General features: G+C 70.3%; 42 protein-coding genes, 1 tRNA gene and 2 pseudogenes (2 of these 45 only partly in view). 25 read left to right on the top strand and 20 right to left on the bottom strand.

Annotated elements, in window-relative coordinates:
* The 3 genes from IPJ59_RS05485 to IPJ59_RS05475 form a co-directional block, all read right to left on the bottom strand.
* A protein-coding gene (locus tag IPJ59_RS05485) for a hypothetical protein (RefSeq protein ID WP_293270057.1) crosses the window boundary here: on the bottom strand, nucleotides 1-595 show its 5' portion. The gene continues 389 nt to the left of window position 1, outside the view; the window shows 595 of its 984 coding nt (coding positions 1-595); it begins with the start codon at nucleotides 593-595; the stop codon falls past the left edge of the window.
* A 310-nt stretch (nucleotides 596-905) separates the two neighbouring features.
* A complete protein-coding gene (locus tag IPJ59_RS05480) occupies nucleotides 906-1,358 on the bottom strand; it encodes a ComEA family DNA-binding protein (RefSeq protein WP_293249355.1) in 453 nt (150 codons plus the stop codon).
* Nucleotides 1,359-1,424: 66 nt separating this feature from the next.
* Nucleotides 1,425-2,045 carry a hypothetical protein gene (locus IPJ59_RS05475; protein ID WP_293249358.1) on the bottom strand — a complete coding sequence of 207 codons (621 nt, stop codon included), beginning with the start codon at nucleotides 2,043-2,045 and terminating at the stop codon, nucleotides 1,425-1,427.
* A gap of 66 nt (nucleotides 2,046-2,111) precedes the next feature.
* Between IPJ59_RS05475 and IPJ59_RS05470 the strand changes: the two genes are divergently transcribed.
* From IPJ59_RS05470 to IPJ59_RS05445, 6 genes are all read left to right on the top strand, one after another.
* Complete coding sequence (locus IPJ59_RS05470; protein ID WP_293249361.1) at nucleotides 2,112-2,732, top strand: hypothetical protein; 621 nt, start codon at nucleotides 2,112-2,114, stop codon at nucleotides 2,730-2,732.
* 10 nt (nucleotides 2,733-2,742) lie between these two features.
* On the top strand, nucleotides 2,743-3,573 hold the full coding sequence (gene proC / locus IPJ59_RS05465; RefSeq protein WP_293270055.1) for a pyrroline-5-carboxylate reductase: 831 nt from the start codon (nucleotides 2,743-2,745) through the stop codon (nucleotides 3,571-3,573).
* 595 nt (nucleotides 3,574-4,168) lie between these two features.
* Complete coding sequence (locus IPJ59_RS05460) at nucleotides 4,169-6,577, top strand: TonB-dependent receptor plug domain-containing protein (protein ID WP_293270053.1); 2,409 nt, start codon at nucleotides 4,169-4,171, stop codon at nucleotides 6,575-6,577.
* A gap of 163 nt (nucleotides 6,578-6,740) precedes the next feature.
* The gene (locus IPJ59_RS05455; RefSeq protein WP_293249373.1) at nucleotides 6,741-7,121 is read left to right on the top strand and encodes a helix-turn-helix domain-containing protein; all 381 of its coding nucleotides are present in this window, start codon (nucleotides 6,741-6,743) and stop codon (nucleotides 7,119-7,121) included.
* Nucleotides 7,122-7,435: 314 nt separating this feature from the next.
* Nucleotides 7,436-7,618: a hypothetical protein gene (locus IPJ59_RS05450; RefSeq protein WP_293270051.1), complete on the top strand. Its 183-nt coding sequence runs from the start codon at nucleotides 7,436-7,438 to the stop codon at nucleotides 7,616-7,618.
* A gap of 54 nt (nucleotides 7,619-7,672) precedes the next feature.
* Nucleotides 7,673-8,863, top strand: a complete 1,191-nt coding sequence (locus tag IPJ59_RS05445) for a S41 family peptidase (protein WP_293270049.1) — start codon at nucleotides 7,673-7,675, stop codon at nucleotides 8,861-8,863.
* 32 nt (nucleotides 8,864-8,895) lie between these two features.
* Here IPJ59_RS05445 and IPJ59_RS05440 read toward each other — a convergent pair whose 3' ends face one another.
* Complete coding sequence (locus IPJ59_RS05440) at nucleotides 8,896-9,213, bottom strand: hypothetical protein (RefSeq protein ID WP_293249378.1); 318 nt, start codon at nucleotides 9,211-9,213, stop codon at nucleotides 8,896-8,898.
* A 276-nt stretch (nucleotides 9,214-9,489) separates the two neighbouring features.
* Between IPJ59_RS05440 and IPJ59_RS05435 the strand changes: the two genes are divergently transcribed.
* From IPJ59_RS05435 to IPJ59_RS05425, 3 genes are read left to right on the top strand one after another with little or no spacing between them, the layout of a single operon-like run.
* Complete coding sequence (locus IPJ59_RS05435) at nucleotides 9,490-10,197, top strand: Crp/Fnr family transcriptional regulator (RefSeq protein ID WP_293249381.1); 708 nt, start codon at nucleotides 9,490-9,492, stop codon at nucleotides 10,195-10,197.
* Between the two features lies 1 nt (nucleotide 10,198).
* The gene (locus tag IPJ59_RS05430) at nucleotides 10,199-11,602 is read left to right on the top strand and encodes a S41 family peptidase (protein WP_293249384.1); all 1,404 of its coding nucleotides are present in this window, start codon (nucleotides 10,199-10,201) and stop codon (nucleotides 11,600-11,602) included.
* 8 nt (nucleotides 11,603-11,610) lie between these two features.
* Nucleotides 11,611-12,552, top strand: coding sequence for a hypothetical protein (locus tag IPJ59_RS05425; RefSeq protein ID WP_293249387.1), 942 nt, complete (start codon nucleotides 11,611-11,613; stop codon nucleotides 12,550-12,552).
* Nucleotides 12,553-12,556: 4 nt separating this feature from the next.
* Here IPJ59_RS05425 and bfr read toward each other — a convergent pair whose 3' ends face one another.
* The 3 genes from bfr to IPJ59_RS05410 all read right to left on the bottom strand — a co-directional run bounded on the left by bfr (nucleotide 12,557) and on the right by IPJ59_RS05410 (nucleotide 15,570).
* Nucleotides 12,557-13,021, bottom strand: coding sequence for a bacterioferritin (gene bfr, locus IPJ59_RS05420; RefSeq protein WP_293249390.1), 465 nt, complete (start codon nucleotides 13,019-13,021; stop codon nucleotides 12,557-12,559).
* A 145-nt stretch (nucleotides 13,022-13,166) separates the two neighbouring features.
* Nucleotides 13,167-13,373 (bottom strand): (2Fe-2S)-binding protein, encoded by a 207-nt coding sequence (locus IPJ59_RS05415; RefSeq protein WP_293249393.1) that lies wholly within the window; start codon nucleotides 13,371-13,373, stop codon nucleotides 13,167-13,169.
* A 322-nt stretch (nucleotides 13,374-13,695) separates the two neighbouring features.
* Complete coding sequence (locus IPJ59_RS05410; RefSeq protein WP_293249396.1) at nucleotides 13,696-15,570, bottom strand: S8 family peptidase; 1,875 nt, start codon at nucleotides 15,568-15,570, stop codon at nucleotides 13,696-13,698.
* Between the two features lie 195 nt (nucleotides 15,571-15,765).
* Here IPJ59_RS05410 and IPJ59_RS05405 point away from each other — a divergent pair.
* Nucleotides 15,766-15,839: transfer RNA gene (locus IPJ59_RS05405), tRNA-Arg, on the top strand.
* A 180-nt stretch (nucleotides 15,840-16,019) separates the two neighbouring features.
* On the opposite strand, the gene IPJ59_RS05400 is transcribed toward IPJ59_RS05405, so the two are convergent.
* The 4 genes from IPJ59_RS05400 to IPJ59_RS05385 form a co-directional block, all read right to left on the bottom strand.
* Nucleotides 16,020-18,431, bottom strand: a complete 2,412-nt coding sequence (locus IPJ59_RS05400; protein ID WP_293270047.1) for a metallophosphoesterase family protein — start codon at nucleotides 18,429-18,431, stop codon at nucleotides 16,020-16,022.
* Nucleotides 18,432-18,614: 183 nt separating this feature from the next.
* A complete protein-coding gene (locus IPJ59_RS05395) occupies nucleotides 18,615-18,854 on the bottom strand; it encodes a hypothetical protein (RefSeq protein ID WP_293249402.1) in 240 nt (79 codons plus the stop codon).
* 58 nt (nucleotides 18,855-18,912) lie between these two features.
* Nucleotides 18,913-22,581 carry an AAA family ATPase gene (locus IPJ59_RS05390; protein ID WP_293270045.1) on the bottom strand — a complete coding sequence of 1,223 codons (3,669 nt, stop codon included), beginning with the start codon at nucleotides 22,579-22,581 and terminating at the stop codon, nucleotides 18,913-18,915.
* Nucleotides 22,571-23,878, bottom strand: coding sequence for a metallophosphoesterase family protein (locus tag IPJ59_RS05385; protein WP_293270043.1), 1,308 nt, complete (start codon nucleotides 23,876-23,878; stop codon nucleotides 22,571-22,573). Before IPJ59_RS05385 ends, IPJ59_RS05390 begins: the two co-directional genes overlap by 11 nt.
* Before the next feature lie 406 nt (nucleotides 23,879-24,284).
* On the opposite strand from IPJ59_RS05385, the gene IPJ59_RS05380 reads away from it, so the two are divergent.
* The 4 genes from IPJ59_RS05380 (at nucleotide 24,285) to IPJ59_RS05365 (ending at nucleotide 28,816) form a co-directional block, all read left to right on the top strand.
* On the top strand, nucleotides 24,285-25,316 hold the full coding sequence (locus tag IPJ59_RS05380; RefSeq protein WP_293270041.1) for a helix-turn-helix transcriptional regulator: 1,032 nt from the start codon (nucleotides 24,285-24,287) through the stop codon (nucleotides 25,314-25,316).
* Nucleotides 25,317-25,472: 156 nt separating this feature from the next.
* Nucleotides 25,473-26,495, top strand: a complete 1,023-nt coding sequence (locus IPJ59_RS05375) for a type I asparaginase (RefSeq protein ID WP_293249414.1) — start codon at nucleotides 25,473-25,475, stop codon at nucleotides 26,493-26,495.
* A gap of 17 nt (nucleotides 26,496-26,512) precedes the next feature.
* Nucleotides 26,513-27,067: a thioredoxin domain-containing protein gene (locus tag IPJ59_RS05370; RefSeq protein ID WP_293249416.1), complete on the top strand. Its 555-nt coding sequence runs from the start codon at nucleotides 26,513-26,515 to the stop codon at nucleotides 27,065-27,067.
* A gap of 126 nt (nucleotides 27,068-27,193) precedes the next feature.
* Nucleotides 27,194-28,816 (top strand): L,D-transpeptidase, encoded by a 1,623-nt coding sequence (locus IPJ59_RS05365; RefSeq protein WP_293270039.1) that lies wholly within the window; start codon nucleotides 27,194-27,196, stop codon nucleotides 28,814-28,816.
* A 69-nt stretch (nucleotides 28,817-28,885) separates the two neighbouring features.
* Here the strand turns inward: IPJ59_RS05365 and IPJ59_RS05360 are convergent, their stop codons facing one another.
* Entirely contained in the window at nucleotides 28,886-29,446 is a 561-nt protein-coding gene (locus IPJ59_RS05360) for a hypothetical protein (protein WP_293270037.1), read from the bottom strand.
* 223 nt (nucleotides 29,447-29,669) lie between these two features.
* Complete coding sequence (locus IPJ59_RS05355) at nucleotides 29,670-30,899, bottom strand: aspartate kinase (protein ID WP_293249425.1); 1,230 nt, start codon at nucleotides 30,897-30,899, stop codon at nucleotides 29,670-29,672.
* A gap of 71 nt (nucleotides 30,900-30,970) precedes the next feature.
* On the opposite strand from IPJ59_RS05355, the gene IPJ59_RS05350 reads away from it, so the two are divergent.
* The 5 genes from IPJ59_RS05350 (at nucleotide 30,971) to lpdA (ending at nucleotide 36,622) form a co-directional block, all read left to right on the top strand.
* Nucleotides 30,971-31,654 (top strand): dihydroneopterin aldolase, encoded by a 684-nt coding sequence (locus tag IPJ59_RS05350; protein WP_293270035.1) that lies wholly within the window; start codon nucleotides 30,971-30,973, stop codon nucleotides 31,652-31,654.
* A 279-nt stretch (nucleotides 31,655-31,933) separates the two neighbouring features.
* Entirely contained in the window at nucleotides 31,934-32,851 is a 918-nt protein-coding gene (locus tag IPJ59_RS05345) for a thiamine pyrophosphate-dependent enzyme (RefSeq protein WP_293270034.1), read from the top strand.
* Nucleotides 32,848-33,822 (top strand): transketolase C-terminal domain-containing protein, encoded by a 975-nt coding sequence (locus tag IPJ59_RS05340; protein WP_293249435.1) that lies wholly within the window; start codon nucleotides 32,848-32,850, stop codon nucleotides 33,820-33,822. Before IPJ59_RS05345 ends, IPJ59_RS05340 begins: the two co-directional genes overlap by 4 nt.
* Nucleotides 33,823-33,837: 15 nt before the next feature.
* A complete protein-coding gene (locus IPJ59_RS05335) occupies nucleotides 33,838-35,187 on the top strand; it encodes a dihydrolipoamide acetyltransferase family protein (RefSeq protein ID WP_293249438.1) in 1,350 nt (449 codons plus the stop codon).
* Nucleotides 35,188-35,200: 13 nt separating this feature from the next.
* Nucleotides 35,201-36,622 (top strand): dihydrolipoyl dehydrogenase, encoded by a 1,422-nt coding sequence (lpdA, locus tag IPJ59_RS05330; RefSeq protein ID WP_293270032.1) that lies wholly within the window; start codon nucleotides 35,201-35,203, stop codon nucleotides 36,620-36,622.
* A gap of 64 nt (nucleotides 36,623-36,686) precedes the next feature.
* Here the strand turns inward: lpdA and IPJ59_RS05325 are convergent, their stop codons facing one another.
* On the bottom strand, nucleotides 36,687-37,577 hold the full coding sequence (locus tag IPJ59_RS05325) for a hypothetical protein (protein ID WP_293270030.1): 891 nt from the start codon (nucleotides 37,575-37,577) through the stop codon (nucleotides 36,687-36,689).
* A 712-nt stretch (nucleotides 37,578-38,289) separates the two neighbouring features.
* Between IPJ59_RS05325 and IPJ59_RS37555 the strand changes: the two are divergent.
* Nucleotides 38,290-38,817: pseudogene (locus IPJ59_RS37555) on the top strand (histidine kinase dimerization/phospho-acceptor domain-containing protein); the annotation flags it as partial.
* A gap of 297 nt (nucleotides 38,818-39,114) precedes the next feature.
* Nucleotides 39,115-40,161, top strand: a pseudogene (locus IPJ59_RS37550) (adenylate/guanylate cyclase domain-containing protein); the annotation flags it as partial.
* A gap of 107 nt (nucleotides 40,162-40,268) precedes the next feature.
* On the opposite strand, the gene IPJ59_RS05315 reads toward IPJ59_RS37550, so the two are convergent.
* Nucleotides 40,269-41,315 (bottom strand): hypothetical protein, encoded by a 1,047-nt coding sequence (locus tag IPJ59_RS05315; RefSeq protein WP_293270026.1) that lies wholly within the window; start codon nucleotides 41,313-41,315, stop codon nucleotides 40,269-40,271.
* 281 nt (nucleotides 41,316-41,596) lie between these two features.
* On the opposite strand from IPJ59_RS05315, the gene IPJ59_RS05310 reads away from it, so the two are divergent.
* Together IPJ59_RS05310 and pbpC are read left to right on the top strand one after the other, a co-directional pair.
* Entirely contained in the window at nucleotides 41,597-47,344 is a 5,748-nt protein-coding gene (locus IPJ59_RS05310) for an alpha-2-macroglobulin family protein (RefSeq protein WP_293270024.1), read from the top strand.
* A gap of 27 nt (nucleotides 47,345-47,371) precedes the next feature.
* Nucleotides 47,372-49,831, top strand: coding sequence for a penicillin-binding protein 1C (gene pbpC / locus IPJ59_RS05305; RefSeq protein WP_293270022.1), 2,460 nt, complete (start codon nucleotides 47,372-47,374; stop codon nucleotides 49,829-49,831).
* A 15-nt stretch (nucleotides 49,832-49,846) separates the two neighbouring features.
* Here pbpC and dcd read toward each other — a convergent pair whose 3' ends face one another.
* On the bottom strand, nucleotides 49,847-50,413 hold the full coding sequence (gene dcd, locus IPJ59_RS05300) for a dCTP deaminase (RefSeq protein WP_293249462.1): 567 nt from the start codon (nucleotides 50,411-50,413) through the stop codon (nucleotides 49,847-49,849).
* Between the two features lie 56 nt (nucleotides 50,414-50,469).
* Between dcd and IPJ59_RS05295 the strand changes: the two genes are divergently transcribed.
* Nucleotides 50,470-50,913 (top strand): Fur family transcriptional regulator, encoded by a 444-nt coding sequence (locus IPJ59_RS05295; RefSeq protein WP_293249465.1) that lies wholly within the window; start codon nucleotides 50,470-50,472, stop codon nucleotides 50,911-50,913.
* Between the two features lie 135 nt (nucleotides 50,914-51,048).
* Entirely contained in the window at nucleotides 51,049-52,338 is a 1,290-nt protein-coding gene (locus IPJ59_RS05290; RefSeq protein ID WP_293270020.1) for a hypothetical protein, read from the top strand.
* Between the two features lie 18 nt (nucleotides 52,339-52,356).
* Here the strand turns inward: IPJ59_RS05290 and IPJ59_RS05285 are convergent, their stop codons facing one another.
* From IPJ59_RS05285 to IPJ59_RS05270, 4 genes are all read right to left on the bottom strand, one after another.
* Nucleotides 52,357-53,046 carry a hypothetical protein gene (locus IPJ59_RS05285; protein ID WP_293270018.1) on the bottom strand — a complete coding sequence of 230 codons (690 nt, stop codon included), beginning with the start codon at nucleotides 53,044-53,046 and terminating at the stop codon, nucleotides 52,357-52,359.
* 85 nt (nucleotides 53,047-53,131) lie between these two features.
* Nucleotides 53,132-54,898: a DUF3369 domain-containing protein gene (locus IPJ59_RS05280; protein WP_293249471.1), complete on the bottom strand. Its 1,767-nt coding sequence runs from the start codon at nucleotides 54,896-54,898 to the stop codon at nucleotides 53,132-53,134.
* Nucleotides 54,895-56,124 (bottom strand): sensor histidine kinase, encoded by a 1,230-nt coding sequence (locus tag IPJ59_RS05275; RefSeq protein WP_293249474.1) that lies wholly within the window; start codon nucleotides 56,122-56,124, stop codon nucleotides 54,895-54,897. Before IPJ59_RS05275 ends, IPJ59_RS05280 begins: the two co-directional genes overlap by 4 nt.
* Before the next feature lie 52 nt (nucleotides 56,125-56,176).
* Nucleotides 56,177-57,671, bottom strand: partial view of an acyl-CoA dehydrogenase gene (locus IPJ59_RS05270; protein WP_293270017.1) — the 3' portion only. 326 nt of this gene lie beyond the right edge of the window; the window shows 1,495 of its 1,821 coding nt (coding positions 327-1,821); its start codon lies off the right edge, out of view; the stop codon is at nucleotides 56,177-56,179.

Genomic DNA, 57,671 nt, shown 5'->3' with positions numbered 1-57,671 from the left:
GGAGCCACAGCGTGCTCCCGGCGACCCACCAGGCCCCGGCGACCCACGCGAAGCGCAGCTCCTGCTCCGCGCTGGTGCTGCGCAGGCGCAGCACTTCGTGGCCCGTGCGGCGATCCCAGTGCTGCTCGACGATCTCGTACGGCCCGGCGATCAGCGGGGCTCCACCGAGCACGAGGGCGATCAGCTCCGACGCCGCGAAGGGCACGCCGATCAGCTGGCGGATCGCGCAGTCCGCCGGTGGTCCGGCGTAGAAGCCCGTGGCCAGGCCATCGGCGGCGACGTTTCGCAGCGCGTAGCCTTGTTCGTGGAACGCCAGTGACACCAGCTCGCGGCCGGCGATCTGCACCTGGCCCGAGAAGCGACCTGGCTTTTGGGCCAGGAACATCAGATTACCCGCCGGTGCACGGCCGACCCGGACCTTGGCGGACGACACCTGCAACGCGGAGATCCGCGGGGTCGCGGCCGCGAGCAGCTGGGCCGCGCTGGGGGCCGCATCAGCGGCATAGGGCGCCTCGACCGAGCGCAGATGGCAGGCCGGGGTGCCGACCGCGAGGACCAGCCACGCGAGGCAAGACAGGGTGCGAAGCGTCCGCATGGAGCCGACAAGCTAGCCCGGATCGCCAGGCCCGTCACGCTGGTGCGGAGGTCGCTGGGGAGCAAAGCGCCCGCGAGAGGGTTGCGGCGCCGACGAACTCCGTCGACGATCGCCGTGCCCTCGCGCGGACGAGCCGTCCGTGGCCTCGCGGCCCTTGCGGCGCGGCGGACGGGACCAGGGTCCGCCGCGTCGCAAGGACCGCGAGTCGAGCTGTTTTCATGGCTCGCGCGCGCCATCCGTGGCGCGCGACCGTCGCCCCGGCGGGCGGGGCTGCTGCCCGCCCCGGGAGCTGTGGTGCGAGGAACTACGGCTAGAGCTTCTTCGCCTCGCTCTCATCCTTACTGATCTCGCGGAGGGTCGTCTCGCCCTTCACGGTGAGCATGGGCTTGAGCTTCTCGAAGGTCTTGCGGCCGATGCCCTTGATCCGGACGACCTGCATCGGCTCGGCGAAGGGCTTGGCGGCGCGGTAGTCGATGATCTTCTTCGCCATCGCCGGCCCGATCCCCGGCAGCAGCTCGAGCTGCTCCTGCGTGGCGGTGTTGAGGTTCAGCTGACCCTCGAGCTCGGGCGCCAGCAGCGAGAAGGCCGGCAGCTGCGCCAGCGGGGTGGCCATGGCAGGGGTGGCGAAGGTGAAGGTGGCGGCCGCAGCAGCGGCGGCGAGCAAGGTGACGATGGACTTGAACATGATGGTGGTTCTCCTCGGCGTGATGCCGACGCCACCTTCAAAGCAAGCCAGGCGCCACTTGCTCGCGTGGAATTTCAACGAGATATCATCTGTCCTGCGGGACAGGTGGCCCGCAGGCTGGCCACGCGTCCCGCAGGCTGGCCACTACTGGTCGAGCACGTCCGGACGAAGCGGCATGCAGATCTTGGTGGTACCGTCCCCGAAGGGATGCTCGGGGGTGGCCACGCGGTACACGCCGTTGGTCCCAGTCTCACGGCACTCGTAGCCGTCGCGGCAGCTGCTGTCGCTGCGACACTTCTTGCGGCAGCTGCTGCGCACGGACAGCAGATCGGCGCACAACCCTTCGGGCAGGCAGATCTCGTGCGAGTCGCAGTCGTTGCACGCGACCGGCTCGCCGCTCGCGGGCGCCTCCGGGCTGGCGTTGCAGGCCACGATCCGCGCCTCGAGATCGGCGGTGTAAGCCTGCGGGCGGTCCTCCAGCTCCGGGTCGCAGGCCACGCTGAGGAACTCCGAGCTGTACACCTGCACGCAGGTCCCCTCGCGGGGGCAGGTCGTGGTGTTGCAGCCGTCGATCGTGCACTCACCCTTGCCGCTGGGGTCGATCTCGCCGTCGCCGTTCACCAGATGCGAGAGATCGCAGACCCGGTCGCCGCGGATGCTGCAGTCCGTGCTGACCTTGCAAGCCGCACCGATCCTCCGCTGACAGGCAGATAAGAGGAGTAGGGGCGCAAGCAGCGCGAAGGCGAGGAGCGGACGGACGACCATCGGCGCGCGCAGGATACATCGTCGGCCGCTTGGGGGGGACCGCTGTTTCTGGCAACCTGGAGCCCCGTGACCCTCACGCCAGACGAGCTGCTCTCCCAGTTCCGCGGGCTCCTCGACGCCTATCGCGCCGTCCGGGACCCCGCACGCGTCGGCGAGGGCAACCTCCGCTGCGACCAGTGCCTCGACTGCAAGCGCTGCCGATTCTGCGTCCAGTGCCTCCGCTGCGACGACTGCAGCAACTGCGAGCAGTGCGAGGACTGCGTCCGCTGCACCCGTTCACGGCTCTCTCGCGGTTGCAGCGCGTGTAGCTTCGTCGAGTTCAGCGACGCCTGTGAGGATTCCCAGTATCTCGTGCTCTGCCTGGCCTGCGTGCGCTGCGAGCAGTGCCTCGCCTGCGTAGGCCTCGAGGGCGAGTCCTACTGTATTCTCAATCAGCGCTATTCGCGCAAGGAGTATTTCTTGGTCGCCCAGGCGCTGAAGAAGCGGCTCGAGGAGCAGGGCCCTACCTTGCTGGCGGAGCTGGCGGAGGCCTCACGAGGGCGCTGGCCGGGCGGTGGACGGGCATCACCCGGGCTGTTCGCCGAGGTGAAGGGGCTCGTTCGCGGCGTGATCGAGGGCCCGCCGCCGACCGAGCCCGAAGACGAGGATCCATGGATCGACGGGGTGGTCCCTGCCCGGGTCGAGTAGCATTCGCGGCATGTCGGACGCGCGTAGGCTGGCGATCCTCGGTTGCGGCACGATGGGCGAGGCGATCGTCGGCGGCTTGTTGCGCGCCGGCCTATTCCGAAGCGATGAGCTGATCGCAACGGCGCGCCGCCCCGAGGCCGCCGAGGCGCTGCGCGGGCGTCAGGGCGTCGAGGTTACCCTCGACAACCTCGCGGCCTGCCGCGCCGCCACCACCGTGCTGCTCACGTTCAAGCCGCAGCGCATCGCCAAGGTGCTGCACCAGCCCGGCATGCGTGAGGCCCTCGCCGGCAAGCTCGTGATCAGCATCGCCGCGGGCGTCACCCTCACCCAGCTCACCGAATGGCTGCCGGACTCGGCGGTGATCCGGGCCATGCCAAACACCCCCTGTCTCATCGACGAGGGCATGACCGTGCTCGCGCGCGGGCCCAGGGTCGGCGACGCCGAGGTCGCCGCCGCGACGCGCCTGTTCGAGACCGTCGGTCGCTGCATCGAGGTCGAGGACAAGCTGATGGACGCCGTCACCGGCCTCGGCGGCAGCGGCCCCGCCTTTGTCTACATCATGATCGAGGCGATGGCCGACGGCGGCGTGATGATGGGCCTGCCACGCGCCGTGGCTCTGCAGATCGCGGCTCAGGTGTTTCAGGGCGCGGCCCGCATGGTCTTGCAGACCAGCCGTCACCCCGCCGCGCTCAAGGACCAGGTCACCACGCCCGCCGGCTGCACGATCGCCGGCGTGCTGACGATGGAGGACGGACGGATCCGTTCCGTGCTCGCGCGGACCATCCAGGAGGCCACCCGCGTCGCCAGCGAGCTCGGCAAGGACGCCGCCGCGGATCGCTGAGCTCGCGCCGGAAATTTGCGCCGCGCAGCGCACCAGGCGACCCTCCCGGCCGGTATGCTCGGCCCTTTGCGCACCTTGATCAGCGTGGCCTTCCTGGTCCTGCTGCTGTGGGCAGCGTTCACCGTCAAGCTCGGTCGCCTCACCTTCGCCGACCACATCGACCGCATCGGCCAGACTCCGGAAGCCGTCGAGCTCCTCGACGGCGCGCGCTCGCGGGTCCGTCCTGCCCTCGATGAGGTGAAGCAGCGCGTGCTCGGCGAGTACGTCGAAGCGCCGACCCACCTCGCAGCGCCGACCCAGCTCGAGCCGTCGCGTCCCAGTGCTCACGTCCCACAGGCCACGTCCGCGGTGCGGCGAGACGCGCCCGGTGCTCACGTGGCACAGGCCGCGCCCGCGGTGCGGCGAGATGCGCCCAGTGCTCGCGTCCCACAGGTCGACACGACCCTGGCGACCACACCGCATCCACCGCATCCACCGCATCCACCGCATCCACCGCATCCACCGCTGAGGCCGCCAAGCTGCCTGGTCGCCGCAAGCCCTGATCCGAAGCCAATCGCGAATGTGCACGCGCGGGCTGGCGAGGTACCCTCGCCCCGTGACCGTCCTGGCCGCCCTCGCCCTCGTCGTCGCCGTCGCGGCGCCTGCGTCGGCGGCACCTGTCCGCGAGGCCAGCTCGCGGGCGGCTGTCCCAAAGGCCAGCCAGAGCGGACCGGCCTTCGCGACCACGCAGTCGGTCTCGGGGCGGGCGCGCCTGCGCGGGCAGGTGCTCGTGTATGGCAGCCGTGACGTCGTGTTCGGCGCGCGCATCCTCGGGACCACCGCCGACACAGCGACCGCGACCGACGCCGAGGGCCGCTTCGAGCTGTGGCTGCCCCCCGGTGAGCACGAGCTGGTGATCCGCGGCGCAGGTTTTCGTGACCTGCCGGTCAAGGTCACGCTCGTCGACGGACAGGACCTCGTCTACGAGTATCGCCTCGCGCCCGACCTCGACGGCAATCCTTACCGTACCGTGGTCCGCCAGCAGCGCGAGGTAGCGATCTCCAGCACCAACCTCCGCGACGACGAGATCCACGCCCTGCCGGGCAGCTTCGGCGATCCATTCCGCGTGATCAAGAGCCTGCCGGGCGCCTCGCAGCTCGCGGGCTTCCTGCCCTACGTGGTGGTGCGCGGCGCGGCCCCGGGCAACACCGGCTACTTCCTCGACGGCGTGCGCGTGCCGATCCTCTTCCACGTGGCGATCGGCCCTTCGGTCATCCACCCCTATTTCATCGATCAGGTCGACTTCTACCCCGGCGGCGCACCGGTGCGCCTCGGTCGCTATGTCAGCGGCATGATCGAAGGCCGCACCAAGGCTGGACGCCGCGACCGCGTGTTCGGCGAGTTCGACATCCGCCTCACCGACGCCGGCGGTCTCGTCGAGGTCCCCCTCAATCGTCGCCGCGATCCAGCCTGCCGCCACAAGCAGCGAGCCGCAGAGCAGGATCGCAAGGCCCGCGCCCGCGTCGACTGCCGCCGCGGTCCGGCCCGCGGCTCGCTCACGATCGCCGGCCGTTACAGCTACACCGCCGGCGTGCTCACGCTGGTGCAGTCCACCGCGCGCATCAAGTTCTGGGACTACCAGGCCCGCTTCGATCACAGGCTCGGACAGAACGCGCAGTACACCGCCTTCGCGTACGGCAGCTTCGATTCGATCGGCGAGAAGCTCGCCCCCACGCCGATCCTGCAATTCGAGTTCTACCGGGTCCAGCAGCGCGTACGTCAGCAGCTCCCGCGCGGCGGCACGGCCAACTACAGCCTCGCCCTCGGGCTCGACCGCTCCGGCCTCTCGCTGATCAAGACCAACGAGTGGCAGCTCGCCCCGCGCGTCGACGTGCGCATCCCGCTCGGCGAGCGCAGCAACGGCGAGTTCGGCTTCGGCATCGATCAGGAGTTTCAGATCTTCCGCGTCGACGCGGCGAGCGGGAGCGCGAACGTCATCGAGAACATCGGCGTGGTGCTGAGCGACCGCTTCGTCTCGGCAACAGGCCTCTACGCGGAGCTGCTGTGGCGCAAGGGACCCGTCGACATCCGCCCCGGCGTGCGCACGGACATCTATGCGCAGGTCGGCCCATCATCCGTGCTGCCACAGACCACCGCGGTCACCCACGCGATCGGCGTCGACCCGCGTCTCCTCCTCCGCGAGACGATCAACCAGCGCTGGGTCCTGCGCCAGAACATCGGCGTCTATCACCAGGCTCCGAGCTTCCCGGTGCCGATCCCCGGCATCGAGAGTTTCGGCTTCGAGCGCGGCCTCCAGCGCAACATCCAGGGCAGCGCCGGCTACGAGTTCACGGTCGCCGACAAGTTCATCCTCACCCAGGACGCCTACCTCGGCCGCCTCGATAACCTCCAAGACTACGATCTCGCCGCCGCCACCTCCGGCCAGGTCTCCGAGTTCGACGATGTCGTCATCCGCGCCCGCGGCCTCGTCTACGGCCTCGAGACCATGCTGCGCCTCGCGCCGCGTCAGCGCGTCTACGGCTGGGCCGCGTACACGCTGTCCCGCTCCACCCGGACCTTCGACCAGGGTGGTCGCGCCCCCTCCAACTGGGACCAGCGCCACATCCTCAACCTCGTGCTCGGCTATCGCATCGGTGAGAAGTGGAACATCGGTGGTCGCCTCCACTTCAACACCGGTCGCCCCTACACCTCGATGTTGGAGGGCCAGAGCGCCGCCGAAGCTCTGACCTACAACCGCAACAATCGCCGCCTCCCCGCCTTCTTCCAGCTCGACCTGCGAGCCGAACGAATGTGGCGCTTCCGGACCTGGAACCTCCAGCTCATCATCGACGTGCTCAACTCGACCTACGCCCGCGAGGTATATGCGTGCGTGCTCAGCAGCAACGGCGGCGGCTTCGGCTTCGGCGGCATGGCCTCCGGGTCAGGTGGCCTCAGCTCGCAGGGCTGCACGCAGCAGGGCATTCGCTACATCTTGCCGTCGATCGGCCTGCGCGGCGTATTTTGAGGCCGATCACGCCGCCGAGTGGCCCAACGAAGAAGGCGTTCGGAGGATGTTCCGAAGGACAGGCCGACCTGGCCTTTGGGACCTGACCATGTGAGCACCCTCATTCGTAGACCGTTCAAGGACGTGAATGAGGTGTGTCATCATGCCGCGCCAGGAGCTCATCATGAATGAAGTAGCGCAGGAAATCGGACGACGGATCAGACTGTGGCGGACCGCGACCCCGCCGCCGAAGACCCGGCGCAAGAATCAGGGTGAGACCGGCTGGCGGCCGCACATGACGATCGAGGAGCTGGCCAAGCAGACTGGCCTCACCGTCACCACCGTGAACAAGCTCGAGCTCGGCTACAAGGCCCCGCGCATCGAGTCGCTCCTGCTGCTCGCCACTGCATTCGGCTGCGACCCCACCGAGTTGCTCCCGCGCGCCAAGCAGAAGGGCGGCGCCAAGGCCGAGCTGCTCGACGAGCTCAACGCCGTCGCCGCCCAGCTCTCGCCCAAGCAGATCCGTGAACTCGTGAAGTCGGCGCGTGGCATGGAACCCGGCTGACGCTCCGCCGGCCCCGAGCTCCACCAAGAGCAGCCAGCCTTGTGCTCGCTGCTCTTTCAAATTGAACGCGACGCCGTCGGGACACACCCCGGCCAGCCGGCGGGACAGTCCCCAACGCCGACAGGAAATGACGCCAGGATTGGCATTGCGTCATTTCTCGCAACCGGGTCCCGCCGCGCTGTCCCGTCGGCTGGCCACCACCGCCGGAGCTAGCGATCGGTGCGGCCTACCCAACACCTCAACATGTCTTGAGAATCGGTGAGTTCTCGGATCTCACCCACGATGCTGGCCCAGGCCATGCACACTGGCGGGGCATGCAGCTCCGATCCCGCCCCGACGCCTTCATCCGCTCCATGGTCGACGCCGCCACGGTCCGTCCGTTCTGGGTCGCGCTACGGGACATGAAGCAAGCCCGTGCTCGCTCCGCTCGCCAGGCCATCGGGACCCCTGAGCCCATCCCGGCGCTGCCGCTCGCGGTCACGTCGAAGGCCGCATAGCGCGCCCGAGACCGATGCTGGTCGGGCCCCCGTTCTTGCGCCACCATGGCCCTCATGATCCGTCGTGGCAGCGGCCTTGCCTTCGCGCTGGGCGCCCTGTGCATGTGGGCGGCACAATCGTGGTGGCCGCCTGGCGAGGCCGATGCCGGCAGCCACAAGCTCAGTCGTAGCGGCTTCGACGCGGCCCTCCGCACGGTTCTGGAACGCTACGTCGATCCGATTGACGCCTCACCGGTGCTCACCGATTCGCTCAAGCGCATCGTCAGCGGACTCGACACCTACAGCCACTTCCTCACCGCCGACGAGCGTACCGAGATCCGCCAGCGCAGCCGTGGCGGTAGCACCGGCATGGAGACGCTGCTCCATCGAGCCGAGCCTGGCGTTCGCAAGCCCGCCTGGCTCGAGATCGACGCCGTGCTCCCTGGCTCGCCTGCCGAGCGCGCCGGTCTCCGCCCCGGCGACCAGATCCTCAAGATTCGCGGCCAGGATGTCAGCTTCTTGCTGTCCCAGGCCGAGGCCGCGGCGCTCCTGCTCGGGGCTGACGGCGACACCGTTGAGCTCACGGTCCAGCGCCGCAGCGACCCGGCACCTGCAGCGCTGAGCCTCGTCCTCGCGGGTGTGCCACAGAACCTGGTCGACGCCCGTCTCGTCGAGCACGCCGGCCGCAAGTTCGCCCACGTACGCATCCGGGCCTTTCGCGCTGGTACGGCCGACCTGGTCAAGCGCAGCCTCAAGGAGCTGAACCGGGCCGCTGGCAGCGGCGTGGCAGGCGTCGTCCTCGATCTGCGCGGCAATCCGGGCGGCGACGTGCCAGAGGCGGTGATGATCGCCGACATGTTCGTCGCCGAAGGCGTGCTCGTGCGGACCCGTGGGCGTGGCGGGCACATCCTCCGGGAGGAGCGAGCCCACCCCGCCGGTAGTGACAGCACGCTGCCCCTGGTTGTGTTGCAAGACCGGCGCTCAGCCTCCGCCTCGGAGCTGCTGGCCGTCGCTCTGCAAGATCATGGTCGTGCCCGTGTCGTCGGCGAGCGCAGCTTCGGCAAGGGCACCGTTCAGGATGTCATCGGCCTGCACGACGGCTCGCTGCTCACCCTCACGATCGCCCGCTACTTCTCCCCGAAGGACCGCCTCATCGACGGCAACGGCGTCGAGCCCGACGTCCGCGTCGCCCTCCCGGCGGGCGAGCTCAGCGGGCCCGACCTGGGCCTGCAAGCCGCGCTCGGCGAGCTCGCGCCCGCCGCTTGAACCTGACCAAAGGGACAGGTTATCCCGGTGTTCTAGCTGAGGAGGATGCGCTTGGTCGCCGACGCGGTGGTCGCCAGCTCGCGCTCCCGCGGCCCAAACTTGCCGCCGAGGGCTCCCACGTAGAGGGTCTCGCCGAGCACCTGGATGCTGCGGACGCTGTACTCGCGCATGCTGCCGTCCCGGCGGACGTTGGCCTTCGCGCTGCCCCGGGCCACCAGGGGGGTGACCGCCGCGAGCATCGCCAGGTCGAGCTCGGTGGTGCTGCTCGAGACGAGGATCCCCGCCTCGTCTGTGACGATGAGGACATCGAGCTCCGCCCGGCGGGCTGCGTGGTCAAAGGCAGAGATCAACGCCGCTGCGGTCTCGGTCGGGCGGCTGCGCCGACGCTCGAACAGCGGGCGACCCGGACGTGGCAGAGGCGGGACTCGGAGAGGGAGCTTGGCGGGAACTTGAGCGTGCATGGGACTCCGAAGGGTGGGTAAGGCTTCGTCAGTGTAGAGACCACATGTAGGACATGTAAAGAACTGCGATGATCCGTGATAGCGCGCCTGACGCACGCGCACCTTTGGCGCGAGGGAGTGTGAGCTTGCTACCCCCGGGCACTTCAACCGGTTACACTCCGCGCCATGCCGATCGAGGCTGCGGAAATCGAGCAAGTTCGCCAGGCGCTGGTGCGCTACGCCGGATGGGACCAGGTTCCGGATGAGGTCATGGTCGAGCTTTGTCGCGGGGCCGAACTGATCGAGGTCAAACGAAAGCGATCTGTGTTCCGGCGCGGCGAGCCCGGCCCAGGCCTGTTTGTCGTCAAGTCGGGCGAATTCAAGCTCAGCCTCATCTCCTCCGAGGGTCGCGAGCAGATCCTCTATCTGGCCGAGCCTGGCAAGTTGATCGGCGAGGGCTTCCTGCCTCGAGACGTACAGTGCGCTGCCTCGGCCTTTGCCATGCTCGACTCGGAGGCCTGGCAATTCGAGACTGATCACGTGATCAACCTGATCGGCCGCTCGCAGCCGCTGGCCTTCGCGTTGATGCGGCACATGGCCTTCCGCGCCAACCGCCTGATCGATCTGGTGCTTGACCTCTCGCTTCGCTCTGTCGAGCGGCGCCTCGCCTCGTTCTTGCTGTCCCTGGCCGTCCGCGCCGGTGCCGAGGCGGGGAAGAGCTGCGTGATCCCCCGCCAGCTCGACATGAACACTGTTGCGGCCCGTCTGGGCACTGTCCGTGAGGAGATCTCCCGCGCCCTCAATCGCATGCAGCGCGACGGAATCCTGAGCCTCAGTCGCCAGGAGATCGTGGTCCTCGACCTCAACGCCCTCGAGCGCGTGACCTACGAGTAAGGTGCGCGCAGGCCTCCCGCAGACCCTGGCCGTCCTACTGCTCGCGGCCTGCGGCGAGGCGCCGCCGGAGCCGGTGCCCGCAGACGCACCGGCGCCATCCGTGGCATCGGCATCACCTGTCTTGAAGGACAGCTGCGCGTCATGGGCCGGCCTCGATGTCGCTACGCTGCCACCGCTGCCGGTCACGCCGTACACCGCGACCTTCGAGCAGGTGTGGCGGATCGTGCTGGAGAAGCACTTTGACCCGACGCTCGGCTGTCAGGACTGGCCGGCGCGACGGCTCGAGTTCGGTCAGCGCCTGGCGGACGCGAAGGACGCGAGCGCGGCCTACGCGACCATGAATGGCCTGCTTGAGACCTTGAAGCAGAGCCACTTCAAGGTCGTGCCCCCGCGCAGCGCGGCACCGGCCGCAGCGGCCTCGGGTCCTGCTCGTGCGCCGGTCCATGTGCGTGTGATCGGTGACGAGTTGGTGGTGGTCGACGCAGCGGTCGGTGGCGTTGATAGTGGCGTGCCGCGCGGTGCGGTGATCGTGGCGATCGACGGGCGACCGGTCGCCGAGATCGTCGCCGAGGTCAAGGCAGCCGCGTTGCGCGACGGTGAAGTCGCGTTCCAGACCTCACTCGCGGTGGAGGCGGCGCTGCACGGTCCCGTCGGGGCCAAGCGTACGATCAGCTTCAAGGACCCGCGCAAGGCCGACACCGAGGTCAGCCGCGAGGTCAGCTGCGTCTTGCCGGATGGCGAGTTGGTGACGATCGGCAACTTGCACGACATCCCCACCGTCGTCCGCTACCAGATGATCGCGGGAACGAAGGTCGGTCAGCTCGCGTTCAACTACTGGATGCTGCCGATGGTTCAGCGCGTCGAGGCGGCGATGGCCGACCTGCGCGCGCAGGGGATGACGGCGCTGGTGCTCGACCTGCGCGGCAACCCGGGGGGTGTCGGGGCCATGTCGATCCCCGTCGCGCGCATGTTGCTGACGCAGCCGGGGAGCCTCGGCAAGCTGCAGTTTCGCGAGTTCGCCCAGGAGTTCAACGTGGCCGGCAACCCGGACGCCTTCACGGGTCCGGTGGTCGTGCTGGTCGACGAGGGCACCGCGAGCACCTCAGAGATCTTCGCTGTGGGCCTGCGGGACCTCGGGCGGGCGCAGATCTACGGCGGGCGGCCCTCGGCCGGGGCGGCCTTGCCCTCGTTGATCGAGGTGCTGGCCGGGGGGGCGATGCTGCAGTACGTCGTCGGCGACTATCACAGCTCGAAGGGGACGGTCGCCGAGGGCGACGGCGTGCGCCCGGATGTCCTCGTACCCGAGACCCGCGACGACTTTATCGCCGGGCGCGACCCGGTGCTCGCGGCGGCGGTGCGAGCCTTGTCGACCGGCGGTGCTGCTGCCAAGGTGCCATCACCATGATCTCGTTCATGCCGCGTCCTCTGCGTCGTCTCGGCCGTCGGGCCGCTCTCGCTCTGCTTCTCCTCGTCGCCTGCACCGAGCGCACGGATGTGGCGCCCGGCGCAGCGCCGACGCCGGGCGAGACCAAGTCGGTGCCGAGCGAGGCGTCGGCGCCACCGACCGTGCCAGGTCCCGAGCAGCTGCTCGCCGACGCGGTGGAGGCGATGGGCGGCGCGGCCAAGTTCGATGGGCTCACGACCTTCTACTCCGAGGCGACGCTGAACACGGGCGCGCTGGGCCTCACGGGCACGGCGAAGACCTGGTGGCGCGGCGGCGACTTTTACAACGAGTCGGAGATGCCCGGCGTCGGGCAGATGAAGATTGGTCGGCTCGCAGACAAGGTGTGGAGCCATGACCCGATCTCGGGCCTGCGCGCGCTGACCGACAAAGAGGCGGAGCAGGCGATGTGGAGCGCCTCGCTGTGCCTCGCGCACGACTGGCGGCGCTACTTCACGAAGGTGAGCGGGCCGAAGGCGCCAGTCGCGGTCGATGGCGGCAAGCAGGTCTACGAGATCTCTTTGACCTCGCCGCTCGGCGACGTGGTCGTGCTGCGCCTCGATGCGGAGACCAAGCTGCCGGTGTCGCAGAGCTTCACGCAGGTCAGCCCGCTCGGCAGCATGCCGCTGACCGTGCACTTCAAGGACTACCGCGAGGTCGAGGGGTTGAAGATCCCGTTCACGCAGGTGCTCGACGCATCGCTGACGCAGGTGACCTCCACTACCGTCAAGATCGAGTTCAACGCGCCGGTCGACGAGGCCAAGTTTGCGATGCCGGGGTCGGCCGAGGCGGTGGTGCCGGGCATGCTGGTCGACGCCGCCAAGGTCGACCCGACCAAGGCGGCCGAGCCCGAGGTGGCGAAGCAGTCGGCGACTCCGAAACCGACGAAGAAGCCGAAGAAGCCGAAGGACTGACGGCTCAGAGCTGCTGGGCGCAGTACATCGGCTCGCCGAGCTGGCTGATGAGGCTGAGCTGGGTCTCGAGCCAGTCGGCGTGCTCCTCCTCGGAGATCAGCATGCGCTCGAGCAGCTCGCGCGAGGCGTTGTCACCGAGGTCGCGGGCGAGGGCGACGCCGGCGTTGAAGCGGCCGATCGCGTCGTGTTCGAGCTTGAGGTCGAGCTCGAACTGCTCGCGCACGGTCTCGCCGACGTTGACCTTGTTGAGCCGCTGGACGTTGGGGATGCCCTCGAGGAAGAGGATGCGCTCGATGAGCTTGTCGGCGTGCTTCATCTCGTCGATCGACTCGTCGCGGATCTTCTTGGCCAGCTTGTTGTAGCCCCAGTTCTGGCACATCTTCGCGTGGATGAAGTACTGGTTGATGGCCGTGAGCTCGGCCGTCAGCACGTCATTGAGGGTTTGAATGACCTTGTCGTTGCCCTTCATCGTGGCGGCAAGCTAACACGCGTCGGGCAGGCGTGTGCGTGCGACGGCCGAGCCACGCGGGCGCCGTGCTGACGCTGAGATCGACTTTCAGGAGCGGAGCAACCGGAGCGTCACGGCATCGCGGCGATGAGAGCCGCTTTCAGCGTCAGCGATCGTCCGCGGGGCCCGGCGTGTTGTGGTGCTCGTGGCGCGGCGTGACTGTCTCGATGAGCTGACGGATCTGCTGGACGCAGGCGCCGCAGCCGGTGCCGGCCTGACAGGACTGCCGGATCTGCTTCAGGGTGCAGGCACCACGGCGTGCTTCGTCCAGGATGGTCCGGCTCGAAACCCCTTTGCACAGGCACACGATCATGACGGTGTTCGTCCTCGACTTCGGTCCGCAACGACGGGACTGAAAGTCATTCTCAGAATGACCACTCAGATCTACCTGGTCAGCCCGGGTCGGGCAAGTATCTGATACTGATTTTCAGTCGCGCGAGGACGCGCAGCGCCCGTTGCGAGGGCCCAGGTCGCGGGCTGGGCCACAATGCGTGAGCTGCGCGGCGGCGGCTCACGGGGCAGATCCGCCCAAGCCGGTCCGGGTTGGGAGAAGCGAGGAACGGTGCCGTGCACGAGCACAGAAGCGAAGTACGGCCCGTGGCAGTGAGGCACGGGCCGTGAGTGGTGAGTCGGACTCAGACGCGGCTGACGCGGCGGGCGAGGGCGAGGGCGAGGACGGCGTTAACGGCGAGCCACAGGCGGTCGACGCCGGTGCCGCCTGGGAGGCCGGCGACGAGGGTGGGCAGGACGATCGCTCCGTGCAGGAGCATCGCGGCGTAGCCGAGGTTGATGCCGACCAGCAGACTGCGGAGCGGGCGGACGCCGAGCAGCATGAGGGTGAGCAGCAGCGGGGCGAGGGCCGAGAGGATCAGCGGCGAGCCGAAGGCGCTGACGCTGCCAGTGGCGGTGGCGAGCTGGTACGCGAGCGGGGCGCAGCCGAAGGCGCCGGCAGCGAGGCCGGCCCCTGCGAAGGCGCTGGCGACCGCGGCGATCCGTGCGCGGCGGGTGACTGCACCGGCAGCGCCGAGGCCAGCGAGCGCGGCGAGGCCGAGCAGGCCAGCGAGGCCGGCGCGTTCGGGGGCGTAGCTCTCGGTGCTGGCGTCGACGGCGGCGAGGGCATCGATCACGCCAGCGCCGTACTCCTTGTCCCACTCGACGTTGTTGGGGTGCTTCGCGGTGCGCTTGAGGATGCGCTCGACCTCGTCGGGGTTGGTGACGCCGCGCGAGACGATCAGGGCGGCGACGCCGGCGGCGTGGGGCGAGGCCATCGAGGTGCCCTGCAGCCACATGTACTCGCTCTGCATCGGGTTCTGCAGGAGGATGGTGTTCTGCAGGACGCCGTCGGGGAAGCCGTCGCCGTTCTTGTCCTCGCGGGTGTCGCCGCCGGGGGCGGAGACATCGAGGTCCTTGCCCCAATTCGAGTACCAGGAGCGCTGGCCGGTGCCGTCGACCGCGGCGACGGCGACGGCGTGGTCGTGGCCGGCGGGGTAGCCGACGCGGGAGCGCTTCTCGTTGCCGGCGGCGCAGACGACGATGACGCCCTTCTCGTGGGCGTAGGCGACGGCCTTGCCGAGCACGGCGGAGGGCAGGGGGCCGCCGAGGCTCATGTTGATGACCTGGGCGCCGTGGTCGGCGGCGTAGCGGATGGCGTTGGCGATGCCGGGGACCGAGCCGCGGCCGTCGCCGCCGAGCACCTTGAGCGGCATGATCGTGGACTCGTAGGCGACGCCGGTGACGCCGAGGGCGTTGTTGGTGGTCTGGGCGATCGTGCCGGCGACGTGGGTGCCGTGGAGGTGGTCGTCGAGGCCGTCCTTGAGGGCGCCGGGGACGAAGGTCTCGCCGTGGGTGAAGGCGGTGCCGGCGAGGTCGGGTACCTGCTTGGCGACGCCAGGTAGATCTTTCCAGGCGACGCCGGTGTCGATGACGGCGACGATGGCTCCCTTGCCGGCGGTGATCTTCCACGCCTCGGGGGTGTGGATCATCTCCATGTGCCACTGCCGCGAGAACAGCGGGTCGTCGGGGACGAAGCGCTCGCGCTGACGCTTGCTCGGTTCGAGCTGGGCCGGGGCTTCGCTCTCGTCGGGGACGTCGATGAGGCTGTAGATCAGCTCGGGCTCGACGACCTCGACGAGCGGGTTGCCTTGCAGGCGCAGCTGGAGGGCGGCGAGGGCGGCCTGGTCGCCGAAGACGCGGAACAGGTGCTCACCTTCGCTGTAGAAGCCGGCGGGTTCGTACGCGAGGCCGAGCTCGGCGAGCAACGCGGCGAGCTCGGCCTCGCTGCCGCCCTCGCCGTCCTCGGGCTCGACGAGGTCGAGGAGGAGGGCGCCCGTGCTGAACTCAGCGCCGAGCTTGGCGACGTCGGCGACGACGAGCGGGGCCGGCTCGGGGGTGTCGTTGCCGGCCCAATCCGAAGCGGGGCGGTGCACCGCGGCGAGCAGGCCCGCGAGGGCGAGGAGGCCGGTGCTGGCGATGAGCGGGCGGTGACGCAGGAGGACCGGGACGACGCGCATGAACTGACTCCTACACGGCGAGCAGCCGAGCCGGGCCAGTATAGGAGGGCGGCCGGGGGTGTGCACGGCGTCGTCGCGGCGAGTTCGGCGAGTTCGGCGACTGGGCGCGAGATCGCGGGAATTCGGTTTCACGGTGAGGTCCCGGATGGCGGTGGGCTTCTCGCAGGGCGAGGGCTGGGCTAAGCTCCCGCCCCCGCGCTTGTAGCTCAGCTGGATAGAGCATCGGGCTTCGAACCCGAGGGCCGCAGGTTCGAATCCTGCCGGGCGCACCGAGGACAGGGCTCTTCATCGACGAGGTGGGGCCCTGTCCTTCGTGACATGTCCCGGAGGACAGAGCTCTTCACCGATGCGGTGGAGCCATGTCCGTCGTGTACCTGTCCTTTAGGACATGCCCCAAAGGCGGATAACCTTGTCGGTGGCTGACACACGGACCGGCGCGGCCCGGTTCCCTAGAGGCGGATCATGCTGCCGTCGGTGAGCGAGGCCTCGGAGCTCTGGCCGCCGAGCTCGAGCTGGGTCATGAGGCGGTGGATGTCGTCGCGGAAGTCGACGAGGCAGTCGGCGAGGGCGCAGGCGTGCCAGAAGCCGGTGTTGACGGTGGAGCTGAGGGTCTGCTGGAACACCTCCCACGACGAGCCCTTGGTGGCGGCCTGGGCGAGCGCGGCGTTGGCGAATTCGCGGAGGCGGTCGCCGAGGCCGTGCTGCTTGCCGCCGCCTTCGAACTGGACGACGCCGAGCGGGTTCTTGTGGTCGTCGCCGACGAGCGGGACGCAGACGATCCAGTCGTGCTCGGGCTTCCAGTGCTGGTAGGCGGGGCTGCGCTGGTAGACGAGGGCGTCGCGGCTGTGCTCGGTGCCGCGGCACCAGGCGGCGGGGCGGTTGAAGCGGAAGGCGTGGCCGGCGACGCCGGTGCCGCAGGGGTAGGAGCAGACCCACTCGCGGCTGGCGAAGTTGCCGAAGGCGGGGAGCAGGCGGCCCTGGGCGTCGTCCCACAGCAGGCCCATCCACGAGATGCCGGTGGGTGAGCCGCCGAACACGGCGGAGATCGCCGCGGCGATGGTCTCGGCGAGCTGGTAGGAGAGCATGGCGCCGAGCTCGCGATCGGCGATGCAGCGGTCGAGGAGGCGAGCGGCGATGCGGTTGCCGGTGTAGTCGAGGGCGTGGCCGGGGAGGCTGGGGCGGTAGGCGATCGCGTAGCGGTGGCCGACGATCGGTGCCTCGATGGCGAGGGAGATCTCGGTGGGCGAGCGCTTGACGAGCTCACAGCGGCGCTCCTCGCTGTCGACGCGCTCCCAGTGGGTGTCGCCGTTGTGGGTGACGCAGCGCAGGGCCCACTTCTCGACGCTGTCCATCGCCACGACGGGGTCGTCGAAGCTGTAGCTGAGGGTGAGGTGGCGGCAGGGGAAGCGGACGGTGTGCGAGCGGACGACCACGCTGGTGCGGGCGCCGTCGAGGTCGCGCCGGCCGGCGAGGTTGTAGCGGGGGACCTCGGCCTGGGTGAGCGGGACGGCGTTGCTGGCCTGGTAGCGCCACACGAGGTCGGTGCTGCGGTGGTCGGGGGGATAGAGGGTGAAGCGGATCACGCCGTCCTGGCCGGTGCTCTGGCGGATCTCGAAGCCGGGGGAGCCGACCGGAGACTCGTGGCGGGCCTCGCAGACCGGCGGGCTCAGTTCGGCGACGGGGATCGCCACGGGTGTGCGCAGCTCGCTGATGCGGACGCTGACGGTGATGATGCCGTGGCGGTCGACGTGGATCTTCCTTGTATGTTCGCCGGCGGCGATCTCGTGCTGCTCACGCTCGCCTTGGTTGCCCAGTGGGAGGGTCCGGGGTGGGCGGCGGGTGTAGACGGGGACGTCGCCGGTGCGCTCGAAGACCTGCACGTGGACCTGGTGCGGGTGGATCTGGGCGACGGAGAACTGCTTGCCGATCGCGTCGGGGCGGTGGTTTTGGTTGGCGCCGAGCGAGCCGGTGCCGACCAGCACGAAGCGGTCGGTGAGCCAGCCGAGCTGCTGCGCGCCGGCCTTGTGCATGTGGCCGTGGAAGCCGACCTGGAAGCCGGCGACGATCAGCGCGCCGAGGTCCGCCTGGTTGAGGTAGTCGGGGCGGTAGCCGTCGGTGTGGATGCCGTGGTGCCAGACGGCGACGCGCAGGAAGCCGTCGGCGAACTCGGCGGCGTGGGCGGCCGCGTTGGCGATCGACTCGCGCGAGATGGCGGCGCCGGTCCAGTGGCGGTCGTTGAGGAAGCAGGAGTTGAAGCCGTAGACGGCGACGCGGTCGGCGGGGAAGACGTGGGCGGACCAGTCGAGGCCCTCCTGCGCGGCGGCGAGGTCGAAGCGGCGGCCGGGTTCGCGGAGGGTGTCGCCGTAGAAGCTGTCGAGGAAGCGCTGGACGCCGGCGAAGCGGTCGGCCTGGCGGGCGTCGTCGAGGGCGATCCACTCGATGTGGCCGTACTTGCTGATCACCTGGCGCACGCCGCTGCGGGCGGGGTCGTCGCGGTAGCGGCGGAGCAGGGCGGCGAGCTGTTCGGAGCCACCTGGCCTTTGGAGCAGGTCGGAGATCTGCAGCGGGCGGCCGAGCTCGGCGCTCCAGTCGACGTCGTGGTTGCCGGGGACGAAGACGACGCGGGCGCGGGCGTCGGGCTCGCGCAGCAGGGGAAGGAGGCTGGTGACGGCGAACTCGTGCAGCTCGTCGTACTCGGCCGGGCGCGCGGCGCCGGCCAGGTCACCGCTGACGACGATCAGGTCGAAGCGTTGCTCGGCCTCGGGGAGCTTGCGCAGGGCCGCTTGCGGGCCGTTCCAGATCGCCTTGAGGGTCTCCGTGGCGCCGGCGCGGTGGAGGTCGGAGAGGTGAAGGATGCGCACGGGGCGGCGACTTTAACAAATCTCGCCGGGGACCGGAGGGCGACGTGCGGAGACCTGTGGGTCGTTGCGCGAGGGGCCTTGATCGGGACTACAAGGGGCGGCTCAGCGGACTTGATCGCCGGTGGGCCTTGATGTCGGTGGCTCAGGGCCTTGATCACCGGTGGGTGGTCGAGGGAGGCCGACTCAGGGGGCCTTGATCGGGACCACGGCGGCGAGGAAGGGGTCTTGCTGGGGGCCGAGCTGCGGCGGGGCGACCGGGCGGGCGGCGCGGCTCAGGGCGGCGGAGGTGCGGCGGAGGGCGGCCCGGGCGGCGGCGGCGGCGAGTTCGACGGCCTGGGCGTTGACCACGAAGGGCTCGGGCAGAAGGGCGACGGAGCCTGCGACTTCTTGGGTGCTTGCGGATTGCGCGTGGTCGATGGCCATCGGCGGCCTCCGTGGCTCAAGTAAGGCCTCCGGCGCGGCGGGTGTCAAGTATGGGGCTTCAGGCCTCGGCGGGGCGCTGGAGGCGTGCGGGCGCGGCCTCGGCGGGGAGCTCGAGGATGCGGGCCTCGGGAGCGACGGCGCGGGCGATGTCCACCCAGCGTCGGTGGCAGGTGAGGAGGATGACCTGGGTGACGCGGGCGGCGTCGCGGAGGGCGCCGAGGCTGGCGGCGGCGCGGGCGTCGTCGAAGTTGACGAGCACGTCGTCCATGATCACGGGGAGCGGCTCGTTTCGGTCGCAGTAGTCGAGGATGTAGGCGAGGCGGAGGGCGAGGAACAATTGCTCACGTGTCCCGGAGGACAGGTCGGCGGGGCTGCGAAGCTGGCCGCTGCGGTCGATGGTGGCGAGGGAGCGGGTCTCGGGCTGGACGACGACGCGGAGGTGGCGGCCCTCGGTGACGCGGGCGAGCAGCTCGGAGGTGTACTGCAGGAGGGCGGGCTGGTTCTCGCGGGCGTAGCGGTCGGTGACGCGGTCGAGCACGCGCTCGGCGAGGTGGACCAGGAGGTAGCGGTCGATCTGCTCGTCCAGTTCGGTCTTCAGGACCTCCAGCTCGGCGCCGATGCGGGCGGCGCGGTCGCCCCCGAGCTGCTGAGCCTCGTGCTCGAGGCGGCCCTTCTGCAAGGCCGCGGAGATCCTGCGCTGATCGAGCTCGGTGATCTCGCGGGTGAGGGCGTCTTGCTCGCTGATCAGGGCCTCGCGTCGGCTGGCCCGCAGCTCGGACTCGTAGGCGAGCCGGGCCTCGCCCTCGCCGAGGGCGCGGGCGAGGCGGAGGTCGAGCTCGGCGCAGCTGCGCTCGTGCTGGTCGCGCAGCAAGGTCCGTTCGGACATGTTCAAAAGGGCAGCTTCGTCGCCGACCGCGGCGCGGGTGAGCAGGGCGTCGTACTCGCGGCGGGACTCGGCGAGCGACTCGGCGACGCGAAGCTGCTCGCGGCGGCGGTCGTCGGCCTGCTCGCGGGCGAGGGCGTGGGAGCTGGCGGCGGCGCGGGCGTCGGTGAGGGCGCGGCTGAGGGACTCGACCTGGAGTTCGGGGAGCTCGCCGGCTGGGCTGTCGCGGGCGAGGCGGGCGAGCAGGGCGGCGAGCTCGGCGTCGAAGTCGGCGAGCGCGGCGAGGGCCTGCTCGCAGGCGGTGCGCTGGAGCGTGTTGCTGGCTGTCCGTTCGGACAGGTCGGTGAGGGCCTCGAGGCGCTCGACGGCGGTCTCGGGGTCGAGGTTGCGCGGGAGGCCGAGGGCGGAGGTGCGGCGGTGGAGCTCGTCGTCGGCGTCGGCGAGGTCGCGCTCGAGGAAGGCGCGGGCGGTGCGGGTGCGGGCGAGGGCGGCCGCGAGGGCGGCGCTGCGGGCGAGGGTGGACTCGAGGCGACCGCGGCGGGTCTGGGCGTCGCGCTCGCGCTCGCGGAGCTGCTGGACCAGGGCGGGCCACGCGAGGGTGGTGGGGGCGGAGAGGTGGTCGCGGAGGCGGGCCTCGAAGTCGCGGACGACGGGTCGGAGGGGGGCGAGGCCGAGGGCGCGGCGGAGGCGGGTCGCGGCGAGGTCGCGCAGGCTGGCGGCGTCGCCGAGCCAGGCGAGCATCGGGCCGGGGGCGCCGGGTTGGACGCCGGTCGGCTGCCACAGGGAGATCCACGCGACGCTGGCGCGGCGCTCGGCGGCGTCGAGACCGGTGAGGCGCTCGTGGGCGCGGGCGAGGGCCACGCGGGCGCGCTCGGCGGTGTGGCCGAGAGCTGTCTTTTGGGCCAGGCGGTCGGCGCAGCTGCGCAGCTGGTCGGCGAGCTGGTCGGCGTCGGCGAGGGCGCGTTCGAAGCCGCGGGCGAGGGTGCGGCGGTCCGTGACGCGGGCGGGGGTCGGGTCGGTGGCGCCGAACAGGTCGCGTTGGTTGTGGTTGCCGCGCGCGAGCAATTGCTGGCGGATGAGCTGCCAGGCCTCGTCGCGGCGCTGGCGGGCCTCGGCGAGGCTGGCGGGGTCGGGGAGGGCCTCGCCGGCGAGCAGGGCCGCGAGCTCGGCCTCGACGCGGGCGAGCTCGGCTGTCTGTTGGGACAGGTGGTCGAGGGCGTCGCGACGCTCGCGCTCGCCGTCGAGATGACGGGCCTGCATGTCCTGCACGGCGGCGAAGCTGGGGAGGGGGAGGCGGTCGAGGGCTTCCGCGGCGGGGCGCGGGTGCAGGCGGGCGAGGGCCTGCTCGAGCTCGGTGTCGATGCGGAGGAGGTCCTGCTCGCCGCGCTCGAGCTCGGCGTGGGCGGCCTGAATCGACTCGAGCTCGGCGAGCAGGGCGGCGCCGCGCTCGTCGGGGGCCTGGTCGGCGAGGGCGGTGGCCTCGACGCGGAGGGTGGCGAGCTCGGCCTCGTCGTCGGCCTCGCCGCGGGCGAGCACCTGCAGCTCCTGGCCCGCGCGGCGCCAGCGAGCGAGCGCGAGGCGGACCTGCTCGAGCTCGGCGGGCGAGGCGGTGCGGGCGGGTGGGGGGGATGATGAGGCTGGCTGTTGGGACAGGTTGTGGGCGATCGAAGGCGCGGGTGGTTGCGAGTCGGCGGACTGTGAGGCTGGCTGTTGGGACAGGTTGTGCGGGGATGTCTCTGGGGACAGGTGGGTGGGTGCGCCGGACAGGCGGGTGAACTCGGCGCGGAGGGCCGCCTGTTCGCGCAGGAGACGCTCGTGCTCGCGGGGGAGCTCGCGGCGGCGAGCGGTCACGGGCTCGACGCGACGGACCAGGCGCTCGACGGCGGCGGCCTCGGCGAGCAGGGCGTGGTCGACGGGGTGTTGAGCGGCGCGTCGCTCGAGGCGCTCGAGCTCGTCGTTGAGGGTCTGGTGGCGTTGCTCGCGGGCGTGGAGGTCGGCGAGCAGGGGTCGCACGCGCTCGGCGTCGACGGGGCGCAGCGGGGTCGCGAGGGCGGGGTCGGCGAGGCGGGCGAGCAGGCGCTGGTGGACGTGGAAGTCCTCGAAGGCGGTGAGCAGGGTGTGGACCCGGGCGCTGCGCAGGCGCAGGCGGGCGAGCTCGATGTCGGCTCTGGCGAGGGTGTCGCGGGCATCCTTCAGGGCCTGGGTGAGCGCGAGGTACTGCGGCTGCGGGAAGGTGGCGTCGCGGAGGGCGGCGCGGGCGTCGCGGAGGGCGGCGAGGTTGCGGTTGATCGGTGGGTTCTTGCCGCGGGCCTTGAACAGGGCGTCGGCCTCGTCGCGCAGCTCGCCGAGAACGCGGCGGACGACCTCGGCGCCGCCACCGAGCGCGCCGCCGCCGAGCAGCTCGGCGAGGCCGGCGACCTGCAGCAGCTCGGCGCCCTGCTGGAGGTCGGCGTGGGTGAAGCCGAATACGGCGCGGTAGAGCTCGGGGCTGACGCCGGCGAAGTAGCGGAGGAAGCGGGGCTCGTCGAGCGCGACCTCGCCGACCTCGCTGCGCAGGTTGCCGAGCAGGGCGTCCTTGCGCTTCTTGCGGCGGACCAGCTCGAGGCGCTGGCCGGCGCTGTCTTGCAGCGTCGCGTGGATCGCCATGGCCTGGTAGGGGTAGCGGAAGCCGTAGGGGCTGCGTTCGTCGATGCCGAACAGGAGGCCGTGGATCGCCCGCAGGAGGGTGGTCTTGCCGGCCTCGTTGGGGCCGTGGATCACCACCAGGCCGGAGGGGCCGCGGAGGTCGAGCGACAGCGACTCGAAGTGGCCGAAACGCTCGAGCTCGATGCGCTCAAACTTCATGCGAGACGGCGCCCTCGGACCACGCGACGGGCGCGGCGTGGGTCTGCGGTGAGCTGGCTTTGGGGACAGGTGGCGCGGCGCCGAGGCGGGCGAGTAGCAGTGCCTCGAGCTCGCCGAGGCGGGCGACCAGGCGGGCGGGCTCGTCGGGGCGGTGGCCGAGCAGCGGGGCGGCGGCGGTGACGAGCGGGGCCAGGCCCTCGCTGTAGCGGGCGAGCGCGGCCGGGTCCTCGGCGAGCAGGCGCAGCTCGTCGCGGAGGGTCTGGAACAGGTCGTTGAGCTCGCCGGGCTCGCCGAGCGGGGGGCGGGTGACGAAGCGGATCTTCTCCGGCCAAAGCTCGCCGAGCTCGGCGGCGAGGGCCCGCACCTGGCCCTGGACGGCGGTGGGATCGGCGGCGAGGGCGGCGTGCAGCGGGGTGGTGCCCTCGACGGTGATGCGCGCGAGCACGGGGCGGCCGCTGGCGTCGGCGAGCGCGGCTTGCATGCGCACGCGGATCTGGGCGAGCAGGTCGTCCATGTCGCGGGCGGCGTCGGCCGAGACGACCAGCTCGGCCCAGCGCAGGACGTCGACCTCGCGCGACTCGACACGGTCGAGGCGCAGGCCGTCGAGGCGCAGCAAGGTGCAGCCCTTGGCGCCGCTCTCGTGTGCGTGCCGACCTTGCAGGTTGCCGGGGTACACGACCCACGGGTCGCGGTGCAGCACCTGGGCGCGGTGGACGTGGCCGAGCGCCCAGTAGTCGTAGCCGTGGCGCACCAGCTGGGCGACGGTGCAGGGGGCGTAGTTGCCGTGCTCGCTGCTGGCGACGGCGTTGGTGTGGAGGACGCCGAGGTTGAAGAGGTCGCGGCGGCGGGCGGGGTAGGCCGCGGCGAGGTTGTCGTCGACGCTGCGGACGCCGTAACTTTGGCCGTGCACGGCGAGGCCGAGGCGGGGGTAGTCGCGCGACTCGGGGGCGTCGACGGAGAAGCTGAAGACGTGCTCCGGCAGGGGGATGTGGCGGGAGATCACGGACTCGGCGTCGTGGTTGCCGCGGACCATGGCGACCTGGGTGCCGACGTCGCGCAGGCGGCCGAGCTCGCGGACGAAGAAGAGGCCGGTGTTGAAGTCACGCCACTCGCCGTCGAAGACGTCGCCGGCGAGGACGAGGAGGGCCGCCTGTTCTTCGAGACAGGTGTCGATGAGGCGGACGAAGGCGCGGCGGGTGGCCAGGCGCAGGTCGTCCACGGGGGCGCCCTCAAGGCGGCCCAGGCCGCGCAGGGGGCTGTCGATGTGTAGATCGGCGGCGTGGACGACCGTGATCACGCGGGGACAGTGGCACCCGCGAGATCGCGGCGCAACCGCAAAGGCCTGGGCCTGCGCGGGCGATCGAGGGTTGCGAGGACACGACCTGGTGATCGCAGCGCTGTGGACTCGCTGCACGCGTGCGTGGTGTTCGCTACGCGTGGCTGCTGTAGCGGTCCGACGCGGGCTGCAGTAGCAGTCTGCTGCGGGCTTTTTCGCGCCGTCATGAGGGAATCGGTGGCTCACCCGGCGCGCGCGTGATCTCTGGCAGATCAGCCGCGGACGGGCCGTGACTGCGGATTTGAATGCGCCGTCAAAGGGGAACGCGCGCGCGACTGAGGTTGTCGTGGACGCGCGATTCTTCACTTTCAAGCGCCCGTCCGGCGCCGCGCAGGCGGTAGGATGGGCGCCCCTCAAGGGAGCCACCGTGAACCGGAGCGACGCGAAGCAAGACTCATCCAGGACCGTTCAGGAGACGGCTCGTCTCATCCTGCGGCACCTGCGAGACAACGAAGAGGGGGCCTCCAAGGAGGCGCTGGCGGTCAAGGCGGGGGTGGCAGGCGTGACGGTCCAGCGGGCGCTGAAGTACATGCGCGAGGAGTGGGACGCGCCGCTGGAATTTGTGCACGGGAGCAAGCTGTGGCGGTTGCTGGACAACAGCTTCACGCTGCCCCTGACCGACCCCGAGCCGGAGGACCTGGCGGCGGTGGTGTTCGCGGCGGCCCTGCTGTCGCCGGTGGCGGACGCCGAGCTGAACGCGCGGGTGAAGCGGCTGGTGGAGCAGATGGACGCGGCGGTGGAGGAGACGGGGCGCAGCAAGGCGGAGCCGCCGGGCAAGGTGCGGCCGCGGAGCGTGACCGCGACGGTGACGACGGGGACGCGGGTCGACTCGCGGCTGGTGAGTCGACTGTTGCAGGCGGTCGGCAGCGGAGTGGTGCGCGTCGAGTACGACAGCCCGTGGTCGGGGACGCGGAAGACGCACGACGTGGAGCCGTGGCAGCTGCGGATGCATGACGGCGTGATGTATCTGCGGGCCTTCTCGCGGACGACGGGCGACGCGCGGGTGTTCCGGGTGGCGCAGATCGTCAATGCGCGGGTGCTGCCGGAGCAGACGCCGCGCGAGCCGCAGCCGCCGAAGGGCAACATCTGGGGCAGCTCGGACCCGGGCTACGGGATCGACACGGATCGGCCCGGCGTGGCCACGCTGCGGGTCCGCGGCGGGGTTGCGCGGTGGATCGCCAACATGGTGTGGGACGCGGGGCAGGAGGATCGGTGGATCGAGGCGGGTGAGCTGCTCGAGCGACGCGTGCCGTACCACTCGTGTCGCGAGCTGGCGCGGCGGCTGCTCAGCATCGTCGACGGGCTCGAGTCGATCGAGCCGGCCGAGCTGCGTGAAGAGGTGGTGAGCGACGCGCGGGCCTTCTTGCTGCGGATCGACGGCACGCCCGCGGTCGGTTGATCTGCCGCGGATCATGGGGGTCTGGCGGTCTCGCGGCGAGGTCGGTCGGGGTGCTGACCTCAGCGGGGTGGATGTGGTGCCCCTGGCGGGGACGGGCGCGGCCGATCAGCAAGGTCACGCTCGTCCCCGCGGCGTGTTGATGTATGCTGCGCCGCCATGAGCGCGCGAGCCCGGGTCTGTGTCCTGCACGTCGGTGGCACGATCGGCATGGTCCGTACGGCGACGGGCTTCGAGCCGCAGCCGGGCTTCTTGCAGCGCTACATCGCGGCGATGCCGGAGATGGATCGGCCGGAGCTGCCGGCGCACGACGTGGTGAGCCTGGAGCCGCTGCTCGACTCGGCCGACATGGCGCCGGAGGACTGGCTGCGCATCGCGGCGGCGATCGTGGCTCGCTACGAGGACTACGCCGGCTTCGTGGTGGTCCACGGCACGGACACGATGGCCTACACGGCGTCGGCGCTGAGCTTCCTGCTGCCGGACCTGCGCAAGCCGGTGATCCTGACGGGCTCGCAGCTCAGCCTCGAGAACGTGCGCAGCGATGGACGCGAGCACATCATCACGGCGATCTTGCTCGCGGGGACGCTGGCTGTGCCGGAGGTGTGCATCTACTTCGCGTCGCGGCTGCTGCGCGGCAACCGGGCGCAGAAGATCCACAACCATGACTTTGTCGCGTTCGACAGCGGCAACCTGCCGCCGCTGGCGAGCGTGGGGGTGAGCGTCGACCTGGCGGAGCACCTGGTGCGCGCGCCGGGGCATGGCCCGCTGGTGGCGCCGACCTTGCGTTGTCGGCCGCATGTCGCGTCGCTGCGGCTGTTCCCGGGGATCACGGCGCGGCTGCTCGAGCAGGTGCTGGCGCCGCCGATGCAAGGGCTGGTGCTCGAGACCTACGGCGTGGGCAACGCGCCGAGCCGCGACCCCGCGCTGCTGGCCGCGGTCGCGGCGGCGACGGAGCGCGAGGTGGTCGTGGTCAACTGCTCGCAGTGTCACGGTGGGTCGGTGCGGCAGACGCTCTACAGCACCGGCGCGGCGCTGGCCCGCTGCGGGGTGATCTCCGGCGGCGACATGACCCCGGAGGCGGCGCTCACGAAGCTCTACTGCCTGCTGGCGGCCGGGCTGTCCCCGGGGCAGGTGCGTGTGCGGATGCAGGAAGATCTCGCCGGCGAGCTGATCCCGGGATGACCGAGAGGACAGGTTCGATGCGACAGGTACCAAAGGACAGGCGGCGACGGACATGGGCGCTGGCCGTGTTGCTGGGCGGGTCGACCGTCGGCTGCGGTGAGGCGGCGAAGTCGGTCTCAGCGCCGCGGGCGGCGGCGGCGGACACGTCGGTGGGCTACGAGCTGCGGCGGCTGCGGCCGCGCGACGAGGAGCGCCTGGCGGCGATGTTCGATCGGCTGCGGGCGCAGGCGGTCGCGGAGGGCAAGCGGGTGGCGGTGCTGTTCAGCGCGGACTGGTGCGAGCCTTGCCGGGAGCTCGAGACGGAGCTCGGCAACCGCCACTCGGCGGCGGAGATCGGTGACGTGCGGATCTTCGAGCTCAAGGAGGAGGACTGGACGGCGGCGACGCGGATGGACGAGTTCGACGCACTGCGCCGACGCTGGAGCGGGATCACTGGCTCGTACCCGCTGCTGATCTTGCTCGACGATCAGGGCCAGCAGCGCGAGGAGATGAAGGAGGCGATCACTCGCCTCGAGGCGGCAGGCATCGCACCCACGCTGGCCAATTGGCTGGCCGACACGCGCTCAGGCTGAGCTGCGGTCGCCGGGTGTGAGCAGGGTCGCAGGGCGCTGTAGGGGGCTTCCGGAGCCTTTCTTGCGCTTGCCTGGGAAATGTGCCGGATTCTTTCCAGGGGAGCGGGGCTGCGCTATGCAGTGCGCATGTTCAGTCTCCCGAGGCGCTGGCTGCTGACCGCGGTGTCTGCGTCCCTGCTCGGCTGTGAGGCCGAGTCGGTGGCCCCGGTGGCGGCGCGTCCAGAGCCGCTGCCGCAGGCCGGGAGGTTGCCCGAGCCGACGCCGTCGGCGGGCGGTGAAGCCGGCGACGAGGGCGGTGAGCCGGGCGTTGATGATGGCGAACCGACGACGCCGCCGGACCTGCCCGCGGAGGTGCCGGAGGAGGTCGGCCCGCCCGAGGACTACGGGCAGATCAAGCCGCCGGTGCCGGTCCCCGCGGGCGAGGCGCTCACCGTGCACGCGATGGCTGGTTACGAGGTCGTCACGGTGTACAGCCAGCCCGACATCGAGTCGCCCAAGCTCGGCTACATGCGCATCGGCACGCGGATGATGGTCGCCGAGCGCATCGACGGCGAGGGCTGCAAGAGTGGCTTCTACGCGCTACCTGCCGGTGGGTTCGCGTGCGCGAGCAAGGGCTTGGTGGTCGACCGCGAGAAGGAGGTGCCATCGAAGTATCCGCCGCCGGCGCCGCGCCTCGACCACCCGCTGCCCTACGACTATGGCTTCGTGCGGCGCTGGAGCAGCCCGATGTGGTGGCGCATTCCGTCGGACCAGGAGCTGGTGGCGATGGAGGTCAAGCGGGCGGAGATCGAGAAGCAACGGCTGGCCGCGGCGGCGGAGAAGGGCGCGGCGAAGGCGGAGCTGCCGAGCGAGCCGAGCGAGCCATTGCCGGAGGTGCCGCCGGAGGTGTCGCAGGCGGAGCTGCTGGCGATGAAGCTGCCGCTGAGCCCGGACACGCCGTGGCTCGAGCGCGGCTTCTTCCTGTCGCTCGGGGACAAGGTGACGGACGCGCAGCGCACGTACTACCGCACGGCGCGCGGCGCCTACGTTGCCGCGGGCGACGTGTCTCGCTACGAGGCGAAGGACTTCCAGGGCGTGCCGCTCGGCGAGATGAGCTACCCCTTCGGCTACACCAAGAAGGAGACCAAGCTGATCGAGCTGACGGCGGACAACAAGCTGAAGGCGGTGAAGAACCTCGAGCGGCGGGTGTTCGTTGACCTCGACGAGGAGACGGAGATCGGCGGCAAGGCGTACATGATCACCGCCGACCGCATGTTGATCCGCAAGGACCACCTGCTCATCCCGGAGCCGCAGGCGCTGCCGAAGGGCCTGGAGCCGTGGGAGCGGTGGATCGACGTGAGCCTGTCGAAGCAGATGCTGGTGGCCTACGAGGGCACGCGCCCGGTGTACACGACGCTGGTCTCGACCGGGCGCAAGGGCTCCAAGGAGGAGCCGTACGACACGCCGACCGGGCGCTGGCGCATCAACAGCAAGCACATCTCGACGACGATGGACGGCAACTCGGCGTCCGACGGCAACTACTCGATCCAGGATGTCCCGTGGACGATGTTCTTCTTCGGCAGCTACGCGCTGCACGGGGCGTTCTGGCACAAGGGCTTCGGCGCGGTGCGCAGCCACGGCTGCGTGAACCTCGGGCCGAGCGACGCGCGCTGGCTGTTCCTGTGGACCACACCGTTCTTGCCGGAGGGCTGGCACGGGGTGAACGCGACCGACGAGAGCCCGGGCAGCACGGTCATCGTGCACGAGTGAGGCGGGTTAAATGGGGAGACCCCGGCGCCCTTGTGGGGGCCGGGGTCCCGGAGCTGCGCGCGTCGGAGCTTAGACGCCGCACTCCTCCTTGAAGATGGCGAGGGAGTCGTTGCTGTCGCAGTAGTAGAGCGTGCCCTCGGGGGTGCAGCAGCCGACGCCCTTGACCGGGCCGCCTTCCTCGTCGCACTTCTCGCCCTCGACCAGGCCATCCGGGCAGGCGATCGGCGAGATGCCGTCGGGGTCCTCGAGGCCCGCGACGCCGTCCGGCTCGCACGCGTAGTACTTGTTTTCCGCGTTCCAGCCGCACTTGCCGTAGGCGCTCACGCCGCCGGTGGTGTTGTCGGTGGTGGCGGTGGTGGTGTTGTCGGTGGTGGCGCTGCTGCTGGGGGACTCGGTGGTGGGCGACTCGGTGGTCGGGACGTCGGCGGTGGTGCCAGACACGGAGTCGGTGGCGCCGGAGTCGGTGGGGTTGCCAGAGTCGGTGGTGGTGCCGCTCGCCGTGGTCGTGGTGCCCGGCTCGGTCGCGGAACCGGTGCTGGATTCGGTGTTAGAGGTGGTGGTGCCGTCAGTGATGATGCAGGCCGGCAGCAGGCCAGCGGCGAGGACAGCGAGTGTAAGTTGCTTCAACATGGAAGTCTCTCCGTAGGAATCTTGCAAATCAGCAAGGGACAAGTGGATGAAGGGGCCCGGGCGGCCTGGCCGTGCCTCAGACGTGACGAGGTCGGCGGGATTCACCGGCCACAAGGGCACGGGGCGCGAAGGGTAGACCGCCTGGCTCGTTCCGCCAAGTCGCTTGCACATTGTCGGAGGGCGACGCGCCGCAGATTCTCGCGAGGCGACGTCGCCGGGCGGCTCAGCTCGCAACGGAGTCCAGCTTCGCGCGTACGCGGACGAGCGCCGCGTGCAGCTCGCGGACCGCGAGCAGGCGCTGCGCTGCGCTGACGACGAAGGCCAGTGCGCGCGCGTCGGTGAGGAACTGGCGGACTGTGACGCCGGCGCCGCGCAGCACCTCGCACGCCTGCGTGGCGACGTCGGGGCGGTCCTCGAGGCCCACGCCCACGCAGCTGACAAGCGCGAGGTCGTGGTCGCAGCGCAGCTCGAGGAGATCGGCTCGCAGCTCGCGAGCGAGGGCGCCGATGCGGGCGGGGATCTCGGCGGCGTCCGTGCGCTGCGTCCATGACAGCAAGCCGGTGGCGCCGCGCTCGTCGATGTGGAGCGCGCGGAGCCCAAGCGGCGCGAGGCTGGCGGCGAGGCGCGGGGCGAGGTGGGTGCGCCCGGGGACGAGTACGAGTTGGAGCGCAGCGACGGCGTCGGAGGTGACGGCGAGGACGCCGGTGGCGGGCGCGGGGTTGCGGCGGATGACGGTCTCGCCGCGCTGGTCGGATCGGCTGTGGCGGGCGTAGATGGCGATTCCGCGTTCCTCCGCGAGCTGGACCGCCTGCGTGTGCAGCACCTTGGCGCCGGCGCGGGCGAGGGCCTGCATGGTGTCGTAGGCGAGCTCGGGGAGGCGGTGGGCCTCCGGGACCTCGCTGGGGTCCGCCGAGTACACGCCGTCGACGTCGGAGTAGATCTCGCAGTCGGCCGAGAGCGCGGCGGCCAGCGCCACGGCGCTGCTGTCAGAGCCGCCGCGACCGAGCGTGGTGACCTCGCGCTTGTAGCTGACGCCCTGGAAGCCGCCGACGATGACGATGTGGCCGGCGGCCAGCTCGTCGAGGATGCGGAAGGGGCGGACCTCGATGATGCGGGCGCGGCCGTGCTGATGATCAGTGATGATGCCGCATTGCGAGCCCGTGAGGCTGATGGCGCGGCGGCCGAGCGCGTGGATGGCGATCGCCAGCAAGGTCATCGCCTCGCGCTCGCCGGTGCTGAGCAGCATGTCGAGCTCGCGGGCGGGCGGCGGGTCGGCGAGGGCCCGGGCCTGGGCGAGCAGGGCGTTGGTGGTCTTGCCCATCGCCGAGACGACGACGACGACCGGCTGTGCGGCGGCGCGGTCGACCACGCGGCGCGCGACCTGACGGAGCCGATCGAGATCGGCGACGCTGCTGCCACCGAATTTCATCACCACGGGGTCGGGTGAGGTCACGCGGCGGGTTATACCAGGCAACTGGCGGTCGTCACGGGGCTGTTTTACAACCCGTGACAATGGCGAGCGACGTGATCCGGATCCGCGATCTTGGGGTTGAGTGCACGATCGGCATCAACCCAGACGAACGCGACCGGGTGCAGCCGCTGGTGGTGCAGGTCGAGCTGGCGATGGACCTCGCGGTGGCCGGGCGATCGGCCGCGATCGCCGACACCTGTAACTACGACCGCGTCGCCGACGAGGTCGCCGCGCTGCTCCGCTTCCGTCGCTATCGCCTGCTCGAGTCGGCGGCGGAGGAGCTCTCAGCGATGTTGCTCGCGGTCCACCCCGGGCTCGTCGGCGTGCGCCTGCGCCTCGACAAGCCCGAGGCGCTGCGCGGGCGGGCCGCGGCCGCGTCGGTGCAAGTGCGGCGGCGGCCGGACGACTTCCCGCGGTATCATGGGCCTTCGCGCTTCGGTGCCGTGGAGGTCGTGCTCGAGACGGCCGAGGCGAAGCTCTACCTGCTGCACGTCGGTTTGGGAGCGACGATTACGGCGCACCACGATCCCCAGGCACACCGAGACTCGAGAGCGCGAGGGATCGAGTGGCACGTGCGTGGCGAGCTGCTGCGCGGCGGTACGCGGTTCGTCGGGCTCGCGTCGATGCTGTGGTCCGGCGGCGAAGCGAACGACTACGTGAACACGGGCGCGGCGGTCGCCACGGTGTTCTGTTGTGACGTTCTGAATGTCCCTGAGGACAGGTCTGAAAGGCCATGACCGAATAGACAGACAGGCGTGCTGGTCGAGCAGGCGACGGAGCGGCCGCGCGATAGCGGCGTGTGCGGAGGGTGAGGTGCTCGCATTGCTGCGAAGTGGCGGCGGCTGTGGCGGCGCTCACGGGACCGCGGGTGACCCGAGGGGGACCTTGAAGGGTTGGGTTAGCTTGCGCATAACGCACGTGAATGCCGGCAATTCCGGCCTTGACGAGGTTTTTGGCGGCAGATAAAACCCGTCACCACCGTGGCCATGGAACCATCTCCCTGGGATCCCGAAGGGGTGGAGCAGAGCCTCGACGCCGAGGGTCTGCTGCTCGATCCGCGGGCCGCGCAGGGGCTCGACCTGCGTGCGCTGTACAAGCGGATGGTCGCGGCGCGTCTGCTCGACCTGAGGCTCGCTCGCCTCGGCTTGCCGATGTGGGTCCCCAGCGCGGGTGAAGAGGCAGCGACGGTGCTGAGTGCGACCCTCGCGGGACCCGAGGACTGGCTGTATCCCAGCGTCCGCGATCTCGCGCTCGCGCCGATCCGCGGGATGGACCTCGATGAGTTCGCGCAGCAGGTGCTCGGCGCGGCGTACAATGGCAGGCCCGGCGCCGTCGCGGCGGCCGACCTCGGCATCGGCCACGCCCCGGAGGCGCTCGGGTTGCATTTGCCGCTGGCGGCCGGTCAAGCGCACGCGCAGAAGCTCGCGGGCCCCGGGCGCATGACGGCCGCGCTGTTCGGCGAGGGGCTCACGACCACGGCCATGTTCCACGAGACTGTCGCGCTCGCGGTCGCCTGCGACCTGCCGCTGGTGCTGGTGTGCAAGAGTCAGCTGTGGCCCGAGGGTGCGCCGGCCGAGGCCGGACTGCTCGGCGACAGCGTGGCCGAGCGCGTGAAGGCGTGCGGCCTGTGGTCGCGGCGTGTCGACGGGGCCGATGTGGTCGGTGTGTACGCGGCGATCGACCAGGCCTTCCGCCGCGCTCGTGACGGTCGCGGGCCGGGGCTGGTGGAGGTGGTGGCTACGAGGCTGCAAGCGGGTGAGAAGAGCGCCGACGTGCCGGCCCACCGCGACCCGCTCGAACGCCTGCGCCGTCACCTCGACCGCGAGAAGCAGTGGACGCCGACCTTCCAGGACGTGATCGAGGCTGAGGTGCGCGGGCAACTCGACCGCGCCTTCACGCATGCCCAGCGGCACGTCGCCGAGGAGACGCCATGAACGTGCGCGAGCGAGTCGTCGACGTCCTCGCAGAGGTGGTGGCAGAGCTGCTGCGCGACGACCTCCGCCGCGTGCTGCTCGGGGAGGATGTGCGCGACGGAGGGATGCTCGGGCTCTCGCGCGCGGCCATGCGGGACCCAGCGCTCGGCCTGCGCGTGCTCGCCACGCCGCTCACGCCGGCAACTAACCTGGCCCATGCGACAGGTCTTGCGCTGGCCGGGCGGCGGCCGATCGTGTTGCTGAATTCGGCGACTGCGCTGCTCGAGGGCTACGCTGCGCTGCGCGAGCTCGGCCGCGTCGGCGCGACGGCCAACGGCGAGCGCGCGGCGCCAGTGCTGATCGTCGCGCCCACCGGTCCGGGCTTCGGCCTCGGCGGTGACGGGGCTGACTCACCCGATGCGGCGATCGCAGCGGTGCCTGGTCTGCGAGTGGTTGTCCTCGGGGACGCCAGCGAGGCGCCGGCGAGCCTGCGCGCGGCGGCCAGCTTTGACGGCGGCGAGGCGCCCACCGTGCTCTTGCTGCCGCGCGCGCTCATCCTGCGCGAGCTCGAGGCGCACGAGTACAAGGCGCAGCTCGGCCGCCCGCTGGGTTCGGCGCGAGTCGTGCGTCCGGGAGCCGCAGCGACGGTGTTTGCGGTCGGTGCCACCCTCGACGCGGCCTTCGCGGCGGTCGAGGCCTCGGGTGTCGACGCGGCGATCGTCGAGGTCAGCGGCCTGGCCCCGATCGACGAGACCGGCGTGCTCGCGGCGGCGACCAGCGGCAAGCTGGTCGTTACCCACGCCGGCGGGCGTAGCCACGGCGCGGGCGCCGAGCTGGTCGCGCTGCTGGCGGACCGCGCCATCCTCCACCTCGACGCGCCGGTGCTGCGCGTGACCGGGGACGACGGACCCTTCACCGGCCGCGACGAGTTCGCGGGCCTCCCGAGCGTCGCGGCGATCGCCGCGGCCATCACGAGGGTGGCCACCTACTAACCATTCGGAGCCCGCATGCTCGAGTTCAAACTTCCAGAGATCGGTGAGGGCGTGGTCGAGGGTGAGATCGTCCGCTGGCACAAACAGCCCGGCGAGTTCGTGCAGGCGAACGAGGCGCTCGTTGAGGTTATGACCGACAAGGCCACGATCGAGGTGCCGTCGCCGGTCGCCGGGACCTTGCGGGAGATCGTCGCGCAGGTCGGGGACATCTGCGCGGTCGAGCAGGTCATCGCGATCCTCGACCTCGGCGTGGCGGCCACGGTGTCGATGCCTGTGACGGCGACGGTCGCACCCGCGAGCGGCGCTTCAGTGCTGGCGACCCCGGCGGCCCGTGCCCTCGCGCGAGAGTCGGGCATCGACCTGCGCAGCCTGCCGGTCGACGAGCGCGGCCGCATCACCAAGGACGACGTCATGCGCGCGCAGCAAGTCGCTGGCGCGGCGGCCGAGCTGTCTGTCGGGACAGGTGCCAAGAGCCAGGTTGCCGCGGTCAGACCGGCGCCGGTGGTCGCGGCTGTCGTTGTCGTGCCTGAGCCGAAGCCTGCGGTGCCGACGACGGCCGCAGCGCCGCTCGCTAGACCGGCGCCGGTGCCGACGAAGCCCGCAGCGCCGCTCGCCAGACCGGCGCCGACGAAGCCGTCGTACGCGGTCACGCCCGAGCAGGGCGACGAGGAGATCCCCTTCCGCGGGATGCGGCGGCGGATCGCCGAGAGCATGGTGCGCTCGTACACGACCGCGGTGCACTACACCTACGTCGAGCAGGTCAACGTGACCCGGCTCGTGAAGCTGCGCGCCGAGGCCAAGGCGGTGGCGGCCGAGCAGGGCGTGAGCCTGACCTTCTTGCCCTTCATCGTGAAGGCGGCCGTGCACGCGCTCAAGAAGTATCCGATCGTCAACGCCGAGCTCGACGAGGCTGGTGGTCGGATCATCGTGAAGAAGCGCTACAACATCGGCGTGGCGGCGACGACCGATCAGGGGCTGATGGTCCCGGTGGTGCATGGCGCCGACCGGATGAGCATCCTCGATCTGGGGCGGGAGATCGCCCGGCTCGGCGAGGCGGCGCGCGCGGGCACCTGCACGCGCGAGGAGCTGACCGGCTCGACCTTCAGCATCTCCAGCCTCGGAAATATCGGCGGCGTGCTGGCGACGCCGATCATCAACTACCCGGAGGTCGGCATCATCGGCGTGCACGCGATCCGCAAGGTGCCGATCGTCGATGAGCGCGACAACATCGTCATCGGGCACCTGATGAACCTCTCCGTGTCGCTCGACCACCGCGTCGTCGATGGCTTCCAGGGGGCGAGCTTCCTGCAGGAGGTCCGACGCTACCTCGAGGACCCGAACCTCTTGCTGCTCGCGGGGATCTGAAAGGGACACACACATGGCCACGATCAAGAAGAAGGCGCTCGTCATCGGCGCGGGCACGGGCGGCTATCCCTGTGCGATCCGCCTGGGTCAGCTCGGGGTCGATGCGATGCTCGTTGAGAAGGACAAACCCGGTGGTGTCTGCCTCAACGTCGGCTGCATCCCCTCCAAGGCGCTCATCTCGGCGACCAAGCTGTACCACAAGGCCCAACACGCGAAGGACATGGGCCTCAGCTTCGGCCAGCCGGCGGTCGACATGGTCCAGATGCAGGTGTGGAAGTCGGGCATCGTGAAGAAGCTGACCGGCGGCGTACAGACTCTGGTCAAGGGGGCTGGCACGACCTACGTGAAGGCCACGGCCGAGTTCCTCGACGCGCACCGCGTGAAGCTCACGTACAGCGACGGCAAGCCTGAGGACATCGTCGAGGCGGAGCACATCGTCATCGCCACCGGCTCGCTGCCGATCGAGATCCCCGGCTTCAAGTTCGACCACAAGCGCGTGCTCGACAGCACCTCGGCGCTCGACCTCGCCACGATCCCCAAGCGGATGGTGTGCGTCGGTGGCGGCATCATCGGCCTCGAGCTCGGACAGACCTTCCAGCGACTCGGCGCCCAGTTGGTGGTGCTCGAGGGCCTGACGCGGATCCTCAATGGTGTCGATCTGGAGTGCGCGGAGGTCGTTGCGCGCCAGATCAAGAAGGACGGCGGACAGATCCACACCGGCGCCAAGGCGATCGGCTGGGAGGAGCGCAATGGTGAGGCCGTGGTCAAGGCGGAGGTCGGCGGCAAGGTGGTTGAGTTCCCGTGCGACGTCATCCTCGTCGCGGTCGGCCGGCGTCCGGTGAGTCAGGGTTTCGGCCTCGACAAGACCGGCGTGAAGGTCAGCCAGCGCGGCTTCATCGAGGTCGACAGTCGCCTGCAGACCAACGTGCCTGGCATTTATGCCGTCGGGGACATCGTTGGTCAGCCGATGCTGGCCCACAAGGCGTCGCACGAGGGCGAGGTGGTCGCCGAGGTGATCGCCGGCAAGAAGACGATCAACGACGCGCGGCAGATCCCGAACGTCGTGTTCACCGAGCCGGAGATCGCCTCGTCGGGTCTCACCGTGGAGGAGGCCGAGGCGAAGGGGCGCAAGACCAACGTCGGCAAGTTCCCCTTCGTCGTGAGCGGTCGCGCCATGGCGATCGGCGAGACCTCGGGCTTTGTGAAGATCGTGACCGATGCCGAGGACGATCGCGTGCTCGGGGTGCACATCGTCGGTCCCGAGGCCAGCGACCTCATCAGCGAGGCGGCGCTGGCGATCGAGATGGGTGCCTATGCCGAGGACATCGCTCTGACGATTCATCCGCACCCGACGCTCAGCGAGGCCGTGATGGAGGCCGCCAAGCACGCGCTCGGCGAGGCCATTCATATCGGCAACACCAAGCGCAGCCACTAGTATCTTGCAGGGCCGCCCTTGCAGCGCGTTTGGCCCGTCTGGGCCATCTTGAGCTGCGCTGTCTCTACGCGAATAGCGAGCGGGGGAAGTGGTAGATCTTGAACGGCAGGTTGGGCGGGAGCTGCATGTGCATCGCCCGCACGACCTCGGACTTGATGACGTAGAGCTCGCCGTCGGCGACCGTGGCGGTGGTGAGGCCGGGCTCGGGGGCGATCGCCGACTTCACGGTGCCCTCGCTGTAATCCCTGGCGGTGAAGGTGATCTCTTGCACGCCGCCGTTGTGGATGACGTAGAGCTTGTCGTCGATGAAGATGATGCCGTCGGCGCCGGTGAAGTTGGGGTCTGGGACACCGAAGGGGTCGCCACTGAGGGTGATCTCGCGGACCGCCTCGGGGTTGCGGCGCGAGACGAGGAACAGCTTGGAGGGCGAGGTGAAGCCGCCGATGAGCGAGCTGCCGTCCGGGGTTACGGCGATGCCGTTGAGGCCGAACTGGCCCATCGGCGCCGACATCTGGGTGTCACGCGCGAACTCGCCGTAGCTGCCGTCGCGGGGGTCGACGCGGTAGATGACGGGCTGGAAGGAGTCGGTGACGTAGGCGACGCCGTCGGCGTCGAGGCACACGTCGTTGCAGATGCCGCTCGTGGAGAGCGGGAAGTGGCGGATGAGCGCGCCGCTGTCGACGTCGAGGAGGTGGAGGCCGCCGTGAGGACCGCGGATGTCGGAGGCGCAGACCCACAGGCGGCGGTGGGTCTCGTCGACCTTGGCGCCGGAGAATTGCAGCTGTTCTTCGCTGGTGAAGAGCACGCGCTCCTCACCAGCGCCCGCGTCGATCTGCGTGATCTGACCGCCGAACAGGCCCGTGGCGAAGAAGCGGCGGGTGCGGCTGTCGAAGGCGATGCCCTCCGGAAGCGACATTGGGCTGCTCAGCAGATAGACATCACGGATCTCAGGCATGATCGGACCTTGACGACCTGGCGACTATGCGGAAACGACGGTGCACAGGGGCGTCCGTCAACTCTTCGCATGATCAAGCGTTCGCTCCAGGGGGTCAAGCTCTCATGCCTGGTGCCTCGCTGTGGCGTGGTCGAACTGCCAGTGAGAGGCCGGCTCGACTCTGCGCTGGCACTTGGTGTCAAAGTCGCGCGAGCGTGCCGAGACGTTGTATGTGCGGCGAGTTGCTCGGCGACGACGCGACGAGGTCGATCGCAGCCAGCGTTGTCGGTGGTGTCGGGCCTGACCACTCGCCGGGGCTCGTCGGCATGGGAGGGAAGTTGGCCGTGCGTTGCGCGCTGGGGGATCGCTCCCCCGGACACGCTGGCGACCTGTCCACGGGCCGGTCATGGCACCTTCGCAGGTCGGGGTCGGAGCCGGGGTCGGGGCTCCGACCGGGATTCAGTTCCAGGGGCGTCCCGGCGGCCTCTGGTGCTGCTTTGGTGGGTCCGGGGCAGCGTCACGGACGGGTTTGTGGGAGCGGGCGATCCCGCCCGACGTAGCTCGCGGATCGTCGTGGTCGTGGGTTGTCCTCATGGCGCGGGGCGGCGAGCATGGAGTCTGCGGCCTGGCCACAAGCCGTGACCGCTCTCACGGGGGCTGCGGTACCATCGGCCGGTACGATCTCCGTTAGGCTCCAACGCTCCGTACAGCGCGACGCACAGCATCCCAACGCATGCGAGACAACGATCCAAACCGTCGCGCACCCGGGGAGCCTCCCATGGAGCCGGGCCTCGCCGGGCCGGGCATCCCCGAGGACGATGACGACATCCTGGATGGCACCTTCGTCGAGGACCTTGCGCCTCCCCGGGCGCCGGAGGAGGGCGTGGAGGCGGCCGGCGACGAGTTCGACGACATGAGCCTGGATGAGCTCGACGAGGCGACGATCGCCCGCCCGAGGGGGGCTGGCACGGTAGACGTGGACGTCGACGTCGACGACGAGCCGCCGCGGGTGCTTTCGTTGGTGAACAGCGAGGCGTCGGCGGTGATCGACCTGCCGCTGTCGGAGGCGGACGCGCCCAAGGTCCCGGCCAAGCGCACGACGGGCGCGCAGCTGCGCCACGACCTGCGTACGCCGTTCAACCAGATCATCGGTTACAGCGAGATGTTGATCGAGGACGCGGAGGCCTCGAACAACGAATTCGTGGTCAACAACATCGGTCAGGTGCTGACCGACGCGCAGCAGCTGCTGGCGCTGATCGACGAGATCCTCGACCCGCACGCGCAGCGGCCGAGTCAGGAGCGGCTGAACCGCGACCTGTTGTTTCCGCTCAGCCACCTGCTCAGCCACGTCGAGCGTCTGGTCCACACCTCGCATCAGCGCGGCGACGAGGAGATCACGGGGGACATCGAGCGCATCCTCGAGGCGGTGCGCCGCCTCGACGAGATCGTGTCGAGCGGTGCGGTCAGCCGCGTGATCATGGCCGTGCGCCCGACGCCGGGTGAGGCGGCGGTGGCGGTGCGTGAGGCCGCGGGCGCGCCGCGGCGGCCGGTCACGCACGTGGACACGGGCAAGCTGTTGGTGGTCGACGACAACGAGTCGAACCGCAACATGTTGTCGCGTCGGCTGCTGCGTCAGGGGCACACGGTCAAGCTGGCGGAGAACGGCAAGCGGGCGCTGGAGATGCTGCGCGAGGAGGACTTCGACCTCGTGCTGCTCGACGTGATGATGCCGGAGATGGACGGCTATCAGGTGCTGGAGCACCTGCACGCGGACGACAAGCTGCGCGGCCTGCCGGTGATCATGATCTCGGCGCTCGACCAGCTGGACACGGTGGTCAAGTCGATCGAGCTCGGCGCCGAGGACTACCTGCCCAAGCCCTTCAACCCGGTCGTGCTGCGGGCCCGCATCGGCGCTTGCCTGGAGAAGAAGCGGCTGCGGGATCGCGAGCGGGCGTACATCAAGAAGCTGCGCTCGGAGCAGGAGCGCAGCGAGCAGCTGCTGCTGAACATCCTCCCGCGCCCGATCGCCGAGCGGCTCAAGGAGGGTCAGCGGACCATCGCCGACGTGTTCCCCGACGTGACGGTGCTGTTCGCCGACCTGGTGGGCTTCACGCGGATGTCGGAGCAGCTGCCGCCGGCCGAGCTGGTGGCGATGCTCAACAAGATCTTCTCGATGTTCGATCAGCTGGCCGAGAAGCACGGCCTCGAGAAGATCAAGACGATCGGCGACGAGTACATGGCCGCGAGCGGCCTGCCGATGCCGCGGCCCGATCATGCCGAGGCGATGGCCGAGATGGCGTTGGACATGCTCGCGGTGATCGAGCGCTTCAACGCCAAGCGCAACCGCGGGGTTCGCATCCGTATCGGCATGAACTGTGGGCCGGTCACGGCTGGCATCATCGGCACCAAGAAGTTCGCGTACGACCTGTGGGGCGACACCGTCAACATCGCCAGCCGCATGGAGTCGCACGGTATCGCCAACGCGATCCAGGTGACCGAGGCGACCTACAAGCGGCTGCGCCACAAGTACGCGTTTCAGCGACGGGGCATCATCCACGTCAAGGGGAAGGGCGCGCTGTGCACTTACTTCCTCGTCGGTCGGCGCCCGAGCAAGGTCGGCGCTGGTGATGTGGTCTCCGGGGCGGGCTCCGGGCCGCTGGCGGTGGCGGGGCCGCGGGCGGAGCAGAGCGACGACGAGGACATCATCATCGACTAGAGCGTGATGATGATGGTGGTCTTGACCGCCGTCTCGCCGCTCGGCTTGACCTCGACGGCCTGGTTGAGCGCGCCGATGCCGTCGCCCTTGTCGGGGTAGAGCGTGGTGGCGAGGTTGCCGTTGCGGTCGAGGACGGTGTTGAGCTTGTAGGGGCCGGGGTGCATCTGGTCGAGGGTGAGGGTCACGCTCTTGCTGCCTGCGGGGGCGCCCTTGGTGAGCGATCTGCTGTGCACGCACTTGAGCTGGAGGTCGCAGTCCATGGTCGTGAGGATGATCCACACCGCGCCGTCGGCGGCCAGGGGGTCGGCCCAGCTGACGTCGACCTTCAGGCTCGGCATCGGCGGGAAGTCGGCGTCGCTGGGGAGCGGTGTGGCGTCGCCGGGGAAGGGGTCGGGCAGGCTCCGCTTCTCGACCCGCTTCGCGTCCCAGTACACGTGTTGTTTGCCCTTCACCTTGACGTCGAAGATCAGGCTGTCGGCGTCGCTGAAGCTCCAGCGCGCGTCGATGTAGTCGCAGCCCAGCGCGCTCGTCGAGCAGAAGCGGTAGGTGGCCGCCTTGGCGTCGTGTTCGACCAGCTGGGTCCGCGAGTCGCGGAGCAGGCCGAGGAAGTAGCCGCCGTTGCGGTAGACCAGGGTCGGCTTGCCGTCGGGCGCCTCGATCTCGAAGGCGAAGCGCAGGTTGTTCATCTCGTCGAGGTCGGCCTTGCTAAACAGCACCTGTCCGGAGGCGGCGCGCATGTCCATGTTCATGCGCGCGAAGGTGCCGAGCGGGGTCATCGTCGCCGGTCCGGTCCACAGGCCCGCGAGGCGTGGCAGCAGCTCGAGGCCCGCGACCTCGCTGGGTTCGCCGGTGGTGGCGCTCGACTCGGTCGTGCTCGCTTCGCTCGTCGTCGGCAGTTCGTTGCTCGTGGCGCTCGCGTTGCTCGTGGCGCTCGCGTTGCTCGTCGTGTCGCTCGTGGTCGCCGCGCTGCTGCTCGCGTCGCCCGCGTCGCCGCAGGTCGCGAGGATGAGGGCGATGAGGGGGCTGCGTCGCGTCGGGTGCATGGGCCCTGATAGCTGGCGCGACGCGGCGGCCACAAGCGTGTGCTGACGCTGTTCACGCACCCGCAGGTGGCCGCCGGGGTCTGCAACAATGCGTAACATCACGAATGAAGGCCGCTGTGTAGCCACCAATGCGGTGATGGCCGAGGCTGAATGTGACGATTCGTGACATTATTGGTCTCGACGAGCAAGCGCTCGCGGCCCCTGACGCGCATACACGCGCAGCGCTGCGTAACTCCTCGGCTTTCTCGCCAGCGCCCAGTCTTGCACAATTGCCGCCCGCCATGGCTCCACGCACGCATCGTCGAATTATCGCTGTCTCTCCGCTGTTCCTGGCGGCGCTCGCCTGTACCCCGAAGCCGTCGACGCCTGAAGTGAGCGGCGAGGAGCCCGACAACGGCGCGGGGACCCTCGCACGGGTGGTGCCTGACGCCCGCGGTCCGCTGGTGTTTCCGCCGGGCCCGGAGGGTCGGCGTCAGCGTCCGGCCCTCGAGATCGCGGCGACGGATGACAGCGACCCGAACACTGGCTTTCGCGTGCAGTCGCCGCGCATCGAGGAGGGTGGCGACAAGTTTGAAGTCGAGGGTCAGACCGTGCGCGTCGTGTTCAACCGGCCGGTCAAGTTGGCCAAGCCGCTCAAGTCGGGCAAGTCGCAGCCGGTCGCCGCGGGCGTGGTGACGATCGAGCCCGCGGTCGCAGGCAAGGCGCTGTGGACATCGAACAACACGCTCGAGTTCACGGCGACCAAGCCCTTCGACCCGGAGCAGACTTACACGATCAGCATCACGGACGTGAGCACCACCGACGACGTGGCGCTCGCGACCTGGACCGCCAAGTTCACCGCGGACCCGCGTATCGAGATCGCCGGCAAAGTGATCGACTACATTCCCGTGCCCGGCGAGCCGCGCATGGTCGAGATCTTCCCCTACTCGGGCAAGAAGATCGCCGCGAGCGACGCGATCCGCGTGGTGTTCGACCAGCCGATCACGCCCAAGCAGGCCGCCGAGCTGATCACGGTGGTCACCGACAACATCCCCGACCACGAGCAGAAGGACACGCCCGAGCCCGAGATCGCGGTCAAGCTGAGCAACGCCAAGAGCAACCGCCTCGAGGGCTACACGGTCAGCCCGAAGCAGGTCGTGGAGGTGCGCGGCGCCGGCAAGTTCGTGCCGGGTCAGGGCATCGCCATCGAGGTCGAGGGCTCGACCCGCCGCTATTCGATCGCCGGTCCGCTCGCGCTGGCCAAGCTGAGCTGCGGGTACTCCTACGAGCGCAGCGTGTGCGAGGTGAGCGGCACGACGATGCGCACCGACGGCCGCGAGGTCGTGCTCGAGTACACCAACCCGCTGGCCGTGACTGACAAGGCGATCCGCGCGGCGATCAACGTGTGGCCGCCGGTGGCCAACATGAACGTGTGGAGCGGCGGCAGCTGGGATAGCACCGGGCGCCTGTCGATCTCCGGCGCCTTCGACCCGTCCACGCAATACACCTTCAGCATCCCCGGGCTGAAGGACAACTTCGGCAACAGCTTCGCGGCGATGGACCTGACCGTGAACACCGCGCCGCTGGCCGCGAGCGTGTCGATGCCGGAGGGCGTGCTGATCCTCGACGCCGCGGCCTCGCGCGCGTTCACGGTGACGACCCGCAACGTCAGCAAGGGCCGCATCCTGGCCTGGCTGGTGCAGGACACCGCCGACGCGCTCAAGAAGGCCCGCAACCAGGTCGAGCAGCACGAGACGCCGACCGAGCAGACCGAGATCGCGATCGACTTCGCCCCGGAGGCCAAGCAGAACGAGTTCGTCAAGACCTCGATCGACCTGCTCGCGCACCTGCAGCCGGGCAAGAACTACATCCTCTCGCTGGTCCTCGACGACCCCGCTTTCGGCGCGCAGCCGGTCAAGTATCCGTCGTGGATGAGCGCCTCGCGCTCGCCGCTGACGCTGGTCACGCCGGGCGACGAGCAGGCGCTCGCGGTGCACACCCACGTCACGCCCGACGCGACGCTGGTCCACGTCGCGCGCCTCGCCACCGGCGAGCCGGTCACGGGCGCCGCCTTCTCGCTGAACGGCGAGGCGCTGGCGGGTCGCCTGACGGACCGCAACGGCTTCGCGGTGCTGCCGGTCGGCGTGAGCCAGGCGGAGACGGGCCTGCTGATGGTGTCGGAGGGCGGCACGACGCTGCAGATCCCGCTCAAGCGCAGCAACCGCGACGCGCGGCTGTTCCCCCACCTCTCGGCCGAATCGGGGCCGCTGCTCGGTGACCGCCGGGCCATGGTGATCACGGACCGCGGGATCTACCGCCCGGGCTCCAAGGTGTTCATCAAGGCCAGCGTGCGGCGCAAGCTCGGCGAGCAGATCGTCCCGCTCGCGGCGACGCCGGTGCGCGTGCGCGTGCTCGGGCCGACCGACGATACGCTCGCCGACCTCGCGCTGGTGACCGACGACATGGGCAGCGTCGCCGGTGAGTACGCGATCCCGGCCGAGGCCCGCGTCGGTCGCCATCGTATCGCCGTCGCCGAGGCCGCCGACCCCGAGAAGGTGCTCGAGGAGAGCGTGATCCAGGTCGCCGAGTTCGAGCCGCCGCGCTTCACCGTCGATGTCGACGCCAACCTCGCCGCCAACAACACGTTGCGCGCCAAGGTCCTCGGCAAGTACCTGTTCGGCGCCGCGATGGACAAGGCCAGCGTCGAGTGGACCCTCAGCCGCGAGCCCGCCGACCTGCCGCCGGGGCCCTTCACCGACCAGGGCTTCCGCTTCGGCGACGACAGCTACGACTGGTGGGACGAGGACAGCGAGGAGGAGCGCGGTTGGTCGCGCGCGGGCTCGGGCACGCTCGGAGATGACGGAGTGCTGGCGGTCGCGCAGAAGCTCGACCTCGGTGATGCAGTGGGCCCGCAGAAGTTCACCTTCGAGGCCGACGTGGCGGACACCTCGTACCGCCACATCGCGGGTCGCAACAGCGTGATCGTGCACCCGAGCGAGCGCTACGTGGGCGTGAAGATCGCCAAGCCCTGGGGCGACGTCGGGGTGGCGGTGCCGGTGCAGCTCGGGGTGATGAACCGCGAGGGCCGGCCGGTCGCGGGCGTGCCGATCACCGCGCGGCTGAACCTCATCGACTACACCTACAGCCGCAAGCCGCAGAAGGGCGGCGGCTACGATTACCAGTGGCAGCGCACGGTCAAGGAGGTCGGCACCTGCACGGCGACCAGCGCCGACGCGGCTGTCAGCTGCGACCTGACGCCGACGGAGAACGGCTCCTACGAGGTGATCACCGAGATCGACGGCAAGGCCGGCGGGCAGAGTTCACTGTGGGCCTGGGGCAGCGGCGGCGCGCGCAAGGCCGTGCCGACGCGTGGGCGCACCCTCGACATCATCGCCGACAAGGGCCGCTACGCGCCCGGCGAGACGGCGCGCCTGATGGTCCAGAACCCCTTCGCCTCGGCGACGGTGATCTTCACGCTCGAGCAGGGCGGGGTGCTGAGCCACCAGGTGATGCGTCTCGACGAGGCGGCCAAGGTGTTCGAGGTGCCGATCCTCGCCGGGCACGCGCCCTACATCCACGCGACCGTGACGCTGCTGCCGATCGGCGGCGGCGACGAGCGCACTGACTGGAAGATCGGCGCCCTGCGGATCCCCGTCGCGCTCGACGATGTGCGCCTGGCCGCGGTCGTCAAGAGCGACCGCGCGGTCTACGAGCCGCGCGAGGAGGTCACGGTCTCGATCGAGGTCAAGGACAAGGGCAAGGCCGTCGCCAACGCAGAGATCGCGCTGGCGGTGGTCGACGAGGGCATCCTGCGCATGACCAACTTCCACGCCGCCGACCCGGCCACCGCGCTGCGCCCCGGTCAGCCGCTGCGCTTCGAGGTCAGCGACACGCGCGACCGCCTCGCCGCGCTCCTCGACCACAGCAACAGCGCGGGCGATGGCGCGGGCGACGGCTCGGCCACCACCTCCAACGCGCGCAAGAACTTCGTGCAGACGGCCTTCTGGAAGCCCGACCTGCGCACCGACAGCCAGGGGCGCACGACCGCCAGCTTCACGCTGCCCGACAACCTGACCCGCTTCCGCATGATGGCCGTGGTCATCGACGGCGAGGGCAAGGGCGTCGGCGCCGAGGGCGAGTTCACGGTGCGGCGTCCGGTGATGATGGTGCCGGTGGTGCCGCGCTTCGCCGCTGTCGGTGACAGCTTCGAGGTCGCGGCGATGGTGCACAACAACACGGACCAGCCGCTGTCCGCGAAGGTGCGCCTGAACGACGGCGAGCAGGCGGTGCAGGTGGCGGCGCAGGGCCATCTGCGGGTCGGCTTCCCGATGACGGCGCAGCTGCCGGGCGAGCTCAAGCTCGACTTCGCGGTGAAGGACGGCAGCGACAAGGTCCGCGACGCGGTCGTGCAGTCGATCCCCGTCGACCAGCCCGGGGTCGCCGAGCGGCCGCACCTCACCGGCGCCTTCGTCGGTGAGCAGCGCGTCGACATGCAGGTCCCGCAGAGCGTGCTGGTCGGTCGCGGCGACGATGAGTTCGTCACCGTGCAGGTCGGTCAACACCTGTGGCCCGAGCTCGGCGCGCGCATGCAGTTCCTGCTCGACTACCCGCACGGGTGCGTCGAGCAGACCACCTCGGGCACGCTGCCGCTGCTGGCCGCCAAGGACATCCTCCCGCGCATCGGCTTCACCGGCATGTCGCAGGAGGAGCTCGACAAGCGCATCGACGCCGGGCTCAAGCGCCTCGCCACCATGCGCACGAGCAGCGGCGGCCTCGCCTACTGGCCGGGCGACAGCTCGCCGAACGTGTACGGCACCGCCTACGCCGCGCGCGCCCTGGTGTCGGCGAAGCGGGCCAACGTGCGTATCCCGGACGGTCTGCTCGAGTCGGTGCAGGAGTACCTGCAAGATCGCCTGCTCAGCGACGGCATCGAGGCCGAGGTGCAGGCGGCGATCGCCCTCTCGCTGGCCGAGCTCGATAGCCTGCCGGCCAGCAGCGCCGACGCGCTCTACGATCGCAAGGGCGACCAGGGGGTGTTCGGCCTGGCCAGCCTGGCGATCGCGCTGAACAGCCTGCCTGGCCAGGAGGACCGCGTGAAGACGCTGCTCGACGAGGTCGAGGCCGCGTTCGACAAGGACGCCAGGCTGATCAAGAAGCGCAGCAACAGCGATTTCTATTACTACGGCTCGAGCACTCGTTCGCGCGCGCAGGCCGCGATCGCCCTCGGCCGTCTGCGCCCCGGCGCTCTGGCCTCCCGTCTGGTGCAGGCGCTCGCTGGCGAGACCGAGTCGTACACCACCCAGGGGACCGCCTATTCGCTGATGGCGGTGGCCGAGCAGATCCGCGGCGAGGCCAGCGGCGGCGCGGCCTTCACCGTCAGCCTCGGCGACGCGCCCCTGGTCGCCTTCAAGGACATCGGCGGCGGCAGCCAGGAGTTCCACATCCCGGTCGCCGAGCTGCGCGGCAAGGACACCCCGCTGCGCCTGGCGAGCGACAGCAAGGCGGCGCTGGCCTTCATCGTCCGCGGCGCCTGGAAGCGCGAGCTTTCCGACGCGAAGGGCCTCGCGGCGACGAGCGCGATCCGTGGGCCCGACATCTACCGCGTCTTCACCGACGCGCGCGGCGAGGCGATCGACCTCGCCGCGGTCAAGCCGGGACAGGTGGTGCGCGTCGCGCTGTTGGCCGACCTGCCGCTCGGCGACCTCGACTCGAGCGAGATGAACTACCTCGCCGTCACCGACCGCTTGCCCGCCGGCTTCGAGCCGATCCAGCCGGACCTGTGGACCGTCGCGCGCGCGCCGGAGGTCACCGACGCCCACCCCTTCGCCGACATGCTGCGCTACGGGGGCAGCGACGCGAGCTTCATCGAGCTGCGCGACGATCGCGTGCACATCTACTTCGATCGGGTCTGGGGCGAGCGCGTGCTGGCCACCTATCTCGTGCGCGCCTCGACCCCGGGCACCTTCGTGCTGCCGCCCGCCGTCGCCGAGTTCATGTACGTCGGCGACAGCCTCGGCTACAGCTCGACCGGCAGCGTGACGGTGAAGTAAGCCGCCCTCGCGGCGCGTTGGATCGCCATGACCACGACCACCGTGACTCGCCTGCGCCGCCTTCGGCGCGGGCTCCTGCGCCTGTCCCTCGGGACAGCCGTCGCCGTGGCGGCCAGCTGTGGCGCCTGGTCGCTGGTGCGCGCGCGGGCCGGCGACCCCGCGGCCGCGCTGGCCGATCGCTGGCACGAGGGCCATCGCGTGCTCGACCGCCACGGCCTGCTGCTGCGCGAGCTGCCGAGCGAGGCCGGCCTGCGCGGCCAGCCGCTCGAGCTGGAGGCGATCGGCCCGCGCCTGATCCAGGCCACGCTGAGCAGCGAGGACGCCGACTTCTTCGCCCACGGCGGCGTCGATGGGCGGGCGATCGCCCGCGCCGCGGCGCAGAACATCCGCCACGCTCGAATGGTCTCTGGCGCGAGCACGATCACCCAGCAGCTCGTCAAGCTGCTCGACAGCCGCGGCGTCCCGCGAGCCCGCGGCGTCGCTGACAAGCTCAGTGAGGCCGCGCGCGCGCAGAACCTCGAGGAGACGCTCGGCAAGCGGCAGATCCTCCGCGAGTACCTGAATCGACTGCCCTACGGTCACGGCCTGGTCGGCCCCGAGGCGGCCGCGCGGGCCTACTTCGGCGTCGCCAGCAAGGACCTCAGCTGGGCCCAGGCGGCGTTCATCGCCGTGCTGCCGCGCGCGCCGTCCTTCCTCGATCCTTACAACCACCCCGAGCGCGTCACGCTGCGCCAGCGGGCGCTGCTGGCCAAGCTGCACGCCGACGGCCACCTCAGCGCGCGTGAGCAGCAGCGGGCCGAGGCCGAGCCGATCGAGCTGCGTCCGCTGATTCACCCTTTCCTCGCGCCGCACCTGGTCGAGACCTTGCGGGCCGAGGGTCGGCTGTCCCATGGGACAGCCGGTACCGCGACGATCACCACCATCGACGTGGAGTTGCAGCGGGCCGTCGAGGGGCTGACGCGCACGCACCTGGCCAGCATCGCGGAGCGCGGGGCCAGCGACGCCGCGGTGATCGTCGTCGACAATGACAGCGGCGAGGTGCTCGCCTACGTCGGCAGCGCTGACTTCCACGACGTGCGCATCGACGGCCAGGTCGACATGGCGCGGGCGCGTCGGCAGCCGGGCTCGACGCTCAAGCCCTTCGTGTACGCGCTGGCCTTCGCCGACGGTCGCAGCGCGGCCGAGATGACCGCCGACGTGGAGACCAGCTTCGCGGAGCCGGGCGGGGTGTACACGCCGGAGAACTTCGACCACGGCTTCGAGGGCCCGATCTCGCTACGTGAGGCGCTGGCCGGGTCGCTCAACATCCCGGCGGTCCGCCTCGCCGCCGAGCAGGGCCCGCAGGCGCTGCTCGACCTGTTGCACGCCGTCGGCTTCGCCAGCCTTGACCAGCGCGCCGACCACTACGGTCTGGCGCTCGCGCTCGGCAGCGGTGAGGTCGAGCTGCGCGAGCTCGCGGCCGCCTACGCGACCCTCGCGCGCGGCGGTGGTTACGCGCCGCTACGCTTCACGGTCGACGACGTCGAGGAGCTCGGACGTCCCGCCGACCTCGTCGCGGCGATCGACCCTGCCGTCGCCGCGTTGCTCTCCGAGACCCTCGCCGACCCGCTGGCCCGCGTGCGTGGTCTTCACGGCCGCGGTCCCTTCACGATGCCCTACCCGGCGGCGATCAAGACCGGCACATCCTCCGGTTACCGCGATACATGGACCGTCGGTTACACGCGCGAGCGCACCGTCGCAGTGTGGCTCGGCAACGCCGATGGATCTCCCACCGACCGCCTCACCGGCGCCGGTGGGGCCGGGCCGCTGTTCGCCGACGTCATGGCCCGCGCGATGGACGAGGTGCCGCAGCGCGCCCCGCTCTGGGACGCCGGCCTGCTCGTGCAGGTCGAGGTCTGCCCGCTCTCGGGTCTGCCCGCCGGGCCCGCCTGCGACGAGCGGGCCACGCGTCCCTTTCTCGCCGACCACCTGCCCGAAGGGACATGTGACGTGCACGTGCACGTGCGCCGTGACTCGCGGGCGCCAGCCGGTCTGCGTTGCGACCCCGAGGGGCGCGAGGTCGCGGTCGTGTTCCCGGCGGCCTTCGACGCCTGGTTGGCCGAGCGGAGCGCCGCCGGTGCCACGCCAGATCCCTATGGCCGGCCCTGGTTGCCGCGCTCGCGCGTGCCGGGCTGCGCCGCGGTCGGTGACGAGGTGCCCCTGCTGCGCCTGCTCGCGCCGACGCCGGGCAGCGTGTTCGCGCTGGGCCTGCACGGCGCCGAGCGCCAGACCATCGAGCTGCGCGCCGAGCTGGCCGCGGGCGGTGAGGCGGCCGCGCGTGCGCTCGGCGAGCTCGAGTTCGTGGTCGACGGTAGGGTCGCGGCGCGCAGCGCCTGGCCCTACGAGGTCCGCATCGCCGCCACGCCGGGCGACCACGAGGTGCTCGCCCGTCCGGCCGACCCGCGGCTCGCGGCCCGCCTCGAGCCGGTGCGCTTCAGCGTGCGCTGAGCGTGCGCTCGCGTCTCAAGTGTGCGGCAGGGTCACGCCGCGCTGGCCCTGGTACTTGCCGCCGCGGTCGCGGTACGAGGTGTCGCAGGGCTCGTCGGACTCGAAGAAGAGCATCTGCGCCACGCCCTCGTTGGCGTAGATGCGGGCGGGCAGCGGCGTCGTGTTGGAGAACTCGAGCGTGACGTGGCCCTCCCACTCGGGCTCGAGCGGCGTCACGTTGACGATGATGCCGCAGCGCGCGTAGGTCGACTTGCCGACGCAGATCGTGAGCACGTTGCGGGGGATCCGGAAGTACTCGATCGTGCGGGCCAGCGCGAACGAGTTGGGCGGGATGATGCAGGTCTCGCCGACCACGTCGACGAAGCTGTTCTGGTCGAAGTGCTTCGGGTCGACGATCGCCGAGTTGATGTTGGTGAAGATCTTGAATTCAGGCGCGCAGCGGACGTCGTAGCCGTAGCTCGAGGTCCCGTAGGAGACGATCGCCTTGTCTCCGACGCGACGGACCTGGCCCGGCTCGAAGGGGTCGATCATCCCGTGCTCCTGCGCCATCCGGCGGATCCATCGGTCGGCTTTGATGCTCATGCGCGGGCGCCCGAATACCACAATTCACGGGGGCTCGTGGTAGCCTGGCGTCGGACATGCCGCGCTTGAAAGCCCGCGCCTCGCTCGAGCCGCTCCGCGAGGTGATCCGCGACGCCGGGCTGCGCAGCACGGGTCCGCGGGTGGCGGTGCTCGAGCACCTGCAGGCGACCAAGGTCCCGCTCAGCCACGGCGAGCTGGTCGAGGCGCTGGTCGGTCACGGTTACGACGCGGCGACGATCTACCGCAACTTGATCGACCTTACTCGCGCCGGCCTGCTCAGCCGGATCAACCTCGGCGACAACGTGTGGCGCTTCGAGCTGCGCGGGCCCAACCAGGCGCTGCACCCCGAGCACCCGCACTTCGTCTGCACGCAGTGCGGCGAGGTCACCTGTCTGTCCCAGGTCCGCGTCAAGCTCACCCCGGCGCCTGGCTCGACCAAGTCCGTCGTCAGCAGCATCTCGGAGATCTTGATCAAGGGCCAGTGCACCCAGTGCGGGTGAGGCGGCGCAGTTTTGCGAGCCTGACAGCGCTGCCAGGCCAGGGCAGCAGCGCCGCCCGGACGGCCCCAGAATGGTCCCTGGTGGGCACCAAGCCCTACTTTTCGTTGGCACATATCTCGCACTCGCGGCCCCACCATGCGCAGCTTCTCCCCCCTCCTCGGCCTCGTCCTCCTCGCCCCTGCCTGCGACCCCAAGCCGGATTCCAAGCTGGATGACGGCGGTGAGGAGGCCAGCGGCAACGGCTGTGTCGAGACCGTCACCGTGATCGACGACCTCCAGGCAGCGACCGCGCTCGGCTTCTCGCCGAACCAGCTGATCGCGCTCGCCGAGGGTCCGCGCGAGGCCGACATGGTCTGGGGCACGGGCATCGACGAGAGCATCGCCAAGGTCAGCTTCGGGCCCGAGAGCGGTGAGGCGACGCTGTCGGTCGTGATCGACCACAGCGGCGGCGAGGCGCGCTACATCCACTCGGAGCCGGAGCCCACGGAGGAGCTCCTCGACGGTCCCGGCTCCGGCTGCAGCGATCGGGTCGAGGTCGACGTCGAGGTCATGCTCGCGAGCAGCGGCGGTGGCTTCGCCGAGACCTTCACGGCGCCGCTGCAGGCGAGCACGGCGCGCGTGGCCTTCGTGCGCCACGAGCTCGAGCTGGCCGAGCTGGCTGGTAGCTTCAAGCTCAGCGAGGTCGAGCCGGAGGGCGTGAAGGTCGGTCCGCTCGCGCTCGACCTGGGGATCTTCGCCGGCGGTCTGTTCGGCGGGATCACATCGGTGGTCGAGGTGACGGACGGAGACATCACCGCGGCCACGTTCATGGATGTCGCCCGCTGGCCCGTGAACGCCGCGGCCTGCGAGTACGGCGAGGTGCCGGTCGGACCGGCTGACGACTTCGCGGCCTTCTCCGCGGCCGACGTGCACGCGCTCGTGAGCAGCGCCGCCGACCTGCAGATCGCCTGGGACGGCGGCGCCCCGCAGTCGCTCACGCTCGGCATCGGCGAGCTGCCGGCCGACGCGATCGCCTGCGCTGTCTACGAGGGCGAGGTGATCGGCCAGCTGCGCTTCCCGGTCGAGCTCAGCGTGAGCAGCGGCGACGAGCGCTGGAGCGGCAGCTTCCCGGTCGAGCTGCAGGGCATCCCCGCGGCCGACGGCACCCTCGCCAGCGCGGTGCTCCACATCCCCGCGGCATACGCCAACAGCGTCGCCGCCGGCGACTTCCTCAGCACCTACGGCATCGCCGACGTCGACCTCGCGGGCTTCGACCGCGCGATCGTCGACCTCCTCGGCGAGTTCACGCCGGTCGATGGTGGTGCGACCGTGAACGGGTCGCTCAAGGTCGTCGGCGTCGTCTCGAACTCATGCCCACCCGACGCCAACGGCTGCGCCGGCGACGATTACACCGACCTCGTCAGCGCCGTGTGGGGTGACCTTTAGGCTGTCCTTCGGGACAGGTCACCCGGGTGCGATCGAATCGGCGAAGCTGCGGAAGGCCGGCTCCCACACGTCGAGGGTCTTCGCGGGGCCGACGGCCTTGAAGAAGAAGGGATCTCCGGCGCCCTCGACGATCGCAGCGAGCAGCCGCGAGTCGGGCTCGTGGTAGCGCTCCGGCGAGCCGGGCGTCACCGCGGCGATGTTGGTGCCGACGATGTCGACGGTCGTCACCGTGAGGCTGCCGCGCACGCTGGTCTTCTGGTTGGCCTCCTCGACCGGGCTGCCGTCGGGCCTGGTGAACTGGGTCTTCCAGCGGTTGACGTTGGAGGCCGCATCGCCGCCGCCGCCGGCGAAGCGCGAGACCACCAGCGTGACCTCGCCGCCGGGCCCGGGGATCGTGAACTCGGCCAGGCGCATCGCGTTGGAGCCGGGCTTTCGCGTCCACTCACCGGGCACCTGGGCAGCGAGGCCCTCGATCGTCTCGGGGCGCAGCTGGCCGCTGGGTGTGATCGGTTGCGGGTTGATCGGGGCGCGCGTGGTGGCGCTGGCGCGCGGCTCACCCGGGGCGTGCGGGTTGCCGGTGATCGCTGGCGGCTTGGCCGACGACTCGGGCGGCGGCGGGGCCTTGCTGACGTCGCTCGCGGGGCCTGAATTGGATGCGCCCTGACAGGCGAGCGTGAACAGGGCGATGCAGGTGCAGAGCAGGCGCATGGTGGAGATCCTCGCGCGCGAGGATATCAGGCCGCAGCCGCGCCACAAGTCGCGACCTGCCCCCTCGCTGCGCGCGACAGAGCGTTCAGGCCCGGCCTTCGCGGCGTCGACACTCGTCGATCAGCGCCGGCAAGACCTGGTCGTTGGGACAGGCGCTCAGCAGCTCCGCCAGGGCCGCCGACGCGGCCGTAAATTCGCCGGCGCTCATGCTGGCGACCGCGGCCATGACCACCGCGCGAGTGGCTCGCTTGACCGCCCGCAGCTCGTGTGGCTCGCCGGCGAAGACCTCGTAGACATCGACCGGCTGGCGCCTGCCGGGGACCAGGTAGTCGCCGAGCGGCCTCGTGTCGGTCTGCAGCGAGGGCGGCAGCTGGGCCTGGACCGCGCCGCTGATCAGGAGGTCGGCGCCGAAGCGGCGGGTCAGGCGTTCGATGCGGGCCGCGATGTTGACGGAGTCGGAGACCACGGTGGACTCCATGCGTCCGGCGGCGCCGACGAGGCCGAGGGTGACGGGGCCGAGGTGGACACCGACGCCGACGCCCGCGCCGAGCTCGCGGCTGCGTTCGACGACGCCGAGGGCGGCCTGGACCGCGGCCGCGGGGGCGTCCGGGAACAGGGCCATGAGGCCGTCGCCGAGGTACTTGTCGACGACGCCGCCGTTGCCGTGGATCTCCGGCACGATCGCGGCGAAGTAGGTGTTGAGGAACTCGAAGGTGGCGGCCGGGCTCTGTTGTTCGGCGCGGCTGGTGAACGCGCGCAGGTCGACGAACACGACCGTCATCTCGCGCTGGATCTGGTCGCCGAGGTCGGCCTGGGTCGCGTCATCGCGGCCGAGCAGGGCCAGCAGGCGCTGCGGCACGAAGCGGGCGAAGGCCCCCATCAGCGCGGTCTGGCGGTGGTGCAGGCGGTGGTTGTCGAGCGCCACCGACGCGTTCTGACAAAACAGCTCGATCAGCCGCTGGTCCCACGCGCTCAGCTCGCCGAGCCCCTCCATGAACACGGCCGCCCACATCTCCTCGTCGCTGGCCAGCCCGAAGATGCCGAAGATGTTGTAGCTGCGCCGCAGCACCGGCTTGCGGGTGCAGAGCATCGTCGTGATGTCTTGCCACACCTCCTCCTCGACCACGTGGCTGACCGGGTGGCCGACGTGGGCCTGGAAGCGGCCGGTGCCGGCGACCACCGTCGGCGCGGCGGTTGCCATGTCGAGGCCGAGCTCACGGCCCTGGAAGAACATCGCGCTCTCTTGCGGGCTGACCAGCGCCGACAGCTGGGCGAGCACGCCGGTGATGAACTTGTCGACGGACTGCTGCTCGAACAGCGCCGCGCTGGCGTGGACGATCTGCTCGAGGCCGGCCTTGTGCGACTCGATCGTGCACAGGTCGCGGTACGATCGGACCGCGCCGATGACGGTGGTGGTCAGGCGCTGGGCCGTGATCTCCGTCTTGTCGCGGTAGTCGTTGATGTCGTAGTCGAACATCACCCGCTGCTCGGGCGCGTGGCCGGGCTGACCGGTGCGGAGGACGATGCGCACCCGCGAGTTGGCGAGCTCGCCGCGGATCCATCGCACCAGCTCGAGGCCGGCGTTCTCCGACTCCATCACCACGTCGAGCAGGATCATCGCGATGTCGAGGTGGGCCTGCAGGACCACGCGGGCGGCGGTCGCCGAGCTCACCGACAGGATCGCCAGGGGGTGGCCGTCGATGCGCAGGCCGCCGAGCGCGAGGCGGGTGATGTCGTGGATCTCGGGCTCGTCGTCGACGACCAGCAGCTTCCACACGCGCGCGCTGGCGGGCTCCGGCGCGCGGACCTCGTCGTCGGCGAAGACCAGCAGATCGGGGTCGCTCGTCGTCACGGGCGCTCCGGAGCTTGCGCGGCCAAGTCGACCTCGGCGCTCAAATTAGGGAGTTGGATCGTCACCGCGGTGCCCTGGCCAGGGCTCGACTCGACGGCGATCGATCCGCCGAGCAGGTCAGTGACGAGGTTGTGGACGATGTGCATGCCGAGTCCGCTGCCGCCGCGGCCGCGCTGGGTGGTGAAGAAGGGCTCGTAGATCCGCCGCAGCACCTGGGCATCCATGCCGGCGCCGTCGTCCCGGCAGATGAGCAGGGCCCCGCCGTCGCCCTGGCGGTCCACCGTCAGCGTGATCTGGCCAGGTCGCTCGCCCGGGAAGGCGTGCATCAGCGCGTTGTGGACCAGGTTGGTGCACACCTGGGAGATCGCCCCGACGAAGGTGGTGAGCTCGACGTCCTGCAGCACCTGGACGAGCACGCGGTGCGGCGTGCGGCGGTACATCGGCCCCAGGCTGGCGACCACCTCGCGCACGTAGGGCCCGAGCGCGACCTCGCGGCGGGCCTCGCTGGTCTGGTCGACGGCGATCTGTTTGAAGTTGCCGACCATACCGGCGGCGCGGCGGAGGTTGCCGAGGGTCATGCGCGCGGCCTCCTGGGCATGGATCAGCCCCTGCTGGAGGTCCTGACGGCGCAGCGTGCCGGCAGTGAAGGCTGCCTCGACCTCGTGCAGGCGGTCGGCGACCAGCGAGGCCGCGGTGACAGCGACGCCGAGCGGCGTGTTGATCTCGTGGGCGACGCCGGCCACCAGCCCGCCGAGCGCGGCGAGCTTGTCCTTGCGGATCAGCTCCTCGCGGGTCGCGTCGAGCACACGGTTGAGCTTGGCGACGTAGATGTCGGCGGTGCGGAACGAGGCCTCGAACGAGACCACGTCGATGCGCCGCACGATCGCCAGCGCCTGCTCGGCCGGCAGCTCCAAACGCGCGAGCAGGCGCGTCATCGCCTCGCGGAAGCTGAGGAAGCCGCGCAGCAGCGTCGACACGCTGAACTTCAGGTTCGAGCGGTTCGAGGTGACCACCTCGATAAAGGCCTCGCGCGGTCCGGTGTCGCCGGCGAAGATGTGGGCGCGGTAGAAGTGCAGGCACTGGGCGACCAGCCCCCGCGTCTCCGCGTATGGCCGCGAGGACAGGTCGGCATGCGACTCGGCGCGCACCCACGCGGTGCCGTCGTCGATGATCTCATCGGCGTGCTCTTCGAGCAGTCGATGGAGGGTCGTCAGCGCCGGATCCACGGGAGCGTCATGCTACGCCGGCCGCGAATACAACGACAAGGGCCGTGGGGCCTCAGAACGCCGCCTCGGGCACATCCATCAGCTCGAGCGTGCTCTGCTCCGCGAGCTTGCGCGCCAGGGTGACGCCGGGCAGCACGTTGCGCGCGTAGAATCGCACCGCCGCGAGCTTGCCGTCGTAGAAGTCGCGGTCGGCCTCGCTGGCGGTGGGGCGGGCAGCCGCGGCGACCACGGCCTGGCGCAGCAGCAGCCAGCCGATCACGACCTCGGCGGTGGCGAACAGGACGCGGTTGCCCTGCAGGCCGACGTGGTAGAGCGACTCGCCGAGCTTGGCGAGCATCGCCCCGTAGAGGCCCTGGAGATCGGCGAGGGCGCGTGAGAGGGCGGCGTGTTCGACGCCCAGCGGGCCCGCTGGGTCGACCTCGGCGAGGGTCGCCTGGGCCCGGCCGAACAGCGCGCGCAGGGTCTCCCCGCCGTCGCGGGCGACCTTGCGGAAGAACAGATCGAGCGCCTGGATGTGGGTCGTGCCCTCGTAGAGCGTGTCGATCTTCTGGTCGCGGATGTACTGCTCGATCGGATAGTCCTGCACGTAGCCGGATCCGCCGTAGCACTGCAGCGACGTCGCCAGCAGCTCGTACACCTTCTCCGAGCAGTAGCCCTTGACCAGCGGGAGCAGCAGGTCGTTGACGCGGTCGAGCTCGCCTGCGGCGACGTTGCCGTGGCCGCCGGCGAGGGTGACCTCGTCCTGGATCGACGCGGTGTACAGGCACAGCGCGCGCATGCCCTCGGCGAACGACTTCTGCAGCATCAACATGCGGCGAACATCGGGGTGCTGGATGATGCGCACGCGCGGGGCGGCCTTGTCTGTGGCCCGCAGCAGGTCGGCCCCCTGGACGCGGATCTTGGTGAACTCGAGGGCGTTGAGGTAGGCGGTCGACAGCGTCGCCATCGACTTGCAGCCGACGGCCATGCGCGCGTGCTCGATGACGTGGAACATCTGACGGATGCCCTCGTGCACGCCGCCGACCAGCAGACCGCGGGCCGGGCCGCGCTCGCCGAAGGTGAGCTCGCAGGTGGCCGAGCCCTTGAGGCCCATCTTGTGCTCGATGTTGGTGCAGTAGACGCCGTTGCGCGCGCCGAGGCTGCCGTCCTCGTTCACCCAGAACTTGGGCACGATGAACATCGACAGGCCCTTGGTGCCGGGGCCGTGGCCCTCGGGGCGGGCGAGGACCAGGTGGATGATGTTCTCGGTGCCGTCGAAGTCGCCGTTGGTGATGAAGCGCTTGACGCCCTCGATCTCGTAGAGGTCGCCGTCGACCTGACGGGCCTTGGTGCGACCGGCCCCGACGTCGCTGCCGGCGTCGGGTTCGGTGAGCACCATCGAGGCGCCCCAGTTGCGGTCGATCATCGGCCTCAGGAAGCGCCGCTTCTGCGCCTCGGTCCCGAGGTCCTCGATCACGCGGGCGATCACCGTGCCGAGCATGTAGAACGCCGCCGTCGCGTTGGCCGCGGCGCTCAGCTCGAAGCTGGACCACGCCACCACGGCCGGC

Source organism: Nannocystis sp. (genome assembly GCF_016714285.1).
Lineage (GTDB): Bacteria > Myxococcota_A > Polyangia > Nannocystales > Nannocystaceae > Nannocystis.
This window is presented reverse-complemented; position numbering and strand designations above follow the sequence as displayed.

Bases quoted from the DNA above. Each gene is read 5' to 3' on its own strand.
- IPJ59_RS05475 (WP_293249358.1), bottom strand. From the start codon at position 2,045: ATGGTCGTCCGTCCGCTCCTCGCCTTCGCGCTGCTTGCGCCCCTACTC.
- proC (WP_293270055.1), top strand. From the start codon at position 2,743: ATGTCGGACGCGCGTAGGCTGGCGATCCTCGGTTGCGGCACGATGGGC.
- IPJ59_RS05455 (WP_293249373.1), top strand. From the start codon at position 6,741: ATGAATGAAGTAGCGCAGGAAATCGGACGACGGATCAGACTGTGGCGG.
- IPJ59_RS05450 (WP_293270051.1), top strand. From the start codon at position 7,436: ATGCAGCTCCGATCCCGCCCCGACGCCTTCATCCGCTCCATGGTCGAC.
- IPJ59_RS05445 (WP_293270049.1), top strand. From the start codon at position 7,673: ATGATCCGTCGTGGCAGCGGCCTTGCCTTCGCGCTGGGCGCCCTGTGC.
- IPJ59_RS05435 (WP_293249381.1), top strand. From the start codon at position 9,490: ATGCCGATCGAGGCTGCGGAAATCGAGCAAGTTCGCCAGGCGCTGGTG.
- IPJ59_RS05425 (WP_293249387.1), top strand. From the start codon at position 11,611: ATGCCGCGTCCTCTGCGTCGTCTCGGCCGTCGGGCCGCTCTCGCTCTG.
- bfr (WP_293249390.1), bottom strand. From the start codon at position 13,021: ATGAAGGGCAACGACAAGGTCATTCAAACCCTCAATGACGTGCTGACG.
- IPJ59_RS05415 (WP_293249393.1), bottom strand. From the start codon at position 13,373: ATGATCGTGTGCCTGTGCAAAGGGGTTTCGAGCCGGACCATCCTGGAC.
- IPJ59_RS05410 (WP_293249396.1), bottom strand. From the start codon at position 15,570: ATGCGCGTCGTCCCGGTCCTCCTGCGTCACCGCCCGCTCATCGCCAGC.
- IPJ59_RS05395 (WP_293249402.1), bottom strand. From the start codon at position 18,854: ATGGCCATCGACCACGCGCAATCCGCAAGCACCCAAGAAGTCGCAGGC.
- IPJ59_RS05390 (WP_293270045.1), bottom strand. From the start codon at position 22,581: ATGAAGTTTGAGCGCATCGAGCTCGAGCGTTTCGGCCACTTCGAGTCG.
- IPJ59_RS05375 (WP_293249414.1), top strand. From the start codon at position 25,473: ATGAGCGCGCGAGCCCGGGTCTGTGTCCTGCACGTCGGTGGCACGATC.
- IPJ59_RS05370 (WP_293249416.1), top strand. From the start codon at position 26,513: ATGCGACAGGTACCAAAGGACAGGCGGCGACGGACATGGGCGCTGGCC.
- IPJ59_RS05365 (WP_293270039.1), top strand. From the start codon at position 27,194: ATGTTCAGTCTCCCGAGGCGCTGGCTGCTGACCGCGGTGTCTGCGTCC.
- IPJ59_RS05360 (WP_293270037.1), bottom strand. From the start codon at position 29,446: ATGTTGAAGCAACTTACACTCGCTGTCCTCGCCGCTGGCCTGCTGCCG.
- IPJ59_RS05340 (WP_293249435.1), top strand. From the start codon at position 32,848: ATGAACGTGCGCGAGCGAGTCGTCGACGTCCTCGCAGAGGTGGTGGCA.
- IPJ59_RS05335 (WP_293249438.1), top strand. From the start codon at position 33,838: ATGCTCGAGTTCAAACTTCCAGAGATCGGTGAGGGCGTGGTCGAGGGT.
- lpdA (WP_293270032.1), top strand. From the start codon at position 35,201: ATGGCCACGATCAAGAAGAAGGCGCTCGTCATCGGCGCGGGCACGGGC.
- IPJ59_RS05325 (WP_293270030.1), bottom strand. From the start codon at position 37,577: ATGCCTGAGATCCGTGATGTCTATCTGCTGAGCAGCCCAATGTCGCTT.
- IPJ59_RS05315 (WP_293270026.1), bottom strand. From the start codon at position 41,315: ATGCACCCGACGCGACGCAGCCCCCTCATCGCCCTCATCCTCGCGACC.
- IPJ59_RS05310 (WP_293270024.1), top strand. From the start codon at position 41,597: ATGGCTCCACGCACGCATCGTCGAATTATCGCTGTCTCTCCGCTGTTC.
- pbpC (WP_293270022.1), top strand. From the start codon at position 47,372: ATGACCACGACCACCGTGACTCGCCTGCGCCGCCTTCGGCGCGGGCTC.
- dcd (WP_293249462.1), bottom strand. From the start codon at position 50,413: ATGAGCATCAAAGCCGACCGATGGATCCGCCGGATGGCGCAGGAGCAC.
- IPJ59_RS05295 (WP_293249465.1), top strand. From the start codon at position 50,470: ATGCCGCGCTTGAAAGCCCGCGCCTCGCTCGAGCCGCTCCGCGAGGTG.
- IPJ59_RS05290 (WP_293270020.1), top strand. From the start codon at position 51,049: ATGCGCAGCTTCTCCCCCCTCCTCGGCCTCGTCCTCCTCGCCCCTGCC.
- IPJ59_RS05285 (WP_293270018.1), bottom strand. From the start codon at position 53,046: ATGCGCCTGCTCTGCACCTGCATCGCCCTGTTCACGCTCGCCTGTCAG.